Source organism: Streptomyces sp. TM32 (genome assembly GCF_004122755.1).
GTDB classification, from domain to species: domain Bacteria; phylum Actinomycetota; class Actinomycetes; order Streptomycetales; family Streptomycetaceae; genus Streptomyces; species Streptomyces sioyaensis.
This window is the reverse complement of record NZ_SDIG01000034.1, coordinates 1-52,062: the sequence shown is the minus strand read 5'-3', so window position 1 is coordinate 52,062 and position 52,062 is coordinate 1. Positions and strand designations below refer to the sequence as shown.

General features: G+C 71.3%; 41 protein-coding genes, 1 tRNA gene and 2 pseudogenes. 30 read left to right on the top strand and 14 right to left on the bottom strand.

All coding sequences use genetic code 11. The features are described 5' to 3' along the window. Window positions 1-196 precede the first annotated feature (196 nt). Window positions 197-319 (top strand): annotated as a pseudogene (locus EST92_RS31125) (ATP-binding protein); the annotation flags it as partial. 13 nt (window positions 320-332) lie between these two features. On the opposite strand, the gene EST92_RS11270 reads toward EST92_RS31125, so the two are convergent. After that, window positions 333-1,028 (bottom strand): GntR family transcriptional regulator, encoded by a 696-nt coding sequence (locus EST92_RS11270; protein WP_129280796.1) that lies wholly within the window; start codon window positions 1,026-1,028, stop codon window positions 333-335. A 227-nt stretch (window positions 1,029-1,255) separates the two neighbouring features. On the opposite strand from EST92_RS11270, the gene EST92_RS11265 reads away from it, so the two are divergent. The 5 genes and pseudogenes from EST92_RS11265 (at window position 1,256) to allB (ending at window position 7,316) form a co-directional block, all read left to right on the top strand. Next, window positions 1,256-2,731 carry an NCS1 family nucleobase:cation symporter-1 gene (locus EST92_RS11265; protein ID WP_129280795.1) on the top strand — a complete coding sequence of 492 codons (1,476 nt, stop codon included), beginning with the start codon at window positions 1,256-1,258 and terminating at the stop codon, window positions 2,729-2,731. A gap of 4 nt (window positions 2,732-2,735) precedes the next feature. Further along, window positions 2,736-3,132 (top strand): annotated as a pseudogene (locus EST92_RS11260) (aspartate/glutamate racemase family protein). Between the two features lie 402 nt (window positions 3,133-3,534). Beyond that, window positions 3,535-4,275: an aspartate/glutamate racemase family protein gene (locus EST92_RS11255; RefSeq protein WP_129280794.1), complete on the top strand. Its 741-nt coding sequence runs from the start codon at window positions 3,535-3,537 to the stop codon at window positions 4,273-4,275. Between the two features lie 85 nt (window positions 4,276-4,360). Further along, window positions 4,361-5,869, top strand: coding sequence for an NCS1 family nucleobase:cation symporter-1 (locus EST92_RS11250; protein ID WP_254068769.1), 1,509 nt, complete (start codon window positions 4,361-4,363; stop codon window positions 5,867-5,869). 106 nt (window positions 5,870-5,975) lie between these two features. After that, window positions 5,976-7,316 carry an allantoinase AllB gene (allB, locus tag EST92_RS11245; protein WP_129280792.1) on the top strand — a complete coding sequence of 447 codons (1,341 nt, stop codon included), beginning with the start codon at window positions 5,976-5,978 and terminating at the stop codon, window positions 7,314-7,316. Between the two features lie 252 nt (window positions 7,317-7,568). On the opposite strand, the gene EST92_RS11235 is transcribed toward allB, so the two are convergent. Beyond that, window positions 7,569-7,653 (bottom strand) — tRNA-Leu (locus EST92_RS11235). 231 nt (window positions 7,654-7,884) lie between these two features. Between EST92_RS11235 and EST92_RS11230 the strand changes: the two genes are divergently transcribed. The 3 genes from EST92_RS11230 (at window position 7,885) to EST92_RS11220 (ending at window position 10,541) form a co-directional block, all read left to right on the top strand. Further along, complete coding sequence (locus EST92_RS11230) at window positions 7,885-9,210, top strand: M20/M25/M40 family metallo-hydrolase (protein WP_129280791.1); 1,326 nt, start codon at window positions 7,885-7,887, stop codon at window positions 9,208-9,210. A 141-nt stretch (window positions 9,211-9,351) separates the two neighbouring features. Continuing rightward, complete coding sequence (locus EST92_RS11225) at window positions 9,352-9,585, top strand: chaplin (protein WP_129280790.1); 234 nt, start codon at window positions 9,352-9,354, stop codon at window positions 9,583-9,585. 173 nt (window positions 9,586-9,758) lie between these two features. After that, entirely contained in the window at window positions 9,759-10,541 is a 783-nt protein-coding gene (locus EST92_RS11220; RefSeq protein WP_129280789.1) for a chaplin, read from the top strand. 88 nt (window positions 10,542-10,629) lie between these two features. On the opposite strand, the gene EST92_RS11215 is transcribed toward EST92_RS11220, so the two are convergent. Continuing rightward, on the bottom strand, window positions 10,630-10,818 hold the full coding sequence (locus EST92_RS11215; protein WP_006607658.1) for a DUF5703 family protein: 189 nt from the start codon (window positions 10,816-10,818) through the stop codon (window positions 10,630-10,632). A gap of 47 nt (window positions 10,819-10,865) precedes the next feature. Here EST92_RS11215 and EST92_RS11210 point away from each other — a divergent pair, with 47 nt between their 5' ends. Then, window positions 10,866-11,546 (top strand): hypothetical protein, encoded by a 681-nt coding sequence (locus EST92_RS11210; RefSeq protein WP_129280788.1) that lies wholly within the window; start codon window positions 10,866-10,868, stop codon window positions 11,544-11,546. A gap of 138 nt (window positions 11,547-11,684) precedes the next feature. Here EST92_RS11210 and EST92_RS11205 read toward each other — a convergent pair whose 3' ends face one another. Then, window positions 11,685-14,219 carry a helix-hairpin-helix domain-containing protein gene (locus EST92_RS11205; protein WP_129280787.1) on the bottom strand — a complete coding sequence of 845 codons (2,535 nt, stop codon included), beginning with the start codon at window positions 14,217-14,219 and terminating at the stop codon, window positions 11,685-11,687. Beyond that, a complete protein-coding gene (locus EST92_RS11200) occupies window positions 14,216-15,199 on the bottom strand; it encodes an aldo/keto reductase (RefSeq protein WP_129280786.1) in 984 nt (327 codons plus the stop codon). The genes EST92_RS11205 and EST92_RS11200 overlap by 4 nt, the downstream gene beginning before the upstream one ends. A gap of 127 nt (window positions 15,200-15,326) precedes the next feature. On the opposite strand from EST92_RS11200, the gene EST92_RS11195 reads away from it, so the two are divergent. Together EST92_RS11195 and EST92_RS11190 are read left to right on the top strand one after the other, a co-directional pair. Continuing rightward, window positions 15,327-16,382: an LLM class F420-dependent oxidoreductase gene (locus EST92_RS11195; protein ID WP_129280785.1), complete on the top strand. Its 1,056-nt coding sequence runs from the start codon at window positions 15,327-15,329 to the stop codon at window positions 16,380-16,382. Between the two features lie 286 nt (window positions 16,383-16,668). Next, complete coding sequence (locus tag EST92_RS11190; protein WP_129280784.1) at window positions 16,669-17,457, top strand: ferritin-like domain-containing protein; 789 nt, start codon at window positions 16,669-16,671, stop codon at window positions 17,455-17,457. A gap of 36 nt (window positions 17,458-17,493) precedes the next feature. Here EST92_RS11190 and corA read toward each other — a convergent pair whose 3' ends face one another. Then, the gene (gene corA, locus EST92_RS11185; RefSeq protein WP_129280783.1) at window positions 17,494-18,489 is read right to left on the bottom strand and encodes a magnesium/cobalt transporter CorA; all 996 of its coding nucleotides are present in this window, start codon (window positions 18,487-18,489) and stop codon (window positions 17,494-17,496) included. A gap of 59 nt (window positions 18,490-18,548) precedes the next feature. On the opposite strand from corA, the gene EST92_RS11180 reads away from it, so the two are divergent. The 5 genes from EST92_RS11180 to EST92_RS11160 all read left to right on the top strand — a co-directional run bounded on the left by EST92_RS11180 (window position 18,549) and on the right by EST92_RS11160 (window position 25,446). Then, window positions 18,549-19,247 (top strand): histidine phosphatase family protein, encoded by a 699-nt coding sequence (locus EST92_RS11180; RefSeq protein ID WP_129280782.1) that lies wholly within the window; start codon window positions 18,549-18,551, stop codon window positions 19,245-19,247. Between the two features lie 120 nt (window positions 19,248-19,367). Beyond that, complete coding sequence (locus EST92_RS11175; RefSeq protein ID WP_129247423.1) at window positions 19,368-19,958, top strand: DUF3090 domain-containing protein; 591 nt, start codon at window positions 19,368-19,370, stop codon at window positions 19,956-19,958. Continuing rightward, complete coding sequence (locus EST92_RS11170) at window positions 19,922-20,848, top strand: SCO1664 family protein (RefSeq protein ID WP_129280781.1); 927 nt, start codon at window positions 19,922-19,924, stop codon at window positions 20,846-20,848. Before EST92_RS11175 ends, EST92_RS11170 begins: the two co-directional genes overlap by 37 nt. Before the next feature lie 170 nt (window positions 20,849-21,018). Continuing rightward, the gene (gene mshC, locus EST92_RS11165; protein ID WP_129280780.1) at window positions 21,019-22,248 is read left to right on the top strand and encodes a cysteine--1-D-myo-inosityl 2-amino-2-deoxy-alpha-D-glucopyranoside ligase; all 1,230 of its coding nucleotides are present in this window, start codon (window positions 21,019-21,021) and stop codon (window positions 22,246-22,248) included. A gap of 141 nt (window positions 22,249-22,389) precedes the next feature. Beyond that, on the top strand, window positions 22,390-25,446 hold the full coding sequence (locus EST92_RS11160) for an NPCBM/NEW2 domain-containing protein (RefSeq protein WP_129280779.1): 3,057 nt from the start codon (window positions 22,390-22,392) through the stop codon (window positions 25,444-25,446). Between the two features lie 77 nt (window positions 25,447-25,523). Here the strand turns inward: EST92_RS11160 and EST92_RS11155 are convergent, their stop codons facing one another. Beyond that, window positions 25,524-26,651: a PAC2 family protein gene (locus tag EST92_RS11155; RefSeq protein ID WP_129280778.1), complete on the bottom strand. Its 1,128-nt coding sequence runs from the start codon at window positions 26,649-26,651 to the stop codon at window positions 25,524-25,526. A gap of 271 nt (window positions 26,652-26,922) precedes the next feature. Between EST92_RS11155 and EST92_RS11150 the strand changes: the two genes are divergently transcribed. Beyond that, the gene (locus EST92_RS11150; RefSeq protein ID WP_129280777.1) at window positions 26,923-28,266 is read left to right on the top strand and encodes an enolase C-terminal domain-like protein; all 1,344 of its coding nucleotides are present in this window, start codon (window positions 26,923-26,925) and stop codon (window positions 28,264-28,266) included. Further along, window positions 28,263-29,060: an SDR family oxidoreductase gene (locus tag EST92_RS11145; RefSeq protein WP_129280776.1), complete on the top strand. Its 798-nt coding sequence runs from the start codon at window positions 28,263-28,265 to the stop codon at window positions 29,058-29,060. The genes EST92_RS11150 and EST92_RS11145 overlap by 4 nt, the downstream gene beginning before the upstream one ends. A gap of 221 nt (window positions 29,061-29,281) precedes the next feature. On the opposite strand, the gene EST92_RS11140 is transcribed toward EST92_RS11145, so the two are convergent. The 3 genes from EST92_RS11140 to EST92_RS11130 form a co-directional block, all read right to left on the bottom strand. After that, on the bottom strand, window positions 29,282-29,470 hold the full coding sequence (locus EST92_RS11140) for a DUF6191 domain-containing protein (protein ID WP_129280775.1): 189 nt from the start codon (window positions 29,468-29,470) through the stop codon (window positions 29,282-29,284). Window positions 29,471-29,556: 86 nt separating this feature from the next. After that, window positions 29,557-30,732 (bottom strand): PQQ-dependent sugar dehydrogenase, encoded by a 1,176-nt coding sequence (locus EST92_RS11135; protein ID WP_129280774.1) that lies wholly within the window; start codon window positions 30,730-30,732, stop codon window positions 29,557-29,559. A gap of 224 nt (window positions 30,733-30,956) precedes the next feature. Continuing rightward, window positions 30,957-31,994 carry an aldo/keto reductase gene (locus tag EST92_RS11130; protein ID WP_174243984.1) on the bottom strand — a complete coding sequence of 346 codons (1,038 nt, stop codon included), beginning with the start codon at window positions 31,992-31,994 and terminating at the stop codon, window positions 30,957-30,959. Between the two features lie 88 nt (window positions 31,995-32,082). Between EST92_RS11130 and EST92_RS11125 the strand changes: the two genes are divergently transcribed. From EST92_RS11125 to EST92_RS11090, 8 genes are all read left to right on the top strand, one after another. Then, entirely contained in the window at window positions 32,083-33,045 is a 963-nt protein-coding gene (locus tag EST92_RS11125) for a 2-hydroxyacid dehydrogenase (RefSeq protein WP_129280773.1), read from the top strand. A gap of 322 nt (window positions 33,046-33,367) precedes the next feature. After that, complete coding sequence (locus tag EST92_RS11120; protein WP_129280798.1) at window positions 33,368-36,271, top strand: EAL domain-containing protein; 2,904 nt, start codon at window positions 33,368-33,370, stop codon at window positions 36,269-36,271. 208 nt (window positions 36,272-36,479) lie between these two features. After that, a complete protein-coding gene (locus EST92_RS11115; protein ID WP_129280772.1) occupies window positions 36,480-38,348 on the top strand; it encodes an acetolactate synthase large subunit in 1,869 nt (622 codons plus the stop codon). Window positions 38,349-38,388: 40 nt separating this feature from the next. Then, window positions 38,389-38,913, top strand: a complete 525-nt coding sequence (gene ilvN, locus EST92_RS11110) for an acetolactate synthase small subunit (RefSeq protein ID WP_006602925.1) — start codon at window positions 38,389-38,391, stop codon at window positions 38,911-38,913. A gap of 102 nt (window positions 38,914-39,015) precedes the next feature. Beyond that, the gene (gene ilvC, locus EST92_RS11105; RefSeq protein ID WP_006602924.1) at window positions 39,016-40,014 is read left to right on the top strand and encodes a ketol-acid reductoisomerase; all 999 of its coding nucleotides are present in this window, start codon (window positions 39,016-39,018) and stop codon (window positions 40,012-40,014) included. Between the two features lie 258 nt (window positions 40,015-40,272). Then, the gene (gene serA / locus EST92_RS11100) at window positions 40,273-41,865 is read left to right on the top strand and encodes a phosphoglycerate dehydrogenase (RefSeq protein WP_129248514.1); all 1,593 of its coding nucleotides are present in this window, start codon (window positions 40,273-40,275) and stop codon (window positions 41,863-41,865) included. 301 nt (window positions 41,866-42,166) lie between these two features. Then, complete coding sequence (locus EST92_RS11095; protein ID WP_129280771.1) at window positions 42,167-42,844, top strand: PRC-barrel domain-containing protein; 678 nt, start codon at window positions 42,167-42,169, stop codon at window positions 42,842-42,844. 160 nt (window positions 42,845-43,004) lie between these two features. Beyond that, the gene (locus EST92_RS11090; RefSeq protein ID WP_129280770.1) at window positions 43,005-43,598 is read left to right on the top strand and encodes a TetR/AcrR family transcriptional regulator; all 594 of its coding nucleotides are present in this window, start codon (window positions 43,005-43,007) and stop codon (window positions 43,596-43,598) included. A gap of 130 nt (window positions 43,599-43,728) precedes the next feature. Here the strand turns inward: EST92_RS11090 and EST92_RS11085 are convergent, their stop codons facing one another. Continuing rightward, window positions 43,729-44,280 (bottom strand): hypothetical protein, encoded by a 552-nt coding sequence (locus EST92_RS11085; protein ID WP_129280769.1) that lies wholly within the window; start codon window positions 44,278-44,280, stop codon window positions 43,729-43,731. 183 nt (window positions 44,281-44,463) lie between these two features. Then, a complete protein-coding gene (locus EST92_RS11080) occupies window positions 44,464-45,819 on the bottom strand; it encodes a PucR family transcriptional regulator (protein ID WP_129280768.1) in 1,356 nt (451 codons plus the stop codon). Window positions 45,820-46,083: 264 nt separating this feature from the next. Here EST92_RS11080 and EST92_RS11075 point away from each other — a divergent pair, with 264 nt between their 5' ends. Then, window positions 46,084-47,010, top strand: coding sequence for a proline dehydrogenase family protein (locus EST92_RS11075; protein ID WP_129248510.1), 927 nt, complete (start codon window positions 46,084-46,086; stop codon window positions 47,008-47,010). Between the two features lie 228 nt (window positions 47,011-47,238). Further along, window positions 47,239-48,879, top strand: a complete 1,641-nt coding sequence (pruA, locus tag EST92_RS11070) for an L-glutamate gamma-semialdehyde dehydrogenase (protein ID WP_129280767.1) — start codon at window positions 47,239-47,241, stop codon at window positions 48,877-48,879. 65 nt (window positions 48,880-48,944) lie between these two features. On the opposite strand, the gene EST92_RS11065 is transcribed toward pruA, so the two are convergent. Next, window positions 48,945-49,610 (bottom strand): Uma2 family endonuclease, encoded by a 666-nt coding sequence (locus tag EST92_RS11065; RefSeq protein ID WP_129280766.1) that lies wholly within the window; start codon window positions 49,608-49,610, stop codon window positions 48,945-48,947. Window positions 49,611-49,960: 350 nt separating this feature from the next. Between EST92_RS11065 and EST92_RS32565 the strand changes: the two genes are divergently transcribed. Next, window positions 49,961-50,092, top strand: coding sequence for a hypothetical protein (locus EST92_RS32565; protein ID WP_006602915.1), 132 nt, complete (start codon window positions 49,961-49,963; stop codon window positions 50,090-50,092). A 157-nt stretch (window positions 50,093-50,249) separates the two neighbouring features. Here EST92_RS32565 and EST92_RS11060 read toward each other — a convergent pair whose 3' ends face one another. Further along, window positions 50,250-51,851, bottom strand: a complete 1,602-nt coding sequence (locus EST92_RS11060) for a fibronectin type III domain-containing protein (RefSeq protein WP_216849091.1) — start codon at window positions 51,849-51,851, stop codon at window positions 50,250-50,252. Window positions 51,852-52,062 lie beyond the last annotated feature (211 nt).

Here is a 52,062-nt window from a genome sequence, read left to right as displayed (position 1 = left end):
GATCGATGCCGTCGCGCTGGGGGAGCGGGGCAGGAGGAACCGGGGATCTGCGTCTCACCCGCCAAGAGAACACCGGCACGGCCGCCGGCTCAAGTCGCGGCCCGAGCGGCCCGATGGTGCGGGGGCCCAGCCGTGCCGCCGAACGGTGCCATCGGGCCGTTCCGCCCGGCGCCGCGCGCCACGGACCGGCCGGAAGACGACCGACGGCCGCGGGCTCTTCATCGTCGCTCAGCTCACCCGGCGCTGGGGCGTGCGTTACGGGAACGACGGCAAGACCATCTGGGCCGAGCAGGCCCTCACCGCCGATTCCGGCGGGTGACTTCTGGAGTCCGTCACCGCTCGCCCTCGTTGTGCTCGGTATCCGGGTCGTCCTCGGGACCGAAAAGAGTGCGCAGTGTGACGAGGCGGTTGACCCTGACGTGTTGCAGCGCATATGCCGTGGCCCGCCGTGCGTCGCGCGAGGCAATCGCCTCGTAGAGCTGCTGGTGCTCCTCCAGCAGGTGGCTCCATTCGCGGTTCTGTCTGGTGATCCACCGCATTCGTCCTTCGGCCGAGTGCAGCGCCTTGGCGATCGCGCTGTTGTCGGCCAGCGCCAGGATCCGCTCGTGGAATCGGTTGTTGATATCGAGAATCTCGGCCGCCCGTTGCCGCTCGGTGGCCCTCGCCGCCTGGTCGAGCAGGTCCCGCAGAGCCTTCAGGTCGTCGGGGGAGGCACGCTTCGCGGCCAGTCCGGCGATGTAGCCCTCCAGCGCTTCCCGCAGCTCGAAGAGCTCGTCCACGTCTTTGCGGGTGAGCCGGCGGACCACGATGCGGCGCGCTGACTCCGCGGCGAGGAACCCCTCCGCCGTGAGGGTCCGGATGGCCTCACGGACGGGCAGCCGCGAGACGCCGAATCGCTCGGCGACCTCGCGCTCGACCAGGCGGCTGCCCGGCTCCAACTCACCGCTGATGATGCGCTCTCGTAGTTCGGCGTGGACGCGTTCCCGGACGGCGGCCAGGGGCTGTGGCGACTGTGCGGCAGCGGACACGTCTCACTTCCCGTCGATGGTGCGGTGACCTCCAGGTCCGATACCACATCGTAGAGCGGCGTGACCACTGTGAGACCGGGCTTTTCCAGAACGGAGACTCAGATCCGTTGACCAGCCGCCACGAGGGGCGCATCATCGTGGGAAGTTTGGGATCCCAAAATTCGCGCCATGGGCACCCCACCTCCGCGCGGATTCCTCGGACCGCCTGTCTGGAGGCGTTGGTGACCATGAATCCCACCGAACCCGCCGAGTCCGGCACCACTTTCCCCACCGCCGACCCGAGACTCCACAACGCGGACCTGGCCCCTGCGCAACGCCGAAGATGGAAGGTCTTCGACCTGTTCGCCATGTGGATGTCCGACGTACACAACCTCGGCAACTACACCTTCGCCGCCGGCCTGTTGGTCCTGGGCATGAGCGCGTGGCAGATCTTCTCCTCGCTGCTGGTCGGCTTCGTGATCATCTACATCGGCATGAACCTCATGGGACGCGTCGGTCAGCGCACCGGCGTGCCCTTTCCCGTGGTGGCGCGCATCGGTTTCGGCGTCTGGGGCGCCAATATTCCCGCGCTGATCCGTGCCGTGATCGCCATCATGTGGTACGGCATTCAGACCTACCTGGCCTCCGTGGCCGTCAACGTCCTCATCCTGACCGCCGACCCTGCCCTGAAGTCCTGGACGACGCGCAGCTTCCTCGGGCTGAGCGAGCTCGGCTGGATCTCCTTCCTCGTCCTGTGGGTCCTCCAGGCGCTGATCATCAGCCGGGGAATGGAGGCCGTCCGCAAGTTCCAGGACTTCTGCGGACCGGCCATCTGGCTCGTGATGATCGTGCTGGCCGTGTGGATCATGATCAAGGCCGACTGGCACATCTCGCTGACCAGCAGTCTCCGGCACCTCTCCACCGGCGAGCAGGTCCGGATGTGGTTCGGTGGCGTCGGCCTGATCCTGTCCACCTACGGCACGCTGATGCTCAACTTCTGCGACTTCGCCCGCTTCGCCCCTGACGAGCGGACGGTGCGGCGCGGCAACTTCTGGGGTCTGCCGATCAACTCCTCGGCCTTCGCCCTGCTGTCGGTGATCGTTACGGCAGGCAGCGTGGAGGTCTTCGGTACGGCCATCACCGATCCGGCCGAGTTGATCGCCAAGGTCGGGAATCCCTCCGTCCTGATCATCGGCGCAGTGACCTTCGCGGTCGCCACCATGGGCGTCAATATCGTGGCCAATTTCGTTTCGCCCGCCTACGACCTGGCCAACGTCTGCCCGCGGCGGATCTCCTTCAAGACCGGCGGCATGATCAGCACGGTGGCCGCGCTCGTCGTCCTGCCGTGGAATCTGTTCTCCAACCCGGTCGTGATCAACTACTTCCTCGGCGGCCTCGGTGCCTTCCTCGGCCCCCTGTACGGCGTGATGATGGTGGATTACTACTTGATCAAGCGCGGCCGGGTCGACGTGGCCCAACTCTTCGTAGCGGACGAGTCGTCGCCCTACTATTACCGCAAGGGCTTCAACCGCAAGGCGCTGATCGCCTTCCTCCCCACCGCCGTCCTCAGCGCGGTGATCGCACTCGTTCCGGTCTTCTCGCCGATAGCGGCGTACTCCTGGTTCATCGGTACGGCCGGTGCCGCTCTGCTGTACAGGCTGGTCGCCGGCCGTGAGTCCGTCATGACGGTCCCGGCCCCGGTGGTGGAGAGCAGCCATGCCTGACGCGATGCGCATCTTGGTCACCAACTGCAACACCACAGTCGCGATGACCGAGGAGATCTGCGCCCGCGCGCGGGCGGCGGCCGGCCCGGGCACCGAGATCGTGGGTCTCACCCCGAGGTGGGGGCCGGAGTCGGCCGAGGGGTGGGTCGACAGCTTCCTGTCCGCCGCCGTGCTCGACCTGCTGCGCGACCTCGACGAACCGTTCGATGCGGTGGTCATGGCGGGCTTCGGTGAACACGGCCGGGAAGGCGCCCGGGAGCGTCGTCGACGGTGTCGCCGCGGCCGTCAAACTCGCCGAATCGCTCGTCGGTCTGGGCCTGACCACCAGCCGCGTCGGCTCATACGCCACACCTCCGTCCAAGCGGCGCAGCTGGTCGCCGCCTCCCGGCGGACACCGGTGAGCAGTCACGCCGTCCCAGGGGCTGCGGCGGCGTGCGCAGGGCGGCCGCGTAGCTGCTGTCCCAGGCCGCCGGCCCCCGGGCTGGTGCGGGACGACGTCGAGGCTGACGCCTCGACCAACTGCCGAGCAGAGCCGCACCTTTGACGGCAGCTCAGTGACAGTGGGGCCCCGGGCGACCGGTGCCTCCGGTCGCCCGGGACACCGGGCCGATGGATGGCCGTGTCCGGGGATGCCGTGGCGGCCGTGTGTCCCCGCTGCCGCTCCTGGGCAGGGCGCTCGAACGCCTCACATTCCCCCTGGTCATCGCTCTTGACCGAGGTCTTGGACGAAGCTACGGTCAGCGCAATGGAATTCGGTTTCCGCTTTGTGGAAACCTCTAAATCTCCCCCCTGCGGAGTTCTTCGTGCGCATCCTCGTCATGAATCCGAACACCACGGCTTCGATGACCGCCTCGATCCGGGCGATCGCCGAAGCGAGTGCCTCACCCGGTACCGAGATCCTTGCGACCGAGCCCCTCTGGGGGCCCGAGTCGATCGAGGGGCACTTCGAGGGCTACCTCAGCGCCGCCGCCGTCCTGGACCGGCTCACCACCATCGACGTCCCCTTCGACGCCCTCGTCATGGCGGGGTTCGGCGAACCCGGCCGCGAGGGCGCGCAGGAAGTCCTCGACGGACCTGTCCTGGACATCACGGAGTGCGCGGCGCAGATGGCGATGCTGCTCGGGCACTCCTATGGCGTCGTCACGACCCTCGACCGGGCCGTCCCCCAGATCGAGGACCGACTGCGTACCGCCGGACTCCTTCAGCGCTGTGCGTCGGTGCGCGCCACCGGCCTCGGAGTACTGGAGCTGGAGGAGGACGCGGAGGTCACCGTCAAGGCGGTCATCGCCACCGCCCGACGGTTGATCGAGGAGGACCGGGCCGAGGTGATCTGCCTCGGCTGCGGAGGGATGGCCGGCCTACGGGAGAAGGTGTCCGCCGCTCTCGGCGTCCCGGTCGTGGACGGCGTCGCCGCTGCCGTGAAATTCGCCGAGGCGTGCCACGAACTGGGGCTCTCCACTTCCAAGGTCCGAAGCTTCGCCGGCCCCCGGCCCAAGACGATCGGCTCCTGGCCGCTCTCGCAACACCTACGTGACGCCCGCTGAGGCCCGGGTTACGCCCCCGCCTCGACACGCACACCCGCACGTCACTGTTCCCGGAAATACTCCACCCCGTTCGATGGAGGACAGCGTGTCAGCACCGAACAGCCCGGATCCCCGCCTCTACAACGAAGACCTCGGCCCGGCGCGTGAGCGCAAGTGGGGCACGTACAGCATCTTCGCGCTGTGGATGTCCGACACCCACGCGATCAGCAACTACGCCTTCGCGTCAAGCCTCTTCGTCATCGGCCTGCCCCCCTGGGAGGTCTTCGTCGCACTGCTCGTCGGCATCACGCTCGTGTACGGGTTCATGAACCGGATGGGCCACGCCGGCCACCGCACCGGCGTACCCTTTCCGGTGCTTGCGCGGGCGAGTTGGGGCGTCTTCGGAGCGAACATCCCCGCACTGATCCGCGCGATCATGGCAGTCGCCTGGTACGGCATCCAGACCTGGCTCGCCTCGGAGGCATTGGTGCTCCTGGGCATCCAGATCGCACCGGGTCTCGCGCAGTACGACCACAACGCCCTCCTCGGCCTGTCCACCCTCGGTTGGATCGCCTTCTTGGTGATGTGGGGCCTGCAGGCGCTGCTGCTGACCCGCGGCATGGAGTTCATCCGCAGGATTCAGGACTTCGCCACCGGCCCCGTGGTCTGGCTCGTCATGGTCGCGCTCGCCATCTGGCTGCTGGTGAAGGCCGACGGGGACATCTCACTGACCAAGAGCCTGACCGGCCTCGGTGGAGGCGAGCAGTTCCACCAGAGTGTGATCGCGGTGAGCCTGACCGTGGCGACCTTCTTGACGCTCGTCCTCAATTACGCCGACTTCGCCCGCTTCACGCCCGACCACCGTTCCTACCGACGAGGGAACCTGCTCGGACTGCCGGTGAACTTCACCGCCTTCGCGGTGGTCTCCGTGCTGATGACGGCAGGCACCATCGCCGTCTTCGGCGACGCGATCTCCGACCCGGTCGAGGTGATCCACCGGATCGACAACCCGTGGGTGACGGTGATCGGCGCACTCTCCTTCATGATCGCCACCGTGGGCATCAATGTCGTCGCCAACTTCGTCTCACCGGCCTACGACTTCGCCAACCTGGTACCGAAGTACCTGAACTTCAAGCGCGGCGGCATGATCACAGCAGTGCTGGCGATCGTGGTGATGCCGTGGAAGCTCTACTCCAGCCCGGTGGTGATCCAGTACTTCCTCGGTGCGCTGGGCGCGTTCCTCGGTCCGCTGGTCGCCATCCTCCTCGTCGACTACTACCTGATCCGCCGCGGCCGAATTGACGTCGATGAGCTGTTCAGCGCCGACCAGGCCGGTGCGTACTACTACCGCAGGGGATTCAACCCGAACGCCGTCATCGCCTTCGTGCCCGCAGCGGTCATCTGCGCGGTGCTGGCGCTCGACAAGGACTTCCAGGACGTCGCACCGTTCTCCTGGGTCTTCGGCCTGGCGATCGGTGGGGCGCTGTACTACTGGCGGTCCGCGGCCTCCCGGGCCGGCGGGAAGCTCGACCACACCATGATCGCCTCCGAGCTGGCACCGTCCGGCCCCGACACGGCCCCGGTCCGTGAAGAGGTTCCTTCCCCGAAGCACTGAACTCCGCTCACCACCGGACACCCCGAAGGCAGCTCCTCCGGGCCCGTCGGCCGAGCGCGTGCACCGTCGCGTGCCCGGCCGTGAGACAGAAAGGGCACAAGCCCGTATGCCAGACCTTGATGTTGTATTCCGCGCCCCGCGGGTGGTGACCGCAGCCGGCGAGGTTGCTCGCTGCATCGGAGTGGCCGAGGGCCGGATCGCGGCCATCGAGCCGCTCGATGCGGACCTGCAGGCGGAGCGGGTCCTCGCGCTCGGCGAGGACGTTGTCCTGCTGCCCGGCCTCGTGGACACCCATGTGCACGTGAACGAGCCGGGCCGCACCGAGTGGGAAGGATTCGCCAGCGCGACGCGTGCGGCCGCCGCTGGTGGGATCACCACTCTCATCGACATGCCGCTCAACAGCGTTCCCCCCACGACCAACACCAGCGCCCTGACGGTCAAACGCAAGGCCGCGGAAGGGCAGTCGTGGGTCGACGTCGGCTTCTGGGGCGGTGCGTTGCCCGACAACCTCGCCGATCTGCGGGGCCTGCACGACGCAGGAGTGTTCGGGTTCAAGTGCTTCCTGTTGCACTCGGGCGTCGACGAGTTCCCGCATCTGGAGCCGGAGCAGCTTGAGCGCGCCCTGCGGGAGACCGCATCGTTCGGCGCGCTGATGATCGTGCACGCCGAGGACGCGCACGCGATCGATCGAGCGGCCACCCCCCATGGAGAGAGCTACCAGGACTTCCTCCGTTCCCGGCCGCGCGGCGCGGAGAACCTTGCCATCGCGCAGGTCATCGAGTCGGCACGATGGACCGGGGCCCGGGTGCACATCCTGCACCTGTCGAGTTCCGATGCCCTGCCCATGATCGCTTCGGCCCGGCGCGACGGCGTACAGCTCACGGTCGAGACGTGTCCGCACTACCTGTCCTTCACCGCGGAGGAGATTCCCGACGGTGCGACACAATTCAAATGCTGCCCGCCGATCCGGGAGGCGGCCAACCGCGAGCTGCTGTGGAAAGGCCTGGGGGACGGCGTCATCGACATGATCGTCTCCGACCATTCGCCGTGCATCGAGGAACTCAAGCGATTCGACATCGGTGACTTCGGGGTCGCATGGGGCGGGATCGCCTCCCTGCAACTGGGCCTGCCCGCCGTCTGGACCGAAGCCCGCAAGCGCGGCCACGCCCTGACCGACGTCGTGCGGTGGATGGCGGAGAGCCCCGCCCAACAGGCCGGATTGCTTCACAAGGGCCGCATCGCGCTCGGGAGCGCCGCCGACTTCTGCGTCTTCGCTCCGGACGAGGCAGCCGTCGTGGACGTCGCGCACCTGCAGCACAAGAACCCGGTATCGGCCTACTGCGGCCGAGCGCTCGCCGGCACGGTGCGCAGCACCTGGCTGAACGGTGTGCAGATCGATATCGGCGACGAACCGCGCGGACGGCTCCTGAAACGGGGGATGGCGTGACCGAGGTGGCCTGGGGCCGCGCGGACCCAGCAGCGCTGATGCCGGGCAGTGGGAACACCTCCGCCAGAAGGCCGCTACCTCCGCGGCACGTGCTGCCACGCCGCTGCCGAATGACTGACCCGCGACGGCATCCCGTGCCCCTCCACCCATGACCGCGCCCGCAACCGGCACCGTGACGGCTTGAGCTGAAGCACCACGCACATCAGCGGGTTGTGACCGTACGGTCACAACCCGCTGATGTGCGTATTCGAGTGTCCGAGGGGGGACTTGAACCCCCACGCCCGATAAAGGGCACTAGCACCTCAAGCTAGCGCGTCTGCCATTCCGCCACCCGGACAAGGTGTCTGCCGGTGCGGCCTGGGCCGTTCCGACGTGGAAAACAATAGCAAACCCTGGCGGGTGGTCGATCACCCGCACTGTTGGCCGGCCGCGGGGCTGTGACCAGGGCATGTCGGGAGTATTGCGCCCTTGGGCACAGACGGTGGCGGGTGGAGGATGGCGGTGGACCCCGCCGCGGGCCGCGCTCTCCGGGGGTGCGTGACGCGGCCGTGAACCCTTAGGAGGCAGCGTGAGCGAGTCGCAGTCGGGCCGTACGGTCACCGGCGAGGACGAGGTCGTCGATCTGTGCCGCGATCTGATCAGGATCGACACCAGCAACTACGGCGACCACTCGGGCCCGGGTGAGCGGGCCGCCGCCGAGTACGTCGCGGAGAAGCTCGCCGAGGTCGGCCTGGAGCCGCAGATCTTCGAGTCCCACAAGGGCCGTGCCTCGACCGTCGCCCGCATCGAGGGCGAGGACCGCTCGCGGCCCGCGCTGCTCATCCACGGCCACACCGACGTCGTACCGGCCAACGCCGACGACTGGACCCACCACCCCTTCTCCGGCGAGATCGCCGACGGGTGCGTCTGGGGCCGTGGCGCGGTCGACATGAAGGACATGGACGCGATGACGCTCGCCGTCGTCCGTGACCGGCTGCGTACCGGGCGCAAGCCCCCGCGCGACATCGTGCTGGCGTTCCTCGCGGACGAGGAGGCGGGCGGCACCTACGGCGCGCGCTATCTCGTCGATCATCACCCGCACCTCTTCGAGGGCGTCACGGAGGCGATCAGCGAGGTCGGCGGCTTCTCCTTCACCGTCAACGAGCAGGTGCGGCTCTATCTCATCGAGACGGCCCAGAAGGGCATGCACTGGATGAAGCTGACCGTGGACGGCAACGCCGGTCACGGTTCGATGATCCACAAGGACAACGCCATCACCGAACTGTCCGAGGCGGTAGGCCGGTTGGGCCGGTACGAGTTCCCGGTCCGGGTGACCAAGACGCTGCGGTCCTTCCTCGACCAGCTCGGGGACGCGCTGGGCACCGAACTCGACCCGGAGAACATGGACGAGACCCTGGCCAAGCTCGGCGGCATCGCCAAGCTGATCGGCGCCTCGCTCAGGAACACCGCCAACCCGACCCAGCTGGGCGCCGGCTACAAGGTCAACGTCATCCCCGGACAGGCCACCGCGCATGTCGACGGCCGGTTCCTGCCGGGCCACGAGGAGGAGTTCCTGGCCGACCTGGACCGGATCCTGGGCCCGCGGGTCAAGCGCGAGGACGTGCACGCCGACAAGGCGCTGGAGACCACCTTCGACGGTGCGCTGGTCGAGGCGATGCAGTCGGCGCTGCAGGCCGAGGACCCGATCGCACGGGCCGTCCCGTACATGCTCTCCGCGGGCACGGACGCCAAGTCCTTCGACGACCTCGGAATTCGCGGATTCGGCTTCGCCCCGCTGAAGCTGCCGCCGGAGCTGGACTTCGCGGGAATGTTCCACGGTGTGGACGAGCGGGTTCCGGTGGACGGACTGAAGTTCGGGGTGCGGGTGCTCGATCGATTCATCGACCAGAGCTGAATTCGGCCCGGATTTCCTGCCTTTCGCGCCCGGTTCGCCGAAACGAGTGAACGCACTGATGTGTTCGTAGCTTCAACGGCCTTTCTTCGTTGCAGTGTGTGCGGTCCGCGGCTGGGATCGTATTGCCTACAAGGAGGAATAATGATCAAGAAGGTCGCCGCTGCTGCGGCACTGGCCGGTGGCGTCGTGCTCGCCGGTGCTGGCCTGGCCGTTGCGGACTCGGGAGCGCAGGGTGCGGTGCTGAACTCCCCCGGTGTGGTGTCCGGCAACACCGTCCAGGTGCCGGTGCACGTTCCGGTGAACGCCTGCGGCAACACGGTCTCCGTGGTCGGCCTGATGAACCCCTCCTTCGGCGAGAACTGCGTCAACAAGTGACTTTCCGACGTCCTTTGGCGTTGTACTTGCACCCGTAAGGGTCCGACTCAGTCCAGTTCCGGAAGGCGTTTCCCGTATTCCGGAGCCGCTGAGGATTTAACCGGGCGGGTGAACCTTTCCGAGGTTCGCCACTCGTCCGTATTCCTGTAAGGCACTAGGCAGGGGATCAACCTATGAGACAGGTCGCACGAAAGGGCCTGATCACCGCGGCGGCCGCCAGTGGCGTACTCGCCCTGGCCGCCGGCTATGCACACGCCGACGCGGGAGCCGCCGGAGGCGCGGCCAACTCGCCCGGTGTGGGGTCCGGCAACAATGTTCAGGTCCCGGTCCATGTACCGGTGAACGCCTGCGGTAACACCGTCAATGTCGTCGGGCTGCTCAACCCCGCGTTCGGCAACCGGTGCGCCAACGGCGGCGGTGGCGCCCACCACGGCGTCCACCACGGTGGCGGCGGCGGTGCCGGCGCGGCAGGCCAGGCGTCGAACTCGCCGGGCATCGTGTCGGGCAACAACGTCCAGGCCCCGGTCGACGTTCCGGTGAACGCCTGCGGCAACCAGGTCTCGGGAGGCGGGGCGCTGAACCCGGCCTTCGGCAACCACTGTGCCAATGAGACGCCGACCGGCCCGGGCGTACCGCAGCACCCCGGCAGGCCCCACCACCCGGGGAAGCCGCACCACCCCGGCACGCCGGAGCACCCGGGCAAGCCGCACCACCCGGGCACGCCGGAGCACCCGGCGACGCCGCACACCCCGGGCCAGCACACCCCGCACACGCCGGGTGTGCACCCGCCGACCGAGGGGCACACCCCGCACGTGACGCCGGCCAAGCCCGCCAAGCCCGTCGGGCAGCTCGCGCACACCGGTGCGGGGTCGATCGGGTACGCGGTGCCGGCCAGCGCCGGGCTGCTGCTCGGGGGCGCCGTGCTCTACCGTCGGGCGCGCGCCGCGCGCCGGTGACCGGCCGCGGATAAGCGCACCAGGCGCACGACGGAGCGGGCCCCGCCTCGGCGGGGCCCGCTCTGCTGTCCTCACCCGCCGGTGGCGGTCACCACGTGGCGCGGAGCTGCCGGATGATCCGGCGGCGCAGCCGTACCTTGCGGCTCCCGTCGGGATTCAGACGCAGGCGGTCCAACTCCCAGTGTCCGTACTCGGCATGGTCGGTCAGCAGGCGTGTGGCGGCCTTCCGGGACACGCCCCGGGGCACATACACATCGCAGAATTCGTATTCCGGCATCGCATCTATTGTGCGGGACCGGCCCCGGTACGGATAGCGTCTGCACTATGTCTGATGCTGCGCAGCCTTCCGCTGCCGAGGTACGTGCCGCCGCCGAGGCGGTCAAAGCCGCGCTGGACCGTCACCTCGACGCGGTCGAACGCCGCTCGGGGCAGGATGATCCGGCTGTCTACGCCGCGTTCGACGAGCTCGCCGCGGCGGCTGAGGTCTATGACGAGCTGCTGTACGACACCTACGACGAGGTCACCCCCTTCGAGATCCCCGGAAGCGACGCACTGCCCGCCTATGCGGGCCCGGAGGAGCCAAGTGCGCTGAGCGTGCTGATCCGGCGCGACTACACCGTCGCCGAACCGCAGCGGCTGCTGCACCAGGCACAGCGCATCGCCGATCTTGATCCGGACGCCGCCGACGAGGCCGCAGGTCGGGGCGGGGGTGCCGACGCCGCCGCGGTCGTCGGCACCAGCGTGCATGCCGCGCTCGGTGTGCTGTTCGGCGAGTTCGAACCGGACGAGATCGCCTCCCGGCACAAGGAGTTCGGCCTGGAAGAGGGCGATTCCACCCTGTGGGTGGCGGCCGGCGACGACCCGGCCGAGCCGGGGGAGTGGCTGTCCGCCCCCTTTGACCAGGCGGATCCCCAGCGGGTCGTCTGCCGCTTCGACGTCAGCGCGGTCTTCGACGAGGAACTCGGCGACGACGATCTGATGGAGCCGCTCGACCACGAACGGTGAGTCCGGGGGCGGGGTGCGCTGCCGTGGCGCCGCACCCCGACCCGGTACGACCCCGGGTACGACGCTGCCCCGGCGGTCGGCAGAATCCTGCCGACCGCCGGGGCAGCGGGCGTACGGGGGCGCCCGGTGGGCCGGGGCTCAGTCGACCGTCGACGGCTCCTGCGTGGTCTGCACGCTCTGCTGCAGCAGGGTGCGCAGCCGGGTGGTGCGCTCCTTGACGGGCACCTCGGCGACCGCCCGGGGCAGCGCCTGGTCGACGCCCTGGACCACCGACAGATGGCGCTCGCCGCGGCTGAAGGCGGTGTAGACCCAGGCGCGGGTCAGGCCGCCGGCGGCGTCCCCGGGGAGCACGACCACCGCGGCGGGCCAGCGCATCCCGGCCGCCTGGTGCGCGGTGAGCGCCCAGCCGTGGCGTACGGCTCCCGCGCCGACCTGCTCGCGCGGCACCACGACCGCGGCGCCGTCGCAGTCGAGCCGCAGCCCGGCGGCGTCGGCGCCGGTGACCGTGCCGGGCACCGTACGGCCGGGTGTGGGGGCATAGGCCACGCGGTCGCCGGGGTCGAAGCCGCCGAACCGGCCGGGGCCGGGGTTGAGCCGCTCTTTGAGGGCGGTGTTCAGCGCGCGGGTGCCGGCCGCGCCGCCGTGGCCGACCGTGATGACCTGGGTCCGGTCCGCGGGGACCCCCAGTGCCCGGGGCACGGAGTCCGCGACCAGCTGGACGGTGCGGTGCACCGCCTCCCCGGCATCCCGTGCCGGGACGATCACCACCTCCTTGCCGGGCGCTTCGACCTGGCTCAACTCGCCGATGCCGATGCCGGACACCAGCTCGCCGATCGGGCCGAAGTCCGGGGTACGGGAGGCGACCTGGGGGCAGAAGCGGGCGGCGAGCAGATCGGCGAACAGCCGGCCTGGACCGGCCGACCACAGCACGCCCGGGTCGCCGCTGAGCACCAGCCGGGTGCCGTCGGGCAGCGACTCGACGAGCAGCGCGGCGGTCTCCAGATCCAGCTGCGGGGCGTCCAGCACCACCAGGAGATCGAGCGCGAGGGCGCCGTCCGCGTCCCGCCCGGGGCCCTGCTGCCCGGACAGCAGGGCGGACACGGTCACGGCGGCCGTGTCGACGGCCGTGGCGCCGGGCGCGCACTCGGTGAGGTCGCCGGCCAGGCGCCGGCGGCCGTTCTCGGTGTGCGTGGCGCCGAAGGCCCGCAGGCCCAGCGAGCGGGCCGCGGCGAGCAGCGCGGCCGGTTCGGCGCGGGCCGCCTCGGCGCCCGTGTGTGCCACCAGGCCGCTGTGGGCGGCGGCGCGGATGAGCTCCGCGGCGGAGGGCGACGGTGCGGCGGCCGCCGCGGCCTCCCACTCCGTGGCGGAGGGACGGACGGGGCGGGCGGCGGTGGTGTCGTGTGTGGTGCCGTTGGCGTGGTCGGAGGGACGGACGGCCGCCGCCCCGGCCCCGGTGTCGGCGGCCGCGGTGGTGTCGGTCGGCGCGGCCGGGCGCTCCTCGTCGGCTGACGGTGCCGGTGCCGGGGCCGGGGCCGCTTCGACCGTGGTGTCCTCGGCAGCTGTGGCGTCCTCGTCCGGAGCCGGGCCGTCCGCCGGGTGGTCCTCCGGACCGGCAGCCGCTTCGAAGGTGTTCAGCAGCCGCGCCAGCCCGTCGGCGACGCTCTCCTCGGCCATCGCGAACCGGTCCAGGCCGAGCAGGATCCGGACCGGCTGTCCCTCCTCCCCGTCCTCGTCCGTGACCGGACGGGGCCTGCCCGGTTCCTCGATGGCGTCCTGGAAGACCAGCACGGCACCGTCCGCAATGGCGGTCTGCAGGGCGTCATCGGGGTCGGGCACCGCCCGCTGGGCGAGCGCCGCACGCAGCGCGGAGGCCTCCAGCGCGGAGTGCCCCGCGACGGCGGCCTGCTCCAACAGCCAGCCGACGAGGGCCTGGGCGCGCCGCTCGTCGCCCGGCCCGCAGGCGGGGCCGAGCAGTGCGCGGGCAAAGCCGTCGGCCTGCTCGGGGCGGACCCCGGGCACGGCGAGCAGCTGCCAGGGGTCCTCGCGCAGCGCCTCGGCGGCCCGCTCCCCGAGCGCCTCGGCGGCCCGGTCCGCCAACGCCTCGGGGGCGCCGCCCGCCGCGAGGACCTGCCGTACGCCCTCGGCTCCGGGCGCGTACGCCGCCGGCCCGGGGGCCGCTGCGGGGCCGGTGGGAGCGGTTGGGGCGGCTGCCCCGGCGGCCGGGGCGGCGCCGCCGTCCACGACGGGAGGACGGGCCGGGCCGCCGGCCTCGGGGGCGGGCTGCTGCCGGGCCGGTTCCGGGGCCTGGCCGGCCGGCCGGTCCTGGGGAGCCTGGGGGGCAGGACTGCCGGGCGACGGGGCGCCCTGGGCGGGCCCCCGGCCGGCGGGGGCGGCCGGCTTGGCCGGGCGCGGGGCGTCGTTGAAGAACGAGGCGGCCGAGCGCTCGCCGCTCTCCACGGCCCGCACCGCCGCGGCCAGCGCCGCGGCGGTCGCCTGGGCCGATCCGGACGCCGCGGTGTCCCGCGCCGCACCGGCCGGGCCTTCTCCGCCCGGAGCCGCGGCCTCCGTCTTCCCGCCCTGCGCCGCCGCGGCGTCGGGCGTCTGGGCATCCGCGGTCCCGGGTGCGGCCTCCTGCTCGGGCGGGGTGTCGCCGGCGAGGCGGTCGGTACTCACAGCGTGCTCCAGTCCTGATCGGGGTAGTGGTGCACCGGAGCCGATACATCGTCCAGCGCCCGGCGGATCTCGTCAGGAAGACTAAGGGCCTCCACTGACAATGCCGCGCTGAGCTGCTGTGCTGTGCGGGCGCCGAGGATCGGCGCGGTCACTCCGGGACGGTCGCGGACCCAGGAGAGCGCGACCTGGAGCGGGGTGACGGCCAGTCCGTCGGCGGCGGTGGCGACCGCGTCCACGACCCGGCCGGCCGTCTCGTCGAGATACGGCGCGACGAACGGCGCCATGTGATCCGAGCCGCCGCGCGAATCGGCCGGGGTCCCATGGCGGTACTTGGCGGTCAGCACACCGCGGCCCAGCGGCGACGCCGGCAGCAGGCCGATGCCGAGATCGAGCGCCGCGGGCAGCACCTCCCGCTCCACGCCGCGCTGGAGCAGGGAGTACTCCATCTGCGTGCTCGCCAGGCGGTGGCGCCCACCGGGCACCGCGAGCTGCCAGGTGCCGGCCTTGGCGAGCTGCCAGCCGGAGAAGTTCGACACCCCCACATAGCGCGTCCGGCCGCTGCTGACGGCGAGGTCGAGGGCGGCCAGGGTCTCCTCCAGCGGCGTGTGTGGATCGAACGCGTGCAGCTGCCAGAGGTCGACGTAGTCCGTGCCCAGCCGCTCCAGGGACGCGTCCAGGGCGGCGAGGAGATGGCGCCGTGAGCAGTCGACCCGGCGGTCCGCCTCCAGGACGCTGCCGGCCTTGGTCGCGATCACCAGATCGGCGCGCGGCACGAGGCCTTCCATCAGCCGGCCCAGCAGGTACTCGGCACCGCCGTCCGCGTAGATGTCGGCGGTGTCCACGAGGGTGCCGCCGGCCTCCCAGAACGCCTTGAGCTGGTCGGCGGCTTCCTGCTCGTCCGTGTCGCGGGCCCAGTTCAGGGTGCCGAGCCCGAGGCGGGTCACGCGCAGGCCCGTACGGCCGAGGTGCCTTTGCTCCATGAGCCTTGAGATTACTGGCCGCGCGCGAGGATCAGGGGACCTGTGGACAACCCGCCGATGACGGCCGGCGCAGGCGCGCGCTACAGTCCCCGGAACAGCGACGTTACCGATCGGTAAGGGGAGCGGCATGAGGCTTGGCATCAACCTCGGCTACTGGGGCGCCGGGATGGATTCCGACAATCTCGCGGTGGCGCAGGAGGCCGACCGCCTCGGATACTCCGTCTGCTGGGCCGCCGAGGCCTACGGCTCCGACGCCGCAACGGTCCTCTCCTGGGTCGCCGCCCAGACCGAGCGCATCGACATCGGTTCGGCGATCTTCCAGATCCCGGCGCGCGCGCCCGCCATGACCGCGATGACGGCCGCGACCCTGGACTCGCTCTCCGGTGGCCGCTTCCGGCTGGGCCTGGGCGTCTCCGGGCCGCAGGTCTCCGAGGGCTGGTACGGCGTCAAGTTCGACAAGCCGCTGGCCCGCACCCGCGAGTACGTGGACATCGTCCGCAAGGCCATGACCCGCGAGCGGCTGTCCTACGAGGGCGAGCACTGGACCCTGCCGCTGCCCGGTGGCCCCGGCAAGCCGCTGAAGCTCACCGTGCACCCGCAGCGCGAGCACATCCCGCTCTACATCGCCGCGATCGGCCCGAAGAACCTGGAGCAGACCGGTGAGATCGCCGACGGCGCGCTGCTGATCTTCCCCGCCGTCGAGCATCTGGAGGAGACCGCGCTCACCCACCTCCGCGCCGGCCGCGAGAAGGCGGGCAAGACGCTGGACGGGTTCGACATCTGTCCGACGCTGCCGCTGGCCGTGGGCGCGGACAAGGACGTCAGCGCGCTGGCCGACATCTTCCGTCCGTACACCGCCCTGTACGTCGGCGGCATGGGCAGCCCGAAGCAGAACTTCTACAACCAGCTGGCCCGGAGCATGGGATACGAGAAGGAAGCCGCCGAGATCCAGGACAGGTATCTGTCCGGCGACAAGGAGGGCGCCGCCGCCGCGATCCCGGAGCGGCTGATCGACCAGACCACGCTGCTCGGTTCCGTCGAGCGGATCGCGGAGCGGATGCAGGCCTACGCGGCGGCGGGCGTGACCACCTTGTCGCTGGCCCCGGCGGGCTTCGCCCTGGAGGACCGGCTGGCGTCGCTGCGGGCGGGCGTCGAGGCCCTGGAGCGCGCCGGACTGGCGTAGTTCCTCAAGGGCGACGGGTCTGCGCGGGGGCCGCTCGCCCCGTCCCGTCCCGGTCCGGCGCCATGACGCCGGACCGGACATTCGCAGCGGCCGTGGTGGGGGCTCGGGGGAACCTCCCCGCCACGACCGTCGCGCTGCACAACGCGGTGGCGGGCAGGCTGGTTACGCCCGCTACGAGGGCAGCTCCCGCCCGAACGGCCCAAGGGCCCGGCGACTGCGGTTGCCGCCCACGGAACACCCCACTTGACTCGTTCTTTGCGGGTGTGTCCGTTCGGAGGTGGCGCAGATGTTCTCGGCCCGAAGCCTGTTCCAGGAGATCGTCGACAACGACGACTCCTACCGACTGTTCTGTTCCATCGCGGCGAGCGGCGAGGCCCAGGGCGGCTGGGAGAACGGCCGGATCGCCGCGCTGATCCCGGTCTCCCTGCGCGCGCTGGCGCCCAAGGTCAGCCGGCACGGCGCCGACGAGGACAAACACGGCCGGATCTTCCACGCCCTGATGCGCCGACGCGGCCTGACGCCCACCACGGTCCCTGAAGAGACCGACTACACCGCCCTGCTGGAGCGGCACGGCATCGGTCTGGCGCACGACAAGCTGCGCCGCAACGAGCCGCTCACCGAGCACGACATCATCACCTACCTCGCCCACAGCCGGGTCACCGAACAGCGCGCCGCCGACCAGATGGAGATGCTCACCCGGCACTTCGGCGACCACCCCGAGGTGGGCAAGGCGATCCGGATGATCTGCCATGACGAGGCGAACCACCTCGCCTACTGCCACGAGGAGCTGCTGCGGCTGGCCGGTGCCGGGCACGGCCGGACCATCCAGCGCATCCTGCACGAGTGTGCCCGTGCCGAGATCGCCGTCTACCGGGACGTCAGCCTGGCCGTGATGGACCACATGGGCCGCATCTTGTCGTGGCCGAGGACGAAGTCCGTCGCGCTCGCCACCGGGATCCGCGCGATGTACGCCTATGAGCGGCTGGGCGGCTGGCGGCGGATGGTCAGCCTCCAGATGCCCGAGCGGCGGGACGCGCTGGGCGGCCCGGCGCCCTCGGCACCGGAATTCGCCTGAGCCGCCCGCCCGGAGGCGCCGGGACGCTCCCCGGCATCACAGCCAGCCGCGGCGCTTGAACAGCCGGTACAGCGACACCTCGATGACGACCATCAGCCCCAGGATCACCGGATACCCCAGGTGCCACTGCAACTCCGGCATGTCGTGGAAGTTCATGCCGTAGATGCCGGCGATCAGCGTGGGGACGGCCGCCAGCGCCGCCCAGGAAGAGATCTTGCGCATGTCGTCGTTCTGCCGTACGCCCATCTGCGCGAGATGGGCGGCGAGAATGTCCGAGAGCAGGCGGTCCAGGCCCTCCACCGACTCGTTGGCGCGGGTGAGGTGGTCCTCGACATCGCGGAAGAACGGGCGGGCGTGGTCGTGGACGAACGGCACCCCGGGGTTCTGCAGCCGGGCCATCGGCTCCGCCAACGGGCCGGTCGCCCTGCGGAATTCGAGCACCTCGCGCTTGAAGGCGTAGATCTCGGCGGCGGTGTTCCGGGTGTCCTGGCCGCGCACCGGAGCGAACACCTCCGCCTCCAACTCCTCCAGGTCCACCTGGAGTTCGGCCGCCACCTCGATGTAGTGGTCCACCACCGCGTCGCTGACCGCGTACAGCACCGCTCCCGGGCCGTGCCGCAGGATCTCCGGGTGCTCCTCCAGCCGGTGCCGCACCGCGGTCAGGGGGCTGGCCTCCCCGTGGCGGACGGTCACCACGAACGAGTCGCCGACGAAGACCATCAGCTCCGAAGCGGTCACCGTGTCCGCCCGGTCGTCGTAGGTGACCGGCTTCAGCACCATGAACAGGGAGTCGTCGTAGACCTCCAGCTTGGGCCGCTGGTGTGCCTTGAGGGCGTCCTCGACCGCCAGCGGATGCAGCGCGAACTCGGACCTGACGAGCGCGAACTCCTCCTCCGTCGGCTCATGGATCCCCAGCCACAGGAAGGAATGTCCCTCGGCCCGCGCCGCATGCAGGGCATCGGAGAAGTCCGTCGCGCACTCGTTGCGACGGCCTTCCCGGTAGATGGCGCAGTCCACGATCACATCTGGCATTCTCGCCCCTCGCCCGGCCACCTGCCAGAAAGGCGACCGCGGAACGTAGGCTGGCGGTCATGCCCACGCTGATCCTGGTGCGGCACGGCCGCTCCACCGCCAACACCGCCGGGGTGCTCGCCGGGCGGGCGCCCGGAGTCGCCCTCGACGAGCGCGGCGCCGCCCAGTCCGCCGCGCTGCCGGCCCGCCTCGCCCAGGTGCCGCTGACCGCCGTCGTCTCCAGCCCGCTGCAGCGCTGCCGGGAGACCATGGCGCCGCTGCTGGACGCCCGGCCGTGGCTCACCCTGCACATCGAGGACCGGATCAACGAATGCGACTACGGCGACTGGTCGGGCCGCAAACTCGCCGAGCTGAGCGACGAGCCGCTGATGGAGGTCGTCCAGCGGCACCCGTCCGCGGCGGCCTTCCCCGGCGGCGAGTCGCTGCGCGCGATGCAGGCGCGGGCGGTGGACGCGGTACGCGACTGGAACGCCCGGATCGAGGAGGCGCACGGCCCCGAGGCGACCTACGCCATGTGTGCGCACGGTGACATCATCAAGGCGCTGGTCGCCGACGCCCTGGGCATGCACCTCGACCTGTTCCAGCGGATCTCCGTGGAGCCCTGCTCGGTCACCGCGATCCGCTACACGCGGCTGCGCCCCTACCTCGTACGGCTGGGGGACACCGGTGACTTCGGATCGCTCGCGCCCCGGGAGGACGGGGGCAGTGCGGCGGCCGACCGGGACGCGGCCGTCGGTGGTGGTGCGGGAGCAGCGTGATCAGTCGGCGCAGTAGGGTGGTGCGACGGCGCTGCCCGCCACGCCCCTGCGATCCGCGCAGTGACCGCAGGACGTGCAGCGACCGCAGTGACCCCGCAGTCGAGCAATCGGAGCAGGACGTTGTCCCGTCAGGTGTTCTTCTACGACGCGCCGGACCGCTTCGTGGCCGGTACGGTCGGGCTGCCTGGCCGCCGTAGCTTCTACCTCCAGGCCACCGCGGCCGGCCGCACGACCAGCGTCGCCCTGGAGAAGACCCAGGTCGCAGCCCTCGCCGAGCGGATCGACGAGCTGCTGGACGAGGTCGTACGGCGCAGCGGCGGCAACGCGCCGGTGCCCGCGGTCTCGCCCGCCGAGCTGTCCGACACCGCCCCGCTGGAATCGCCGGTCGAAGAGGAATTCCGGGTCGGCACGATGGCGCTGGCCTGGGACGGCGAGGACGAGCGGATGATCGTCGAGGCCCAGGCCCTGGTCGAGCTGGACGCGGACAGCGACGAGGACCTCGCCGACGCCGAGGAGCGGCTGCTCCAGGACGACGAGAACGGCCCGCCGATGCTGCGGGTCCGCCTCACCGGCACCATGGCCAGGGCATTCGCCAAGCGGGCGCTGGAGGTCGTCAACGCCGGCCGCCCGCCGTGCCCGCTGTGCAGCCTGCCGCTCGACCCGGAGGGACACGTATGCCCGCGCCAGAACGGATACCGACGGGACGCCTGAGCGCCATGGAGCCCGCCGCCGGCCCGGCCGCCCCGCTGCCTTCTCCCGCCGCTCCGCAGGAGGCGCCCCAGGCCGGGCCACCCCCTGCCACCGGCCCGCGCGACGTCCTCCTCGCCGAGGGGGAGCTGACCGTGCGCGGCCGCATCCAGGAGGCGTCCAACGCCGTGCTCTACTGCACGGTCGCGTACGACGGCACCGCCGCCGCCTGTGTCTACAAGCCGGTCGCCGGCGAGCGCCCGCTGTGGGACTTCCCCGAGGGCACGCTCGCCCAGCGTGAGGTGGCCGCGTACGAGATCTCCCGGGCCTGCGGCTGGGACCTGATCCCCCCGACGGTGCTGCGGGACGGCCCGTACGGCACCGGCATGGTCCAGGAGTGGATCGAGCCGCCGGAGAGCGACGACGAGGTGCCCGAGCTGCTCGCGCTGGTCGAGGACGAGGAGCCGGGGCCGGGCTGGAAGGCGGTCGGCTTCGCGCAGACCGGCGAGGGCCGCACGGCGCTGCTGGTGCACGCCGACGATCCGCGGCTGCGGCGGCTCGCGGTGCTCGACGCGGTGATCAACAACGGCGACCGCAAGGGCGGACATCTGCTGCCGGGCGCCGGCGGGGAGTTCTTCGCCATCGACCACGGCGTGTCCTTCCATGCCGAGGACAAGCTGCGCACGCTGCTGTGGGGGTGGGCGGGGGAGCCGCTGACCGAGGAGGCGCTCGCGGCCCTGCGGGAGCTGGACACGGCGCTGGCGGACGGCCGGCCGCTGGCCGCCCGACTGGCCGAACTGATCACGGAACGCGAGGCCGCGGCGCTGCGCGCGCGGGTGGCCGGGCTGCTGCGCAGCGGCCGGCACCCGGAGCCGAGCGGTGACTGGCCCGCCATCCCCTGGCCACCCGTCTGAACCAGGCGGCCACCGGGCGGTGACGCCGGGCCTCTCCCGTGCCCGTCCGTCCGACGTGCACGTCCGTCCGTCCGGCTTGCACGTCCGTCCGTCGAACACAAGACCGCCTTTCCGGCCAACAGTCCCGGTCCGGTTCGTATGCGGAACTTCCGTCCGGTTACGCTCATGGCATGCATGCATGGCCCGCTTCTGAGGTCCCCGCCCTGCCCGGCCAGGGCCGCGACCTGAGGATCCACGACACCGCGACCGGCGGACGGGTAACCCTCGCCCCCGGTCCCGTCGCCCGTATCTACGTCTGCGGCATCACGCCGTACGACGCCACCCACATGGGGCACGCGGCGACCTACAACGCGTTCGACCTGGTTCAGCGCGTGTGGCTCGACACGAAGCGTCAGGTGCACTACGTGCAGAACGTCACCGATGTCGACGATCCGCTGCTGGAGCGGGCCGTGGCCACCGGCGACGACTGGACGGCGCTCGCCGAGCGCGAGACCGCCCTGTTCCGCGAGGACATGACGGCCCTGCGGATGCTGCCGCCCCGCCACTACATCGGCGCGGTCGAGTCGATACCCGGCATCGTCCCGCTGGTGGAGCGGCTGCGCGACGCCGGTGCCGCCTACGAGCTGGACGGCGACATCTACTTCTCCGTCGCGTCCGACCCGCACTTCGGCAAGGTCTCCGGGCTGGACGCCGCGGCGATGCGGCTGCTGTCCGCCGAGCGCGGCGGCGACCCGGAGCGGGAAGGCAAGAAGAGCCCGCTCGACCCGATGCTGTGGATGGCCGCCCGGGACGGCGAACCGAGCTGGGACGGCGGCTCGCTGGGCCGCGGCCGGCCCGGCTGGCACATCGAGTGCGTCGCCATCGCCCTGGACCACCTCGGCATGGGCTTCGACGTCCAGGGCGGCGGCTCCGATCTCGCCTTCCCGCACCACGAGATGGGCGCCTCGCACGCCCAGGCGCTCACCGGCGAGTACCCGTTCGCCAAGGCGTACGTGCACGCCGGGATGGTGGCCCTGAACGGACAGAAGATGTCCAAGTCCAAGGGCAACCTCGTCTTCGTCTCCACGGTGCGGCGCGACGGCACCGACCCGGCCGCGATCCGGCTGGCGCTGCTCGCCCACCACTACCGCGCCGACTGGGAGTGGACCGACGCCGTGCTGGCGGAGGCCGTGGAGCGGCTGGCGCGCTGGCGCGGCGCCGTCTCCCGTCCCGACGGCCCGTCCGCCGACGCCCTGGTCGAGGAGATCCGTACGGCGCTCGCCGACGACCTGGACTCCCCGGCCGCGCTGGCGGCCGTGGACCGCTGGGTCGCCGCCCAGCAGGCCGACGGCGGCACGGACGAGGGCGCACCCGGCCTCGTCTCCCGTGCGGTCGACGCGCTCCTCGGCGTGGCCCTGTAACACCCGTCCGCTCCGTCCTCAGGGGCGCTTTCACCGACCGGTGAAAGCGCCCCTGCTCACGTGCGGCGCGCCCGGAAATCCAGCAGCCCGCCGCAAGAGTCCATGGTGGCGCGCCCCGTGGGCGGACTAGAGCTTGCGGTCATGAGGACACCAACAGGACTGCGGGCGGCGGTCGTTGCCGCGCTGCTCGGGCTCGCGATGACGGTCGCGGGGCCGGCGGGCAGCGTACGGGCCGACGGCCGGGCGCCCGCACAGACCGTCGGCGACATCACCGGCTTCGCGGCGGACGGGCCCGTCTATCATCTGCACGCCGGCCGGGCCGAGGCCCGCGTCAGCTTCGTCACCCCCCGCACCTTCCGGCTCGAACTGGCCCCGGACGGCACCTTCTCCGACCCCACCGGCAAGGACATCGTGCTGCCCCAGGGCGCGCCGCCCGCCACCCGCTGGCGGGACGCCGGCGACGCCTATGAACTCAGCACCTCCCAGGTCACCCTGAAGGCCTTCAAGGCGCCGCTGCGCTTCGAGCTGCGGCGGGCCGACGGCTCGCTGGTGTGGTCCGAGACGAAGGGGCTGAGCTGGGACGACAAGACCACCACCCAGACCCTCGCGCGCGGCGCCGGTGAGCAGTTCTACGGCGCCGGAATGCAGAACGGCCGCGGCAACACCTCCCACCGCGGCCACACCACCGAGGTCGGGGTGGACTACCACTGGGACGACGGCGGTCACCCCAACTCGGTCCCCTTCTACCTTTCCTCCGCCGGCTACGGCGTCTTCCGCAACACCTACGCGCCCAACACCTACGCCTTCCAGGACCCGGTGACGACCACCGCACAGGAACGGCGCTTCGACGCCTATTACTTCGCCGGGCCGAGCGCCAAGGACGTCATCGGCCAGTACACCGCACTGACCGGAAAGCCCTTTCTGCCACCGTTGTACGGGCTGGAGATCGGCGATTCGGACTGCTATCTGCACAATGCGAACCGGGGTGAGCGGCATACTCTCGACGCCCTGAAGGTCGCCGACGGCTATCCGCAGAACGATCTGCCCAATGGCTGGATGCTGGTCAACGACGGTTACGGCTGCGGCTATGAGCATCTCGCCGAGACCTCACAGGGGCTGGGCGAGCGGAAGATGAAGCTCGGACTGTGGACCGAGGACGGTATCGCCAAACTCGCCGACCAGGTGAAGGCGGGCCAGCGCATCGCGAAACTCGACGTCGCCTGGGTCGGTGACGGCTACAAATTCGCCCTGGACGGCTGCAAGGACGCCTACCGGGGCATCGAGGACAACAGCGATGCGCGGGGCTTCACCTGGGCTCCGGAGAGCTGGTCGGGTGCCCAGCGCTGCGGCGTCCAGTGGTCCGGTGACCAGAGCGGCAGCTGGGACTACATCCGCTGGCAGATTCCGACCTATGCCGGCGCCACCATGTCCGGGCTCGCCTATACGACCGGCGATGTGGACGGCATCTTCGGCGGCAGCCCCAAAACCTACGTCCGCGATCTGCAATGGAAATCCTTCCTCCCGGCGATGATGACGATGGACGGCTGGGCCGCCAGTGACAAACAGCCCTATCGCCAGGGCGAGCCCTACACCTCCATCAACCGCAGATATCTGAAACTGAAGGAATCGCTGCTGCCCTACATGTACTCGTACGCGGCGGAGGCGACCCGCACCGGCGTCGGTCCGGTGCGTCCGCTGGCGCTCGAATATCCCGGTGACCCGAAAGCCGGCACCGACGCCGCGAAGTACGAATTCCTTTCCGGGCAGGATTTCCTCGTCGCGCCCGTCTACCGGGACAGCGACACCCGCGACGGCATCTATCTGCCGAAGGGCACCTGGGTCGACTACTGGTCCGGGCGCACCTACCGGGGCCCGACGACGGTCAACGGCTACAGCGCTCCGCTGGACACCCTGCCGCTGTTCGTCAAGGCCGGGGCAGCCGTCCCCATGTGGCCTGGCATCAGGTCGTATCAGCACCGCACCGCACACTCGCCGCTCGCCTGGGACGTCTATCCGCAGGGCCGTTCCTCGTTCACGCTCTACGAGGACGACGGCGTCACCCGCGCGCACCGGCGGGGCGGCAGCGCCACCCAGCAGGTGCGGGTGGCGGCGCCGCGCTCCGGCGGCGGCGACGTGCGGATCGACGTCGGCGCTCTGCGGGGTGAATTCCACGGCAAGCAGACCGCCCGGCCCTACCGCTTCACCGTGCACACCGGCGACGCCCCGCGCGCCGTCGAGCTGGCCGGGCGGCCGCTGAAGCGGTTGCCGTCCGCGCGGGCGTTCCGGGCGGCGGACGAGGGGTGGCGCTACGACCCCGCGGACCGTGCGGGCGTCGTACAGATCAAGACCGGCTCCCGCACCACCGGTCGCGCCTTCGCCCTGACGCTCAAGGGCGCGAGCGCCGTCGGCGGCAGAACCCCGGGCGCCGCGGCCGTCGTTGCCACCCCCGGCGGCCAGGAGGTGACCAAGGGCGCACCGACGGCCGTACGGGCCTCCGTCACCGCCGGCACCCGGGACGCCCAGGACGTCTCGGTGGCGCTCTCCGCACCCAGGGGCTGGACCACCTCGGCGCCGGTGCACCACCGGCGGATCGCGGCCGGGGCCACTCAGCGCGAGACGCTGACCCTGACCGCGCCCCGGGACGCCGTCGGCGCGGACCCGGTCACCGTCACCGCGACCGTCCGCTACCGCGCGGCCGGTGCGTGGCGGACGGCGGTGCACCGGTTCGAGGTACGGGCCGTGCCGCCGGCGCCCGCCGGGGACACCTGGGCGAGCGATCTGGAGTGGCTGAGCGCGACCAACGGCTACGGTCCGGCCGAACGCGACCGCAGCAACGGCGAGTCGGGGGCGGCGGACGGTCATCCGCTCACCCTCGCCGGCAAGACCTACGCCAAGGGCATCGGCGCGCACGCCGACTCGGACCTGGAATTCTTCACCGGCGGGCGGTGTACGTCCGTCACCGCGGACGTGGGTATCGACGACGAGATCGCCGACTACGGCGAGGTCGCCTTCTCGGTGGAGGCGGACGGCAAGGTGCTGTGGACCTCACCGAAGCTGACCGGGGCGTCGGCGCCGGTGCCGGTGGACGTACCGCTCGGCGGCGCCCGGCACGTCCGGCTCAAGGTGACCGATACGGACGGCAAGAAGTCCGGCGATCACGGCGACTGGGCGGGGGCGCGCTTCCACTGCGGGCGGTGAGCGCGGCCCCCGTCCGGGGGAGCGCACGCAGGGCGCCGGACCGGCGTGACGGCCGGTCCGGCGCCCTGGTGGCCCGGTCAGCTCCCGCTGTCCTCCGGGCCGTCCTCCGGCCTCGCGGAGTCGGCGGCGTCCGCGCCGCTGGACGGGTCGGCCTCGTCCGCGGAGTCCCTGGCGCCCTTGTCGTGGGCCGGGTCCGTGGGGTCGCTGCCCTGGTCGTCGCCCGGTCTGGGCTCGCGCGGCTCCTTGGGCACCGGGCGGGGCGGGCGGGTGCGGCCGCTCGGGGCATCGCGGTGGAAGGAGCCGTCGCGGCCGTCGGCGAGCCCGCCCTCGGTCGCCACTCCGGGACCGGACTGCGGGTCACGGCGGCGCAGATAGCGCTCGAATTCGCGGGCGATGGCCTCGCCGGACGCCTCCGGCAGATCCGCGGTGTCCCGCGCCTCCTCCAGGGACTGGACGTACTCGGCGACCTCGCTGTCCTCGGCGGCGAGCTGGTCCACGCCCAGCTGCCAGGCGCGTGCGTCCTCGCTCAGCTCGCCGAGCGGGATCCGGACGTCGAGGAGGTCCTCCAGGCGGTTGAGCAGGGCGAGGCTGGCCTTCGGGTTGGGCGGCTGCGACACATAGTGCGGTACCGCGGCCCACAGGCTCACCGCGGGAACGCCGGCATGGGTGCACGCCTCCTGGAGGATGCCGACGATGCCCGTCGGGCCCTCGTAGCGGGACTCCTCCAGGTCCATGCGGCGCGCGAGTTCCGCGTCGGAGGTGACGCCGCTGACCGGGACCGGGCGGGTGTGCGGGGTGTCGCCGAGCAGCGAGCCCAGCACCACCAGCATCTCCACACCCAACTCATGGGCAAATCCGAGGATTTCGTTGCAGAACGAGCGCCAGCGCATGCTCGGCTCGATGCCGCGGACCAGGACGAGGTCCCGCGCCCGCCCCTTGCCGTTCGCGTCGCCGACGCGGACGACGGAGAGCCGGGTCGTGGGCCACGTGATCTTGCGTACGCCGCCGTCCAGGAAGACGGTGGGACGGTTCACCTGGAAGTCGTAATAGTCCTCGGCGTCGAGCGCGGCGAAGACCTCGCCCTTCCACTCCCGGTCCAGATGAGCGACCGCGGCGGAGGCGGCGTCGCCGGCGTCGTTCCAGCCTTCGAACGCGGCCACCATGACCGGGTCGATCAGCTCGGGCACCCCCTCGAGCTCGATCACCCAGCGCCTCCTTCCGACCGGTCCGGCCGCCTGGGGCGGCCGCCGGCAGCAGTTCCTTTGCGTGCGATCCCAAGACTACGGCTTCTGTGGTGCCGATATGCAGCCCCTTTCCAGCAAGGGGTAGTGATTCATCCGACCTGTTTGCGGATCGGTTGGCCTCCGTCAGTCCAACTTCCGCACGAGGGCTGGACGTCGTCTCGCGCGAAGGGCTATACATCGGATGACCCGGAAAGGTCCGATGTTCTTCCCCAACATCTCAGGGGGCATGCGCATGGCCGGTTCCGATACCCTCACCGCGCTCGACTGCCACGACATCCGCTTCCCCACCTCGGACCGGCTCGACGGCTCGGACGCCATGAACCCGGACCCCGACTACTCCGCCGCCTACGTCGTGCTCCGCACCACGAGCGGCCCGCAGGGTCACGGCCTCTGTTTCACCATAGGACGCGGCAACGAGGTCATGGCCGCCGCGATCCGGTCGCTCGCACCGCACCTCACCGGCCGCCCCGCGCCCGCCACCGCCGCCGATCTCGCCGCACTCCACCACGACCTCACCCATGACTCGCAGCTGCGCTGGCTCGGTCCGGAAAAGGGCGTGATGCAGATGGCGGCCGGCGCGGTGGTCAACGCCGCCTGGGACCTGGCCGCCCGCCGCGCCGGCCTGCCGGTGTGGGAGTTCCTGGCCACCCTGACCCCCGAGGAACTCGTCTCGCTCGTCGACTTCCGCTACCTCTCCGACGCGCTGACCCCCGGCGAAGCCCTCGCCCTGCTGCGCGCCGCCGCACCGGGCCGCGCCGAGCGCACCGCCCGCCTCAAGGCCGAGGGCTACCCCGCCTACACGACCTCGCCCGGCTGGCTCGGCTACGACGACCGCACGCTGGTGCGGCTGGCACGCGAAGCGGTGGCCGCCGGCTTCGGGCAGATCAAGCTGAAGGTGGGCGCGAACCTCGACGACGACCGGCGGCGGCTGCGGCTCGCCCGGGACGCGGTCGGCCCCGGCGTACGCATCGCCGTCGACGCCAACCAGCGCTGGGACGTGGCCGAGGCGGTCCGCTGGATGACCGCGCTGGCGCCGTACGCCCCGTACTGGATCGAGGAACCGACCAGCCCGGACGACGTCCTGGGGCACGCCGCGGTGCGCTCCGGCCAGCCCGTGAAGGTCGCCACCGGGGAGCACATCGCCAACCGGGTGGTCTTCAAGCAGCTGTTGCAGGCCGGCGCCGTGGACTTCGTGCAGATCGACGCGGCGCGGGTGGCCGGGGTCAACGAGAACCTCGCGATCCTGCTGCTGGCCGCGAAGTACGGCGTACCGGTCTGCCCGCACGCGGGCGGGGTGGGGCTGTGCGAGCTGGTGCAGCACCTGGCGATGTTCGACTACGTGGCGGTCTCCGGAACCCGCGAGGACCGGGTGATCGAGTACGTCGACCATCTGCACGACCACTTCAGCGAGCCGGTCGTCATCGAGCGCGGCCGCTACCGCGCCCCGGCCGCGCCCGGCTTCTCGGCCCGGATGAAACCCGCCTCGCTCACCGCTCACCGCTTTCCCGACGGGCCCGTGTGGCGCGCCCGCCGCACGCGGCCGGACCGGCCCGACGCACAGGAGGTCACCGCATGAGTGCCGCACCGCACACCGGCCCACCACCGGCCGACTTCACGGGCATGGCTGCCCTCGTCACCGGCGGCGCCTCCGGCATCGGAGCGGCCACCGCCGCGCTCCTACGGGACCGCGGCGCCCGGGTCGCCGTCCTGGACCGGGACCCCTCCGGGGCGCCCGCCGGGACGATCCCGGTCCGAGCCGATGTCACCGACGACGGTGCGGTACGGGCCGCCGTCGCCCGGGCGGTGGCCGAACTCGGCGCCCTGCACACCCTCGTCGGCAACGCCGGCATCGGCGCCGTCGGCACCGTCGAGGACAACGACGACGCGGAGTGGCACCGGGTCCTGGACGTGAACGTGCTGGGCCTGGTGCGCTGCGCCCGCGCCGCGCTCCCGGCGCTGCGCCGCACCGCCGACGGGGCCCCGGGCCGGGTGTCCATCACCCACACCTGTTCCATCGCCGCCACCGCGGGGCTGCCGCAGCGCGCGCTGTACGCCGCCGGCAAGGGCGCGGTCCTCTCGCTGACCCTCGCCATGGCCGCCGACCACCTCCGCGAGGGCATCCGCGTCAACTGCGTCAATCCGGGCACCGCCGACACCCCGTGGATCGACCGGCTGCTGGCCGCGGCCGACGACCCGGCCGCCGAACGCGCCGCCCTGCACGCCCGCCAGCCGATGGGCCGGATGGTCACCGCGGACGAAGTGGCCGCCGCCATCGCCTCGTTGGCGTCCCCGGCGGCCTCCGGCATCACGGGGACGGCCCTCGCCGTGGACGGGGGGATGCAGGGGCTGCGGTTGCGGCCCGGAACCTGAATCGCCTCGTCCGGTGCGTGAACTGCCTTGTCGCCTGGATCGTCGCGTCCGCTGCCTGAACCGCTTCGTTCCCTGGATCGCCTCGTTACCTGAGCCGTCGCGTCCGCTGCTTGAACCGTCTCGTACCTGAATCGCCTCGTCCGCTTCGACCCCGCAGGGCTTCCCCCGCCCCCTCCCCCGAAGGGGGAGGAGGGGGAGGGGGAGCGCCTGGGGAGACACCCCTACTGCCCGTCCGCCGGATCCTGCTGCCTTCGCGGTGCCTTGACGACCACCGTCCCTGAGGAGAGGTCGATCGGGCCCTTCGCGGGGTCGGCGTCCCCCACGTCATCGACGACCAGCGACATCTTCTGCCGCTCCTCGTCGGTGTGCTTACGCCCCGGTGCGAACAGCTCTTCCACGACATTGAACATGGTGCCTGTCCCCTCTTCGGCGTGACGTGCACCCGTCCCCCTGTCCCCGAGTGTAGGCAGCTCGCACGAAAAGGGGATCAGTCGCGTCAGCTCACCCTGAGGCGGAGGATCCGGTCATCGCCCTTGTGCGGCGTGCCCCGTCCGTCCGTGTTGCTGGTGACCAGCCACAACGTGCCGTCGCCCGCCGCCACCACCGTCCGCAGCCGCCCGTAGGTGCCCTGGAGAAAGGCCTGCGGGGCGGCCACCGGCCTGGTCCCGTTCAGCGGGATCCGCCACAGCCGTTCGCCGCGCAGCGAGGCCATCCAGATCGAGCCCTTGGCGTACGCGATGCCGCTGGGTGAGGCAACCGCGGGCTTCCACTCCTCGACCGGGTCCATGAACCCCGAGCCCGCCGCCGCGCCCTTGGCCTTGCCCTCGGCCTCGGGCCAGCCGTAGTTCCGGCCCGGCTCGATGAGGTTGAGCTCGTCCCAGGTGTCCTGTCCGAACTCCGAGGCCCACAGCCGGTCGTCGTCGTCCCAGGCCAGTCCCTGCACATTGCGGTGGCCGTAGTCGTACACCACCGAATCGGCCTCGGGGTTGCCGTGTACCGGCTCGCCGTCCGGCGTCATCCGCAGGATCTTGCCGGCCGGGGACTTCTTGTCCTGAGCCAGCCCCTTGTCGCCGGTCTCGCCGGTGCCGGCGTAGAGCATCTTGTCCGGGCCGAAGGCGATCCGGCCGCCGTTGTGGATCTCGCCCTTGGGAATGCCCTTGAAGAGCGTGTCGGGCGCGCCCAGCTGATTGCCCGGCGGACGCTTCTCGTCGTAGACCATGCGGGCGATGCGGTTGTCGGACGCGGTGGTGAAGTACGCGTACACCTGATGGTCCGCGCCGAACGACGGGGACACCGCGATCCCCAGCAGACCGCCCTCGCCGCCCGGGTCCACGCCCGGAACCGACCCCAGCTCGGTGATCTTCCCGTTCTTCGCCGAGACCCGGACGATCTTCCCGGTGTCACGGGAGCCGACCAGCAGATCCCCGCCCGGCAGCACCGCCACGCCCCACGGCGACTTCAGCCCGGTCACCAGGGTGGCGGTCACCTTCACCGAGCCCTTGGCAGGCGGCGCGGCGGACGACGGCGAGCCGCCCGGCGAGACGGCGGCGCCGCCCTTCGCCGGGGCCGAGGACGTGCCGGTGCCGTGCGGCGCCGCGCCACCGGACGAGCAGCCCGCTGCCAGGAGCAGCGAAGCGGCGGCCAACACGGCGGTGCGGGTACGGCGTTCCACGGCAGGTCCTCTCGTCGGCAGGGCGGGACAAGAACACCACATCGCGCCGCGCCACGCCCGCACCCCAGGCGCTCCGGAGCCACTCCCACGTGCCGCGATCCGACGCGGCCGGGCCGGCAACGAGCGCGTGCGTCGGGGCGGGCAGCCGGCAAACGTCCTGGGCCGGGCGGGACTTGGCGCGGCGGAGCTGCCATGGCCCGTCCGATGGACCGGGGGCGGAAGGCCTAATACCAGGACCCGCGCGCCGGCGGCAGCACGGCGATCTCCGCCAGGTCCTCGAGGGTGAGCGTCAGCGCTGCGGCCTTGGCGTTCTGCGCGGCCCAGCGCTCCTTCTTCGTGCCCGGCACCGGGACGACATGCCGGCCCTGTGCCAGCACCCACGCCAGCGCCACCTGCCCCGGCGTCGCACCGTGCCGCGCGCCGACCCGGCGCAGCCCGGCCACCACCGGCTGGTTCGCGGCCATCATCTCGGCGGTGAAGCGCGGGTGACGGGCCCTTATGTCCTCCGGCTCGAACCCCTGCCCCGGGGTGAGGGTGCCGGTCAGGTAGCCGTTGCCCAGCGGCATCGCCGCCAGGAAGCCGACACCCCGCGACTCGCACCACGGCAGCAGCGCCTCCAGCGCCTCCGGCGACCACACCGACAGCTCGGCCTGCACACTGCTGACGGGGAACACCTGCTGGATGCGCTCCAGTTGGGCCAGCGTGCCGTCGTGCATCCGGGAGCGCCGCGGCCCGCCGCCGGCCGGCCGCCGCTCCCTACGGGCCGCGCGGGCCGGCCGTACCGCCCGCGCGCCCACCGCACACAGCCCCAGCGACCGCACCTTCCCGGCCGCCACCAGCTCCGCCATCGCCCCCCAGGTCTCCTCGATGGGCACCTCGGGATCGGCCCGGTGCAGCTGGTAGAGGTCGATACGGTCGGTCTGCAGCCGCCGCAGCGAGGCGTCGCAGGCCCGCCGGACGTAGCCGGGCCGCCCGTTGGCGACGATGTGCGCTTCCCCCACCAGCAGACCGCACTTGGTCGAGACGAACGCCTCCGCCCGCCGCTCCTTGAGCACCCGCCCCACCAGCAGCTCATTGGTGAACGGGCCGTACATGTCGGCGGTGTCGAGCAGGCTGCACCCCCGGTCCAGCGCGGTGTGCACGGCCCGCAGCGAGCTGTCCAAGCTGCGCTGCGACTCGGTGTACCCCCAGCTCATCGGCATACAGCCGAGTCCGATGGCGCCCACTTCGAGGGCCGCCGCACCGATTGTCCTGCGCTCCACCTGGTTGTGCCTCCATCCCCTCGCCCCCGGTCAAGGGCCAGACCAAACTAACGTCTGAGCAGAACATCTCTTCGCATAGCCTGCGGTCATGGCAACCGCAGACCAGCGCACCGATGTGCACGACGTATGGCTCCCGATCCCGCCCGAAGGGATCGAGGGCCTCCCCGCCGGTCTCCGCTATCTCCACTGGGACGCCGGCCTCGACTTCCCGGCCGATCCGGGCCGCTGCGTTTTCTATGTGGTCCCCTATATGAAGGGCGCGGAGATGAGCCTGCGCCCGCTGTCCCGGATGAGCCGGGTGCGGGTGGTACAGACCCTCACGGCCGGTGTCGACGACATGCTGCCGGGGCTGTCCCGGATGCCGTCGGGCACCCAACTGTGCAACGCCCGCGGACTGCACGACGCCAGCACCGCCGAGCTCGCGCTCACGCTGATCCTCGCGGCGCTGCGCGGCGTTCCCGACTTCGTACGGAGCCAGGACGCGGGGGAGTGGCGGCCGGACGTCCGGCCGGCGCTTGCCGACAAATCGGTCCTCATTGTGGGCTATGGTTCGATCGGCAGTGCCATCGAAGACCGGCTCACACCTTTTGAGTGTGCGCGGGTGGCGCGCATCGCACGCACCGCGCGTGACACTGTGCGCGGCCCTGTGCATCCACTCTCCGACCTGTCCGCCCTCCTGCCCGATGCGGACGTCGTCGTGCTGGCGACTCCGCTCACCGAAGCGACGCGTGGCCTGGTCGGAAGCGATTTCCTGGCACGGATGAAGGACGGCGCACTGCTGGTGAACGTCGCACGCGGCGGGATCGTCGACACCGCGGCGCTACTCGCCGAACTCCGGTCCGGGCGGCTGCGTGCGGCGCTCGATGTCACCGATCCGGAACCCCTGCCCGCCGGGCATCCGTTGTGGCACGCTCCCGGCGTGCTCCTCACTCCACACGTCGGCGGCCCCAGCTCTGCTTTTCTGCCCCGTGCGAAGCGGCTGCTGCGTGATCAGTTGACGCTTTTCGCGGCCGGCGAGCCCCTGCGGAACGTGGTCGCCACCGCCGGCTGAAGCGGTCGCGGGTAGCGCTACGAGTCCGTAAGACTGCGGGGAGTATGCAAATTCCGTCCACAGTCACGCTCCGTAGAGACACTATGTCCCTGAGTGACGGAACTGGTGTATCGTCCGAGCGGGGACGACGCCGGGAGCGACACGGCGCGTGCGAAGGATCCGGGACTCGAGGGGGGCGACGGGCGATGTACGGCCGATGGACGATTCGCGAGAAGCACGATCCACGAGCGCCCGCGGGAATACTGCGAGGCCCCCAGGAGTGCCGCTCGCGCCGCCGCCCGGTACGGGTGAGCAGGAGAATCCGGTGAGCGCCCCCGGGGCGATGCTCTCCCGGCCGCCGGCGCCGGCAGGCAATCCGCCGAGCGCGGTGCCGCAGATCGTCCTCGCCGTGCTCTGCGGCGGCTATGCCGTCGGCGCCGCCTTCGGCTGGGGGTCGCCCGAAGTCGCGGCGTTCATGGGGGACTTCGGCCTCAGCTTCGCCGCCCTGCTGGCGGCCGTCTCCTGCGGTCTGTACGCCCGCAAGCGCCGCACCCGCTTCCGCCCGGCCTGGATGCTGTTCGCCGCCTCCTCCGGGATGGCCGGCCTCGGCAACGGCGTATGGGGCTGGTACGAGGTCATCATGGGGACCGCGGTACCCAGCCCCTGCCTGGCCGACTTCTGCTTCCTGCTGTTCGCGCCACCCGCCATCGTCGGTCTGCTGGTGCTCGCCAAGAGGCCGGTCACCAGGGCCGGTTGGGTCTGTCTGGGGCTCGACTCCTGGCTGATTGCCGGGTCGCTGGTCACCCTCTCATGGAGCCTCGCGCTCGCCCACACCGCCCATTTCCAGGGCCGCAGCGTGGCGCAGAGCGCGCTGTCGCTGGCCTATCCGCTGCTGGACATCGTGCTGGTGAGCATGGTGCTCGTGCTGCACTTCCGGCGCTCCTCGGTGCACCGCTCGGCGATCAACACCGCGGTCGCGGCCCTGGCGCTGACGGTGCTGTGCGACGCCCTGTTCAGCTCCCCGCTGCTGCGCGAGCACTACCGCTCCGGCCAGATCCTGGACGCCGGATGGTTCGCCGGCTCGATACTGCTCGCGTACGCGCCCTGGGTCGCCCGTCGCGCGGGCGACGAGCCCACCCAGGAGGAGACCAGGCCCGCCGCGCGCCGGGTCCCGCCGCACGGCAGCCGTCCCATCGCCGGCTCGCTCGCCGCACTGACCCCGTATCTCGCCGCCGCCGTCTGCACCCTGGGCATCCTCACCAACGTCCTGGACGGGCGGCGCATCGACCGCGTGGTGCTGTTCACCGGCTGCACGGTCGTCCTCGCGCTGGTCGTCCGCCAGGGCATCATGCTGCTCGACAACATCACCCTCACCCAGGAGCTGGCGCAGAAGGAGAACCACTTCCGCTCCCTGGTGCAGGGCTCCAGCGACGTCATCATGATCGCCGCCCCGACCGGCGTGCTGCGCTACGTCAGCCCGGCCGCCGCCGGTGTCTACGGGCGCGACGCCGAGGAGCTGGTCGGCTCCGAACTGGCGTCGTTGATCCACCCCGAGGACCTGGGCCGGGTGGTGCACGAGGTCCGCAGATTCCTCGCCGCCGCCCCCGAGGACGAACCGACCACCCGGATCGAGTGCCGCTTCCGCGCCGGCGAGCAGCGCTCCGGGGGCGACGGCTGGCTGAACGTCGAGTCCACGGTCAACCGCCATCACGGCGGCCTGATCTTCAACTCCCGCGATGTCACCGAACGCGTCCGGCTGCAGGCCCAGCTCCAGCACAACGCCTCGCACGACGCGCTCACCGACCTGCCCAACCGCGCCCTGTTCACCGAACGCGTCACCCAGGCCGTCACCGGCCGCCGCGCCAGCGACCACGACACCGCCGTGCTCTACATCGACCTCGACGGCTTCAAGCAGGTCAACGACACCATCGGCCACCAGGCCGGCGACGAGCTGCTGATCCAGGCCGCCCGCCGGCTCGGTGACTCGGTGCGCGCCGGGGACATAGCGGCCCGGCTGGGCGGCGACGAGTTCGCCGCGCTGATCACCGGCGACGGCACCCGCGACCCTGCCGCCCGCGAGTTCCGGATCCACGAGATCGCCGACCGGCTGCGCATCCGGCTCTCCGAGCCGTACCGCATCGACGGCCGTGAGGTGCGGGTGGCGGCCAGCATCGGTGTGGCCTTTGCCGAGCCCGGTGTCAGCCCCGCGGGCCTGCTGCGCAACGCGGACCTCGCGATGTACCGCGCCAAGCAGGCCGGCAAGGGCCGGGTGGAGCTGTACGCCCCGCAGATGCAGACCGAGGTGGCACACCGTGCCGAGCTCGCCACCAAGCTCCGTACGGCGCTGCACGACGGCGCCTTCTCGCTGCTGCACCAGCCGGTGGTGGAGCTGTCGAGCGGACGGGTCACCGCGGTCGCGGCGCACGCCCGCTGGCGCTCCGCCCAGGGGATCTTCTTCACCCCCGCGGAGTTCCTGCGGGTCGGCGACCGCGGACGCTTCACGGAGGACGACGGCGACCGTGCCGCGGAGCTGGACCGCTGGCAGTTGGAGGCGGCCGTCGAGCAGGCGTCGGCCCGCCACCGCGCCGGCTATCCGGTCCCGGTCGCGGTCCGGCTCCCGGCCCGGCGGCTGCTGGACCAGGCGCTGTCCCCCAAGGGCGTGGAGTCGCTGCTCACCCGGCACGGCCTGCCCTCGCGCGCGCTCGTCCTGGAGCTGTCCGAAAGCGATCCGCGCATTCCGCTGGACGACCTGGAGCGCCGGCTGGTCGCGCTGCGCCGGCTCGGCGTACGGATCGCCCTGGACGGCTTCGGCAGCGGAGTCGCCGCGATCAGCGCGCTGCGCCGGCTCCCCGTCGACGTCCTGCGGCTGGACCGCGGGCTGGTCGACGGCGTGGTGGAGTCCGCCCGGCTGCACAAGATCACCGCAGGGCTGCTGCGGATCGCGGGAGACCTGGGCATGCAGTCCGTCGCGGACGGCGTCGACCTGCCCGAGCAGGTGCTCGCGCTGCGCTCGATGGGCTGCACCCACGGCATGGGCACGGCCTTCTCCGGGCCGCTCGACGAACACCGGCTGCGGCGGTCCCTGACGCACGCCCACTATCCGGTGCCGGACCTCGCGGTCCAGGGCCGGGCGGTGGTGCTCACCGGCAGCGGACTGCCCGCACGACAGGGCGGCCCGTCGGGCCCGGAATCGCTCGTGCATCCGCCATTGCGCTCAAATAGTGAGACCTCCGTCCCACCCACTTGACACCCGGTGCACGGCGGGGGGAGGGTCTGTGCCATGCGCACCCGAATTCTCGTACTTGGAAAGCGCGTCGGCTGAGGCCGGGTCACTGACGAAACCCGGCTAACCGCACCGACGCGCTCCCCTCGCTTGCCACTTGGCACGGGGGGTTTTTTGTTGCACAGCAACCTCACAAATCCGTCAAAACCCTCAGCTTCGAGAAGAGACGCAGATGACCGAGCAGGCCTCCGGGGCCCACCATCCGCAGCCGCGGGCCCGTACCTCCGGCGGACCGCAGCAGCCCGCCGTCGAGCACGTCACGGGCGCGCAGTCGCTGATCCGTTCGCTCGAGGAGGTCGGGGCCGACACCGTGTTCGGCATTCCCGGCGGCGCGATCCTTCCTGCGTACGACCCGATGATGGACTCCTCGAAGGTCCGGCACGTCCTGGTGCGCCACGAGCAGGGCGCCGGCCATGCCGCCACGGGATACGCGCAGGCCACCGGCAGGGTCGGCGTCTGTATGGCGACCTCGGGCCCGGGTGCCACCAACCTCGTCACCCCGATCGCCGACGCCCACATGGACTCCGTCCCGCTGGTGGCGATCACCGGCCAGGTCGCGTCCAAGGCGATCGGTACGGACGCCTTCCAGGAGGCGGACATCTGCGGCATCACGATGCCGATCACCAAGCACAACTTCCTGGTCACCGACCCCGCCGAGATCCCCCGGACGATCGCCGAGGCGTTCCACATCGCGGCCACCGGCCGGCCCGGCCCGGTCCTGGTCGACATCGCCAAGGACGCGCTCCAGGCGCAGACCACCTTCGCCTGGCCGCCGCACACCGAGCTCCCCGGCTACCGCCCGGTGACCAAGCCGCACGCCAAGCAGATCCGCGAGGCCGCCCGGCTGATCGTCGAGTCCAAGCGCCCGGTCCTCTACGTCGGCGGCGGGGTGATGAAGGCCGGCGCCACCACCGAGCTGAAGGTGCTCGCCGAGCTGACCGGCGCCCCCGTCACCACCACCCTGATGGCGCTGGGCTCCTTCCCCGACAGCCACCCGCAGCACGTGGGCATGCCCGGCATGCACGGCTCGGTCACCGCCGTCACCGCACTGCAGAAGTCGGACCTGCTGATCACCCTCGGCGCCCGCTTCGACGACCGGGTCACCGGCAAGCTGGACTCCTTCGCGCCGTACGCCAAGGTCGTGCACGCGGACATCGACCCGGCGGAGATCGGCAAGAACCGTGCCGCGGACGTGCCGATCGTCGGTGACGCCCGCGAGGTCATCGCCGATCTGATCGTCGCCGTCCAGGCCGAGCACGACGCCGGCCACCGGGGCGACTACAGCGCCTGGTGGAAGGACCTCAACCGCTGGCGGGAGACCTACCCGCTGGGCTACGACCTGCCGGAGGACGGCAGCCTCTCCCCGCAGCAGGTCATCCAGCGGATCGGCGAGCTCGCCCCGGCCGACACCGTCTACGCCGCGGGCGTCGGCCAGCACCAGATGTGGGCCGCCCACTTCATCGACTACGAAAAGCCCTCGACCTGGCTGAACTCCGGTGGCGCCGGCACGATGGGCTACGCCGTGCCCGCCGCCATGGGCGCCAAGGCCGGGCAGCCGGACCGTACGGTCTGGGCGATCGACGGCGACGGCTGCTTCCAGATGACCAACCAGGAGCTGGTCACCTGCGCGCTGAACAACATCCCGATCAAGGTCGCGATCATCAACAACGGCGCGCTGGGCATGGTCCGCCAGTGGCAGACCCTCTTCTACAACCAGCGCTACTCCAACACCGTGCTGCACTCCGGCCCCGAGTCCAACGGGCTCGTGACGGCGGGCAAGGCCAGCGGTGGCACCCGCGTCCCGGACTTCGTGAAGCTGTCCGAGGCGATGGGCTGCGTCGCGATGCGCTGCGAGGACCCGGCCGAGCTGGACGCGGTCATCGCCAAGGCCAATGCCATCAACGACCGCCCGGTCGTGATCGACTTCATCGTCCACGAGGACGCCCAGGTGTGGCCGATGGTCGCCGCCGGGACCTCCAACGACGAGGTCATGGCCGCCCGGGGCGTGCGTCCCGACTTCGGCGACAACGAAGACGACTGATCCCAGGACGACACGGACGCACGGAAAAAGAGAGAAGACCATGTCCAAGCACACGCTCTCCGTTCTGGTGGAGAACACGCCCGGCATTCTCGCCCGGATCGCCGCCCTGTTCTCCCGGCGCGGCTTCAACATCGACTCGCTCGCGGTCGGGGTCACCGAGCACCCCGACATCTCCCGCATCACCATCGTGGTCAGCGTCGAGTCGCTGCCGCTGGAGCAGGTCACCAAGCAGCTCAACAAGCTCGTCAACGTCCTGAAGATCGTCGAGCTGGAGCCGGGCTCCGCGATCCAGCGCGAGCTGGTCCTGGTGAAGGTCCGCGCCGACAACGAGACCCGCTCGCAGATCGTCGAGATCGTCCAGCTCTTCCGCGCCAAGACCGTGGATGTCTCCCCGGAGGCCGTCACCATCGAGGCCACCGGGTCGAGTGAGAAGCTGGAGGCGATGCTCAAGATGCTGGAGCCGTTCGGCATCAAGGAACTCGTCCAGTCCGGCACGATCGCCATAGGCCGCGGCGCCCGGTCCATCACCGACCGCTCGCTGCGGGCCCTGGACCGTTCCGCCTGACCCCGCCGCGGTCACATGGACCGCATGGCGAGACCCACCGCCCTTCCCCGCCCCGCCCGACGTACTGTGTGGGCACCCGCTAGATCCAAGGAGAGACCCGAAGTGGCCGAGCTGTTCTACGACGACGATGCCGACCTGTCCATCATCCAGAACCGCAAGGTCGCGGTCATCGGCTACGGCAGCCAGGGCCACGCCCACGCGCTGTCGCTGCGTGACTCGGGCGTCGATGTGCGCGTCGGTCTGCACGAGGGTTCCAAGTCCAAGGCCAAGGCCGAGGAGCAGGGCCTGCGTGTGGTCACGCCGGCCGAGGCGGCGGCCGAGGCCGACGTCATCATGATCCTGGTGCCGGACCCGATCCAGGCCAAGGTCTACGAGGAGTCCATCAAGGACCACCTCAAGGACGGCGACGCGCTGTTCTTCGGCCACGGCCTGAACGTCCGCTTCGGCTTCATCAAGGCCCCGGCCAATGTCGACGTGTGCATGGTCGCCCCCAAGGGCCCGGGCCACCTCGTGCGCCGCCAGTACGAGGAGGGCCGCGGCGTGCCGTGCATCGCGGCCGTCGAGCAGGACGCGTCCGGCAAGGCCTTCGCGCTGGCGCTCTCGTACGCCAAGGGCATCGGCGGCACCCGCGCCGGCGTCATCAAGACCACCTTCACCGAGGAGACCGAGACCGACCTGTTCGGTGAGCAGGCCGTGCTCTGCGGTGGCGCCTCGGCGCTGGTCAAGGCCGGCTTCGAGACCCTGGTCGAGGCGGGCTACCAGCCGGAGATCGCGTACTTCGAGTGCCTCCACGAGCTGAAGCTGATCGTGGACCTCATGTACGAGGGCGGCCTGGAGAAGATGCGCTGGTCGGTCTCCGAGACCGCCGAGTGGGGCGACTACGTCACCGGCCCCCGCATCATCACCGACCAGACCAAGGCCGAGATGAAGAAGGTGCTCGCCGAGATCCAGGACGGCACCTTCGCCAACAACTGGATGGCCGAGTACAACGCCGGTCTGCCGAAGTACAACGAGTACAAGAAGGCCGACGAGGACCACCTGCTGGAGACCACCGGCAAGAAGCTCCGCAAGCTCATGAGCTGGGTGGACGACGAGGCGTAAGCCAGGGACAGGGGGCCGCGGCGCAGGCCGTGGCCCCCGTCCGTCGCGCCGAGGGGCGGCGCCTTGTCCGCCGCGTGGAACCACGCACGGGTGACCCTTCCGCAGCGGCGCAGGACGAACCCCCCACCGCCACTACACTGCATTGCACAAGCGCGTCAGGCTCACAGCGTCGTGCGTCTTCCACGCGGCTTTCCCCCTTCACCGCCTTCGGCCGTCGGGACGGCCGTCCGCGAAGGACTAGTGAGGACTGAAGACCACGTGAGCTCGAAACCTGTCGTACTCATCGCCGAAGAACTGTCGCCCGCCACCGTCGACGCCCTCGGGCCGGACTTCGAGATCCGGCACTGCAACGGCGCGGACCGCGCCGAGCTGCTCCCCGCGATCGTCGATGTCGACGCCGTCCTCGTGCGCAGTGCGACGAAGATCGACGCCGAGGCCATCGCCGCCGCCAAGAAGCTGCGGGTCGTCGCCCGCGCGGGCGTGGGCCTGGACAACGTCGACGTCTCTGCCGCCACCAAGGCCGGCGTGATGGTCGTCAACGCCCCGACCTCCAACATCGTCACCGCCGCCGAACTCGCCTGCGGTCTGCTGGTCGCCACGGCCCGCAACATCCCGCAGGCCAACACCGCCCTGAAGAACGGCGAGTGGAAGCGCAGCAAGTACACCGGCGTCGAGCTCAGCGAGAAGACCCTCGGCGTGGTCGGCCTCGGCCGGATCGGCGTCCTGGTCGCCCAGCGGATGTCGGCGTTCGGCATGAAGGTCGTCGCCTACGACCCCTACGTCCAGCCGGCCCGTGCTGCGCAGATGGGCGTCAAGCTGCTGACCCTCGACGAGCTGCTCGCGGTCTCCGACTTCATCACCGTGCACCTCCCCAAGACGCCCGAGACCGTCGGCCTCATCGGCGACGAGGCGCTGAACAAGGTCAAGCCGTCGGTCCGGATCGTCAACGCCGCGCGCGGCGGGATCGTCGACGAGGCGGCGCTGGCCACCGCGCTCAAGGAGGGCCGGGTGGCCGGCGCGGGCCTGGACGTCTACGCCGTCGAGCCCTGCACGGACTCCCCGCTGTTCGAGTTCGACCAGGTCGTCGCCACCCCGCACCTGGGGGCGTCGACCGGTGAGGCGCAGGAGAAGGCCGGTATCGCGGTCGCCAAGTCGGTGCGGCTCGCGCTCGCCGGTGAGCTGGTGCCGGACGCGGTCAACGTCCAGGGCGGAGTGATCGCAGAGGACGTCAAGCCGGGTCTGCCGCTGGCCGAGCGGCTCGGTCGGATCTTCACCGCGCTGGCCGGCGAGGTCGCGATGCGGCTGGACGTCGAGGTGTACGGCGAGATCACCCAGCACGATGTGAAGGTGCTGGAACTCTCCGCGCTCAAGGGCGTCTTCGAGGACGTCGTCGACGAGACCGTGTCGTACGTCAACGCCCCGCTGTTCGCGCAGGAGCGCGGCGTCGAGGTGCGGCTGACGACCAGCAGCGAGTCGCCCGAGCACCGCAATGTGGTGACCGTGCGCGGCACCCTCGCGGGCGGCGACGAGGTGTCGATCTCCGGCACGCTGTCCGGTCACAAGAACATCCAGAAGATCGTCGCGGTCGGTGAGCACTCCATCGACCTGTCGCTCGCCGACCACATGGCCTTCATGCGCTACAGCGACCGCCCCGGTGTCGTCGGCACCGTCGGCCGGATCCTGGGCGAGGCGGGCGTCAACATCGGCGGGATGCAGGTCTCCCGGGCCGATGTCGGTGGCGAGGCGCTGGTCGCGCTGACCGTCGACGACACCATTCCGCCGAACGTGCTCGCCGAGATCGGCGAGGAGATCGGCGCGACCTCGGTGCGTGCGGTGAACCTCGGCGACTGATCGTAGCTTTTCGCAGGTCAACGGGCCCGTATTCCGCTTCGGCGGAGTGCGGGCCCGTTGGCGTGCCGACATCGTACGGGCGCGGCGGTGGTGCGCGACCCGGCGCCCGGTGATCTCCGACGGGCCTGCCGTTCACCCGAATGGCGTATCGGAGGGTGGGGGCGTGGAGGCCGGAAGCGTCGCCGTGGGGCCGCCGTCGACCCGGGGCGGCGGTCCTCCCGAGTCGCTGCGGTGAGGTGCGCGTCGCGCAATGGGTACTGCGCGTGCCCCGGCCGGTGCGTGCGGAAGGAGAGCGGACGCCATGAATGCACCTCTGGGTGACGCCCCGCAGAGCCTGACCGGTCTGCAGGTGGTCGACGCGGACGGTACGAAGGTGGGCAAGGTCCAGCAGGTCTACCGGGACGATGCCACCAACGAGCCCGAGTGGATCACGGTGCGTACCGGGCTGTTCGGCATGAAGGAGACCTTCGTGCCGCTCGCCGGGGCCCGCCGGACCGGCGACGAACTGCATGTTCCGCACGACAAGCACACCATCAAGGCGGCGCCGCGGATCGACGTCGACGGCCATCTCGATCCCTCCGAGGAGACCGAGCTCTATCGCCACTACGGGATGCCCCGGCCGGGCGCGTCCGGCCCGGGCGGACCGGAGGACGCCGCCGGGGAGGCACCGGCCGCCGACACGGCGTCCGGCACCGCGGCCGCCCCGGGCACCGACGCGGCGGGCACGGCATCCGGTGCGGGCGCGGCCGGAACGAAGGACGCCGGGGGGCGGCCCACGGCGGGCGGTGGCTCCCCGGGGCGGCCGCCCGGTGAGCGCAACAAGCTGGTCGACGGGCCGCTGGCCGGGGCGGGCGCCGGGACGCGGTCGGGGCCGTCGGGCCCGGACGACAAGGACGCCCGGCGCGGCACGGAGCAGACGCCCGAGACGGACGAGGGCACGGACCCGGGAGAGGGGTCCGGGCCGGACCGGCTCCGGTAACCGGGTGGGGTGCCCCGGGCCGGGGGAGCGGCGGAGGCCGCGGTCGAGCATGCGGCCTCCGCCCGCACATCGCCAGGACGGCGCGGCGGCTGGTGGCGCATGTACGGACGTCTCATACGTACGTCTGGTACGAGCGTATGCGCAGCGATAGGCTCCCTTCATGGGACACCGTGAAGATCTCCTGGAGGGCGCCAAACGCTGTCTCCTGGAGAAGGGCTATGCGCGCACCACCGCCCGCGACATCGTGGCCGCCTCCGGCGCCAACCTCGCCTCCATCGGCTACCACTACGGCTCCAAGGACGCCCTGATGCGCCAGGCGGTCATCGCGTCCACCGAGGAGTGGGGCGCGGGCCTCGCCCGGATGCCGGCCGGCGACGAGGAGGCGCGGGATGCGGACCCGCTGGACCGGTTCGCCGCCGTCTGGGACCGGGTCCTGCAACGGATCGCCACGGAACCGCAGTTCATCGCCGCGCAGGTCGAGGTGCTGGGCCTGCTGCCGCGCGACGCGGGGCTGCGCGAGGCCATCGCCGAGGTGCTGCCGGAGGGCGGCGAGGAACTCGTCGCGGCGTTCGACGGGGTGCCGGACACCGAAGCCGATGCGGAGACGGTGCGCGTCGTCGGCTCCTTCTACCGGGCCCTGCTCACCGGCCTGATGGTCCAGTCGCTGCTCACCCCGGACCGGATGCCCACCGGCCAGGACCTCGCCACCGCGCTGCGCCGGGTCACCACGGGCGAGGTGCCGGGGCCGGCCTGACACCCGGCGGGGCGGCGCGCGGCGGGGACGCAGCCCCGGTGCCTCCGCGAAAACAGCCGCTTCGCGGCCGTCTGCCGGCCGGGCGCACCCGAGTGTCTGCGGGTGCGCCCGTTTCCGTGCCGGGGGCGGCTCAGGAGCTGTACGAGACGGTGCACGGGCGGGCGCCGCCCAGGTTGGTGCCGTGGTAGTCGTGCGTGTCCGAGCGGGCGTCGCAGTAACTGGTGCCGTTCCAGAAGGTGAAGCGGACCTCGGTGCTGGAGGTCCACGTGATGAAGGAGTCGTCCCAGATCGACCGGCCGGACGCGCTGGGGGCGTACACGTCGGCGGCATCCAGGGAGCCGACGTTCCACGTCTGGTCGTTATAGCCGGACTTGCTGGCCAGGAAGGTGCTGTCCCACGCTCCGGTGACGCCGCGATGGGCCTGCGTGCGGAACCAGTACGACCACTGGAAGTGTGAGCGGACGTGGCCGCAGTAGTCGTACTCCTCGGCGACCTGGCCGACGTAGGTGGTGGTGTTGGTGGTGTCGTCGTGGAGGTAGACGTTCCCGGCGGCACCCTGCTGCTTCCAGTTGGGAGAGCAGGTGGCGGGCGCGGCGGTGGCCGCCGGGGTGGCGACGGTGAGGGTGGATGCGGCGAGCGCGGTCGCGGTCAGGGCGTGGCGGATCGTGGCGAACCGGGACATGGGTGTCCCCCCGTTCGGGTGGGTGGATGCGGCGAGCCTGGCAGCCGTGGCCTCGGTGGGCAATACGCGAATCCGGACAACTGGCACGCCCCGCGTGGGCGGGGCGCCGGGAATGGTGAACCTCGTACACGAGGACGAGAACGGACCGCCCCCGGGGGTGCTGGGCGTCTGGCTACACCGGGCTCACAGCCGCGCCGCCTTGAGCGCCATGTGCAGCAGCAGCCGGTGCTCCCCGTCGCCCAGGTCGAGGCCGGTGAGCTTCTCCACCCGGCCCAGGCGGTAGTAGAGCGTCTGGCGGTGGATGCCCAGGACCTGCGCGGTCCGGCTCGCCTGGCCCGCGCAGTCGAGGAACACCTCGGCGGTGCGCGCGAGTTCGGCGTGTGCGGGGGTCAGCAGCGGGCCGATGACCGGGTCGGGCGCGGCCTTCGGCAGGGTGGTCAGCATGCGGTACGCGCCGATGGCGTCCCACCGGGTGACCGGGCCCAGCCGGGGCTCGGCGCGGACCGCGCGGGCCGCGTCCAGCGCTTCCCGCCAGGTGTCCGGTAGTGCGGTCAACTCGCTGGTGCCGGCGCCGATTCCGGCCGCGCCCGGCCCGAGCGGCGCGGGCTGCCCGGCGCCGCCGCCGCCCGCCGGGCCACCCCGCGCCGACGCCCCGGCCGGGCTCGCGCCCGCCCGCGGGGAGCGCAGCAGATGCTCGGCCACCGCATGGGCCGGGGCGAGCGCCCCCGGCGCGCGCAGCCGTACCAGCGCGGCCAGGGAGGGGACGGCGGCCGCGGGCCGCGGACGGTCAGTGGCGCCGGAGCGGCCGCCGTCTCCCGTGCCGGGTGGGGCGGCCCGCGTCCCGTCCGCTGCCGGGCCTTCCGGGCCGCCGCCCGCGGGCAGGGCGCACGCGGCCAGCAGGCCCGGCAGGCCCGGCAGCGGCGCGGTGTCGGTGTCCGAGGTGTCCCAGGGCAGTACGGCGACGACGGTGAGCGGGGCGCCCGGGGTGAAGCGCAGGCTGTCCCGGAGTGCGTCGCGCAGCGCGGCCGCCGCGGCCGGCCGCCCGGCGGCCGGCGCGTCCAGCAACTCCCGGAGCAGTTCGCCGAGTTCGGACCCGGCGCGGGCCTCGTCGGCCAGCAGTGCGCCGATCCGGGACGCGGTCTCCATCGCCTGCGCGATCCGCGGGTCGGGCGGCGCGCCCCGGCCGCCCAGTTCGAGGTCGGTCAGGTGCCCGTCGTCCAGCAGCCAGACGTAGCCGTGCACGATGCCCCGATGGCGTACGGGCAGACAGATCCGCCCCTTGAAGACGCCGGCGGCCGGGTCCGGCGGGATGCGCAGGGCCGTCTTGGCGCGGGCGATCCCGAACGCCTCGAACCAGGCCCGTACGGCCGCCGACGAGCGGCGCTGCAGGATCGAGCGGGTGCGCACCGGGTCCATGACCTCGTCGTCGCTCTCGTGGGCCCCGAACGCGATCAGTCCGAAATCCCGGTCCTCCAGCGTCGCCGGGGCGCCGAGCACCGCCGAGATCTCGTCCACGAGCTGCTGGTAGTCGCCCCGCATCCGCCGCCCGGCTCCTCTCCCTGTCGCCACCTCGCCGGCATCACCGGCACCTTTGGACAACCGTCACACCACGGTCATCCCTGGCATCGTCTCCTTCCCCGCACTCTCATACAACTGTCTGAGATCCCGACCACGAAGGCGTGACACCTGTCGGTGGCCGGGAAGTGGCGCGATCCTTAAATTTCAGGTGGCTCATTCTTGCCGACGCGTTCGCCCGCTCCGGTGTCCGCCCGGCCCTTGTCATCCTGCATCGTGGAGGTGCCCATGCTGGGTCCCGTGCTTCTCGCCGCAGCGCGCAGCGACAGCATCCGCCGCATCGTCGCGGCCGCTCCGCTCACCCGCCCTGTCGTGGACCGGTTCATCGCCGGTGAGCGCCTGGACGAGTCCATGGCGGCCGTGCGGTCGCTGGCCGCCCGCGGCCTGGAGGTCACCCTCGACCACCTGGGCGAGGACATCACCGACCCGGCCGAGGCGCTGCGCAACCGCGACGCCTACCTTCAGCTGGCCGCGGCCCTCAAGGAGCACGGACTCGGCGTCAAGGCCGAGATGTCGGTCAAGCTGTCCGCTTTCGGGCAGGCACTGCCCGGCGGCCACGAGCTGGCGCTGCAGAACGTCCGGCCGGTGGTCGAGGCCGCCGCCGAGGCCGGTACGACCGTGACCCTCGACATGGAGGACCACACCACGGTCGACTCCACCCTCGCGATCCTCGCCGACCTGCGGGAGCAGTTCCCGCAGACCGGCGCGGTGCTGCAGTCCTACCTGTTCCGCACCGAGGACGACTGCCGTGCGCTCGCCGGGGAAGGTTCCCGGGTGCGGCTGGTCAAGGGCGCGTACAAGGAGCCCGCGAGCGTCGCCTTCCAGGAGAAGCGGGAGGTCGACAAGGCGTATGTGCGCTGTCTGAAGATCCTGATGGCGGGGGAGGGCTACCCCATGATCGGGTCGCACGATCCGCGGATGGTGGCCATCGGCCAGGAGCTGGCGCACCGCAACGGGCGCAAGCCGGCCGACTACGAATTCCAGATGCTGTACGGCATCCGCGAGGCGGAGCAGCAGCGGCTGGTCGCCGACGGGCACCGTATGCGGGTGTACATCCCCTATGGCACCGACTGGTACGGATATTTCATGCGCCGGCTCGCCGAGCGCCCCGCGAACCTCGGGTTCTTCCTGAGGTCGCTGGCGACCCGCGGCTGACGCAGAGGGTCTCCGGCCGGGGGCCCGGGGGTCGCCCTCCCGGGAGACGCAGCCTGAGGTCGCTGGCGACCCGCGGCTGACCGCCCCGCGGAGGCCGGCGCGGGTGGATGCTGGAAGCCCGGGGTGTGCACCCGGACGGCGCCGCCCGCAGCCGCCCACCCGACGCGGCCGCGGCCGCACCACGACGTACGACAACCGACGAGCGAAATCGAAGGAGACACGGCCGCTATGGACGCTGTGACCCAGGTCCCCGTGCCGGTGAACGAGCCGGTCCACACCTACGCACCCGGCAGCCCGGAGCGTTCCCGTCTGGAGGCCAAGCTCAAGGAGCTGGCCGGCAACCCGATCGAGCTGCCGATGACCATCGGCGGTGAGCGCCGGATGGGCGGCGGCGAGCGTTTCGACGTCGTGCAGCCGCACAACCACTCGGCCCGCCTCGGCACGTACGCCAACGCCACGGTCGACGACGCCCAGGCCGCGGTCGACGCCGCGCTGGCCGCCGCCCCGGCCTGGCGCGCGATGTCCTTCGACGACCGCGCCGCGATCATTCTGAAGGCCGCCGATCTGCTCTCCGGCCCCTGGCGCGAGACGCTGGCCGCCGCCACCATGCTCGGCCAGTCCAAGACCGCCCAGCAGGCCGAGATCGACACCCCCTGTGAGCTCATCGACTTCTGGCGTTTCAACGTGCACTTCGCGCGCCAGATCCTCGCCGAGCAGCCCCCGGCGAACTCCCCGGGCGTCTGGAACCGCTCGGACCACCGCCCCCTCGAAGGCTTCGTCTACGCGATCACGCCGTTCAACTTCACCGCGATCGCCGGCAACCTCCCGACCGCGCCCGCCCTCATGGGCAACGTCGTCGTCTGGAAGCCGTCCCCGACGCAGACCCTCGCCGCCGTGCTGCTGATGCAGCTGCTGGAGGAGGCCGGGCTGCCCAAGGGCGTCATCAACCTGGTCACCGGCGACGGCAAGGACGTCTCGGAGGTGGCGCTGACCCACCCCGACCTGGCGGGCATCCACTTCACCGGCTCGACCAAGACCTTCCAGCACCTGTGGAAGACGGTCGGCAACAACATCGAGAACTACAAGACCTACCCGCGGCTCGTCGGTGAGACCGGCGGCAAGGACTTCATCGTCGCCCACCCCTCGGCCGACCGCTCCGTGCTGAAGACCGCCATGACCCGTGGCGCCTTCGAGTTCCAGGGCCAGAAGTGCTCCGCGGCCTCCCGGGCCTACGTCCCGGCCTCGCTGTGGAACTCCGGCCTCAAGGAGGAGTTCGCCGCCGAGGTCGACGGCCTGTCCATGGGCGACGTCTCGGACCTGTCGCACTTCATCGGCGCGGTCATCGACGAGCGCTCCTTCGCCAAGAACAAGGCGGCGATCGACCGCGCCAAGGCCGACCCGACGGTCGAGGTCGTGGCCGGTGGTACGTACGACGACAGCGAGGGCTACTTCGTCCGCCCGACGGTCCTGGTCTCCACCGACCCGGAGAACGAGATCTTCAAGGACGAGTACTTCGGCCCGATCCTGGGCGTGTACGTCTACGACGACGAGTCCGACGAGGGCTACGACGCGATGCTCACCCAGATGGAGTCCGCCTCGGCCTACGGCCTGACCGGTTGCGTCATCGCCCAGGACCGTGCCGCGGCCGCCGCGACCTGCGAGAAGCTGCGCTTCGCCGCGGGCAACTTCTACATCAACGACAAGCCGACCGGCGCCGTCGTCGGCCAGCAGCCCTTCGGCGGCGGCCGTGCGTCCGGCACCAACGACAAGGCCGGCGCCAAGCAGAACCTGATGCGCTGGACCTCCACCCGCTCCATCAAGGAGACCCTGGTCCCGCCGACGGACTACCGCTACCCGCACATGGGCTGACGCCCACGCGCACGCCGACGGCCCGGCACCCCTCTCCCCGGGGGCGCCGGGCCGTCGGTGTTGCGTCAGGCGTCTCGGGTGTCCCGCGGCGGGCCGGTGATGGACTCGCCGATGGTGAAGCCCTTGGCGGGGCCTTCGGGGATGGTGACGTCGGTGCCGTACCCGACATGGTGCGCGTTGGTGTAGACCCCGTCGTCGGGACGGGGCGAGGTGAGCACGCTCACGGTCCCGTGGTCGTCGTAGTCGTCGATGAGGACGTAGACCGGGATGCCGGCGCGGGCGTAGGCACGGCGCTTGCGTTCCCGGTCGCGTTCAAGGCCGTCGTGGCCCGGAGAGACCACCTCGACGATCGTCTGCACGGCGGTTGCCTTGATACCGATACCGTCGTCGGTGACATGCTCCTCGAGATCTTCCGGTGCGACGAAGCAATCGGGGATCCATACCTTGCGATCGTGGACGACATTCATGTCCTGGTACGCGGCGTGTACGCCCTTGTCCAGGTGCTTGTCGATGGCACGGCGGAGCCGGTTGGCGATCTGACCGTGTGCAAAACGTCCGGTGGGCGACACCTCGATGGACCCCTCGACGATCTCGGCGTGGAAGCCCTCGGGGAGTTCCATGGCTTTCCATGCCTGCCACACGACCTCGTCCAGTTCGGGTCCGGGAGTCGTGGCCTCCGGTGTCGTGGTCTCCGACGTCGTCACGGGCGCCTCCTGCGCGAGCGCGGTCATGGTGCAGCACCTCCTCTAAGTGTGGGCGGGCTCGGCCTTTTGGCACAAGCGACACCGCCAAGCTAGGAAGCCGGGGACGTCCTCGACCTGCGAATGTCCGGGGATCACTCGTTCGAGCACACCCCCGTCGTCTCAGATAGTAGGAAGCCCAAGTAATTGTGCAGACATCACGGGCGAGCTGTCCTAGCGTTGTAGGAAGCCGATCGTCCCGCTCCATCGAGCGGAGGCGGATGCGGCCCGGTGCACGGCGCAGGTGACCCCTGCGGCGCCGAGGCCCCCGCCCCTTCCGGCCGCTTCTGGATCGACGCATCCCATTTGTTCTCGGGGCTCTGGCATTGGAGACGTGAATCATGGCCGAGACTGCCGTCCGCAGGACCCGTCACTCCGTCCGGACGACCAACGACGCCGACCGCCGGAACGCGGCGGCCGCCCTCCAGCGTGCCCTCGACCGCCGGGACAACGGCGGCTCCACCGGGCACTGAGATGCTCCGCGTACGAAGCGGGTCCGTGCTGACCAGGCCGGCCTCGATGCCCTGCCGCTGCTGCTGGCGGATCCGGCTGTCCGTGGCCCGCTGGCTCTTTCTCTCCTGACCGCCCGGGGCGCCCGGATCGCGGGCGCCCCTGGAGCGGCGGACCGGCTCACCGGGAGCGGGTCACCTCGAAGTGGTCGATGCGCGCGCCGGATTCGGCGAGCGCGGTGACCTTCATCCGCGGGCGGTGGCCCGGGGAGACCTCGACGGCGAGGAAGGAGTAGCCGGTGTAGCGGACCCGGGACCACTCCACGGTTTCCTTGGTCTTCACCTTGCCCTTCGACCAGTGGTACGTGTCGACGTGGTCGAGGTCCTTGACGTGGCCCTCGTAGCTGTCCGGTACGGGGAAGTCGTACAGGGCCCGGCCCGCGCCGCCGGCGGTCACGTACACGATGCCGTCCCGCGCCGTGTCGACGCTCTCGCCGACCGGCATCTTCTTGGTGACCCGGCCGCCCTTGAGCGCGTCGGTTCGCTCGTAGACGTGGTTGTGGCCGTTGATGACGAGGTCGACCTGGTGCTTGTCGAAGAGCGGCAGCCAGGCGTCGCGCACGCCGCCCTCGGAGGCGTGCGAGTTGGTCGTCGAGAAGGCGCAGTGGTGGAAGAAGACGACGAGGAAGTCGATGCCCTCCGTGCCGCGCAGCTCGGCCAGCCTGCGGTCCAGCCAGCGGGTCTGCCGGCCGCCGGTGTATCCCTGGTTGGCGGGGATCTCGTACGAGACGTCGTTGGCGTCCAGGGCGACGACCGCGACGTTGCCGTAGGTGAACGAGTAGATGCCGGGGGCGTTCTCGGCGTCCGGGCCGTTGCCGGGCAGCGTCCAGCGGGCGTTCTGGCCGCCGTAGCCGTGGGGGGAGTACCAGGCCTCCATGTCGTGGTTGCCGGTGGTCACCATCCAGGGCACGGACTTGGCGACCGACTCGGTCTGGGCGAGGAACTGGTCCCAGACCCGGGCGTCGTAGGCGTCGTGCTCGGAGCCGTCGCCGTCGGTGTCCCCGTAGCAGATGTCGCCCGCGTGCAGGTGGAAGGACGGGTTCTGACCCAGGATCAACTGGTCGTTGGCGAGGGCGTGGTAGCTCACGCCCTGGTCGCCGAAGGCCGTGAAGACGAACCTCTCGGGGCGGGCCGGGGCGGTGCGCAAGGTGCCGACGGTTCCGACGTGCCGCGGGTCGGCCGGGTCGAAGCCGTCGTGGCCGACCCCGTAGTAGTACGTCGTCCCCGGCTGCAGCCCGTCCAGCGCGGCGTGCAGGTAGTACTGCTGCACGGCCGGCAGCTTCGCGGACAGCGAGGGGGTGTGCAGGGGGCGCACCTCGGCCTCGATCTTGCGCCCCAGGTCCCAGGGCTTCAGGCCCACCCGGACGTACGGCCGCTTGACCGCGAACGGCACCTGCCAGCTCACCCGCATCTGGCTCCTGGGGTCGGCGCCGAAGGCGAGGTGGCGGCCGAAGGGGGCGACGAGGGACCCGTCGACGGTGGGGGTGGCGGAGGAGGCGAGCAGGGTGGGGGAGGAGGCGTGGGCCGATCCGGCCAGCAGGCCGGAGCCCGCCACCGTTCCCGCGGTGGCGGCCGAGGTGCGCAGCAGTCCCCGGCGGGTCAGCTTCGTACGGAGGTAGTCGTGCTGCTCGGGCATGCTCATCCGGGCCGCCAACTGCTCCGGTATGCCGAGGCGCGGGGTGTGCGAGGGCTGCGGGGCGGCCCCCCGGGCGTTTCCAATCATGCCGCCGAATGTCGCAGCATGATCCAACTGCCGTGGGGACACGGGGTGAACGGCAGGTGGCCGCCTCCCTATGTCCGTATGGCGGACGTTACGTGTCAATCAATGGGACGGAGAGTAGGGTCCGCAGCATGTCTCGCAGCATTCGCCTCGCAGTGATCCCCGGTGACGGTATCGGCCAGGAAGTCGTGGCCCAGGGCCTGAAGGTCCTGAC

Excerpts from the sequence above, each read along its gene's own strand:
- EST92_RS11265 (WP_129280795.1), top strand. The coding sequence starts at position 1,256 with ATGAATCCCACCGAACCCGCCGAGTCCGGCACCACTTTCCCCACCGCC.
- allB (WP_129280792.1), top strand. The coding sequence starts at position 5,976 with ATGCCAGACCTTGATGTTGTATTCCGCGCCCCGCGGGTGGTGACCGCA.
- EST92_RS11225 (WP_129280790.1), top strand. The coding sequence starts at position 9,352 with ATGATCAAGAAGGTCGCCGCTGCTGCGGCACTGGCCGGTGGCGTCGTG.
- EST92_RS11220 (WP_129280789.1), top strand. The coding sequence starts at position 9,759 with ATGAGACAGGTCGCACGAAAGGGCCTGATCACCGCGGCGGCCGCCAGT.
- EST92_RS11215 (WP_006607658.1), bottom strand. The coding sequence starts at position 10,818 with ATGCCGGAATACGAATTCTGCGATGTGTATGTGCCCCGGGGCGTGTCC.
- EST92_RS11210 (WP_129280788.1), top strand. The coding sequence starts at position 10,866 with ATGTCTGATGCTGCGCAGCCTTCCGCTGCCGAGGTACGTGCCGCCGCC.
- EST92_RS11200 (WP_129280786.1), bottom strand. The coding sequence starts at position 15,199 with ATGGAGCAAAGGCACCTCGGCCGTACGGGCCTGCGCGTGACCCGCCTC.
- EST92_RS11195 (WP_129280785.1), top strand. The coding sequence starts at position 15,327 with ATGAGGCTTGGCATCAACCTCGGCTACTGGGGCGCCGGGATGGATTCC.
- EST92_RS11190 (WP_129280784.1), top strand. The coding sequence starts at position 16,669 with ATGTTCTCGGCCCGAAGCCTGTTCCAGGAGATCGTCGACAACGACGAC.
- corA (WP_129280783.1), bottom strand. The coding sequence starts at position 18,489 with ATGCCAGATGTGATCGTGGACTGCGCCATCTACCGGGAAGGCCGTCGC.
- EST92_RS11180 (WP_129280782.1), top strand. The coding sequence starts at position 18,549 with ATGCCCACGCTGATCCTGGTGCGGCACGGCCGCTCCACCGCCAACACC.
- EST92_RS11170 (WP_129280781.1), top strand. The coding sequence starts at position 19,922 with ATGCCCGCGCCAGAACGGATACCGACGGGACGCCTGAGCGCCATGGAG.
- mshC (WP_129280780.1), top strand. The coding sequence starts at position 21,019 with ATGCATGCATGGCCCGCTTCTGAGGTCCCCGCCCTGCCCGGCCAGGGC.
- EST92_RS11160 (WP_129280779.1), top strand. The coding sequence starts at position 22,390 with ATGAGGACACCAACAGGACTGCGGGCGGCGGTCGTTGCCGCGCTGCTC.
- EST92_RS11150 (WP_129280777.1), top strand. The coding sequence starts at position 26,923 with ATGGCCGGTTCCGATACCCTCACCGCGCTCGACTGCCACGACATCCGC.
- EST92_RS11145 (WP_129280776.1), top strand. The coding sequence starts at position 28,263 with ATGAGTGCCGCACCGCACACCGGCCCACCACCGGCCGACTTCACGGGC.
- EST92_RS11140 (WP_129280775.1), bottom strand. The coding sequence starts at position 29,470 with ATGTTCAATGTCGTGGAAGAGCTGTTCGCACCGGGGCGTAAGCACACC.
- EST92_RS11125 (WP_129280773.1), top strand. The coding sequence starts at position 32,083 with ATGGCAACCGCAGACCAGCGCACCGATGTGCACGACGTATGGCTCCCG.
- EST92_RS11120 (WP_129280798.1), top strand. The coding sequence starts at position 33,368 with ATGCTCTCCCGGCCGCCGGCGCCGGCAGGCAATCCGCCGAGCGCGGTG.
- EST92_RS11115 (WP_129280772.1), top strand. The coding sequence starts at position 36,480 with ATGACCGAGCAGGCCTCCGGGGCCCACCATCCGCAGCCGCGGGCCCGT.
- ilvN (WP_006602925.1), top strand. The coding sequence starts at position 38,389 with ATGTCCAAGCACACGCTCTCCGTTCTGGTGGAGAACACGCCCGGCATT.
- EST92_RS11095 (WP_129280771.1), top strand. The coding sequence starts at position 42,167 with ATGAATGCACCTCTGGGTGACGCCCCGCAGAGCCTGACCGGTCTGCAG.
- EST92_RS11090 (WP_129280770.1), top strand. The coding sequence starts at position 43,005 with ATGGGACACCGTGAAGATCTCCTGGAGGGCGCCAAACGCTGTCTCCTG.
- EST92_RS11085 (WP_129280769.1), bottom strand. The coding sequence starts at position 44,280 with ATGTCCCGGTTCGCCACGATCCGCCACGCCCTGACCGCGACCGCGCTC.
- EST92_RS11080 (WP_129280768.1), bottom strand. The coding sequence starts at position 45,819 with ATGCGGGGCGACTACCAGCAGCTCGTGGACGAGATCTCGGCGGTGCTC.
- EST92_RS11075 (WP_129248510.1), top strand. The coding sequence starts at position 46,084 with ATGCTGGGTCCCGTGCTTCTCGCCGCAGCGCGCAGCGACAGCATCCGC.
- pruA (WP_129280767.1), top strand. The coding sequence starts at position 47,239 with ATGGACGCTGTGACCCAGGTCCCCGTGCCGGTGAACGAGCCGGTCCAC.
- EST92_RS11065 (WP_129280766.1), bottom strand. The coding sequence starts at position 49,610 with ATGACCGCGCTCGCGCAGGAGGCGCCCGTGACGACGTCGGAGACCACG.
- EST92_RS32565 (WP_006602915.1), top strand. The coding sequence starts at position 49,961 with ATGGCCGAGACTGCCGTCCGCAGGACCCGTCACTCCGTCCGGACGACC.
- EST92_RS11060 (WP_216849091.1), bottom strand. The coding sequence starts at position 51,851 with ATGATTGGAAACGCCCGGGGGGCCGCCCCGCAGCCCTCGCACACCCCG.